This is a genomic window from Paraburkholderia sp. MM5477-R1 (assembly GCF_050436385.1).
Taxonomy (GTDB): Bacteria; Pseudomonadota; Gammaproteobacteria; order Burkholderiales; family Burkholderiaceae; genus Paraburkholderia; species Paraburkholderia tuberum.
Genome location: NZ_JBNDMC010000006.1, coordinates 1,496,707 through 1,554,055, shown reverse-complemented (window position 1 = coordinate 1,554,055; position 57,349 = coordinate 1,496,707). Strand labels below are relative to the sequence as shown.

General features: G+C 60.1%; 53 protein-coding genes and 6 pseudogenes (1 of these 59 cut by a window edge). 15 read left to right on the top strand and 44 right to left on the bottom strand.

Going from position 1 to position 57,349, the window contains the following annotated elements; translation table 11 throughout:
- The 9 genes from OKW35_RS25625 to OKW35_RS25585 form a co-directional block, all read right to left on the bottom strand.
- Positions 1–664, bottom strand: partial view of an SDR family oxidoreductase gene (locus OKW35_RS25625; RefSeq protein ID WP_429553498.1) — the 5' portion only. 89 nt of this gene lie to the left of the window's left edge; 664 of the gene's 753 nt are visible here — the first part of the coding sequence; its start codon is at positions 662–664; its stop codon lies beyond the left edge, outside the window.
- Positions 665–678: 14 nt separating this feature from the next.
- Positions 679–1,539 carry an aspartate dehydrogenase gene (locus OKW35_RS25620; RefSeq protein ID WP_429553497.1) on the bottom strand — a complete coding sequence of 287 codons (861 nt, stop codon included), beginning with the start codon at positions 1,537–1,539 and terminating at the stop codon, positions 679–681.
- On the bottom strand, positions 1,536–2,315 hold the full coding sequence (locus tag OKW35_RS25615; protein WP_429553496.1) for an alpha/beta fold hydrolase: 780 nt from the start codon (positions 2,313–2,315) through the stop codon (positions 1,536–1,538). The genes OKW35_RS25620 and OKW35_RS25615 overlap by 4 nt, the downstream gene beginning before the upstream one ends.
- Positions 2,315–2,869 carry a cupin domain-containing protein gene (locus OKW35_RS25610; protein ID WP_429553495.1) on the bottom strand — a complete coding sequence of 185 codons (555 nt, stop codon included), beginning with the start codon at positions 2,867–2,869 and terminating at the stop codon, positions 2,315–2,317. The genes OKW35_RS25615 and OKW35_RS25610 overlap by 1 nt, the downstream gene beginning before the upstream one ends.
- 175 nt (positions 2,870–3,044) lie before the next feature.
- Positions 3,045–4,079 (bottom strand): proline racemase family protein, encoded by a 1,035-nt coding sequence (locus OKW35_RS25605; RefSeq protein ID WP_429553494.1) that lies wholly within the window; start codon positions 4,077–4,079, stop codon positions 3,045–3,047.
- 78 nt (positions 4,080–4,157) lie between these two features.
- Positions 4,158–4,817 (bottom strand): amino acid ABC transporter permease, encoded by a 660-nt coding sequence (locus OKW35_RS25600; protein WP_429553493.1) that lies wholly within the window; start codon positions 4,815–4,817, stop codon positions 4,158–4,160.
- A gap of 6 nt (positions 4,818–4,823) precedes the next feature.
- Positions 4,824–5,495: an amino acid ABC transporter permease gene (locus OKW35_RS25595; protein ID WP_429553492.1), complete on the bottom strand. Its 672-nt coding sequence runs from the start codon at positions 5,493–5,495 to the stop codon at positions 4,824–4,826.
- Between the two features lie 9 nt (positions 5,496–5,504).
- On the bottom strand, positions 5,505–6,368 hold the full coding sequence (locus OKW35_RS25590; RefSeq protein WP_429553491.1) for an amino acid ABC transporter ATP-binding protein: 864 nt from the start codon (positions 6,366–6,368) through the stop codon (positions 5,505–5,507).
- Between the two features lie 33 nt (positions 6,369–6,401).
- On the bottom strand, positions 6,402–7,280 hold the full coding sequence (locus OKW35_RS25585; RefSeq protein WP_429553490.1) for a transporter substrate-binding domain-containing protein: 879 nt from the start codon (positions 7,278–7,280) through the stop codon (positions 6,402–6,404).
- Between the two features lie 342 nt (positions 7,281–7,622).
- On the opposite strand from OKW35_RS25585, the pseudogene OKW35_RS25580 reads away from it, so the two are divergent.
- Positions 7,623–7,808 (top strand): annotated as a pseudogene (locus OKW35_RS25580) (IS6 family transposase); the annotation flags it as partial.
- Positions 7,809–7,879: 71 nt separating this feature from the next.
- Here the strand turns inward: OKW35_RS25580 and OKW35_RS25575 are convergent.
- Both OKW35_RS25575 and OKW35_RS25570 read right to left on the bottom strand, forming a co-directional pair.
- Positions 7,880–8,902, bottom strand: a complete 1,023-nt coding sequence (locus OKW35_RS25575) for an NAD(P)-dependent oxidoreductase (RefSeq protein WP_429553489.1) — start codon at positions 8,900–8,902, stop codon at positions 7,880–7,882.
- Positions 8,903–9,020: 118 nt separating this feature from the next.
- Entirely contained in the window at positions 9,021–10,079 is a 1,059-nt protein-coding gene (locus tag OKW35_RS25570) for a LacI family DNA-binding transcriptional regulator (protein WP_429553488.1), read from the bottom strand.
- A gap of 907 nt (positions 10,080–10,986) precedes the next feature.
- On the opposite strand from OKW35_RS25570, the gene OKW35_RS25565 reads away from it, so the two are divergent.
- Positions 10,987–11,601, top strand: coding sequence for a tyrosine-type recombinase/integrase (locus tag OKW35_RS25565; RefSeq protein WP_429553487.1), 615 nt, complete (start codon positions 10,987–10,989; stop codon positions 11,599–11,601).
- A gap of 202 nt (positions 11,602–11,803) precedes the next feature.
- Here OKW35_RS25565 and OKW35_RS25560 read toward each other — a convergent pair.
- Positions 11,804–12,265: pseudogene (locus OKW35_RS25560) on the bottom strand (IS5 family transposase); the annotation flags it as partial.
- Between the two features lie 128 nt (positions 12,266–12,393).
- Between OKW35_RS25560 and OKW35_RS25555 the strand changes: the two are divergent.
- Positions 12,394–13,524, top strand: a complete 1,131-nt coding sequence (locus OKW35_RS25555) for an IS110 family transposase (protein WP_429553486.1) — start codon at positions 12,394–12,396, stop codon at positions 13,522–13,524.
- 248 nt (positions 13,525–13,772) lie between these two features.
- On the opposite strand, the pseudogene OKW35_RS25550 reads toward OKW35_RS25555, so the two are convergent.
- From OKW35_RS25550 to OKW35_RS25525, 6 genes and pseudogenes are all read right to left on the bottom strand, one after another.
- Positions 13,773–14,126: pseudogene (locus OKW35_RS25550) on the bottom strand (transposase); the annotation flags it as partial.
- A gap of 537 nt (positions 14,127–14,663) precedes the next feature.
- Positions 14,664–15,656, bottom strand: a pseudogene (locus tag OKW35_RS25545) (IS91 family transposase); the annotation flags it as partial.
- Between the two features lie 105 nt (positions 15,657–15,761).
- Positions 15,762–16,613, bottom strand: a complete 852-nt coding sequence (locus OKW35_RS25540) for a tyrosine-type recombinase/integrase (protein ID WP_429553485.1) — start codon at positions 16,611–16,613, stop codon at positions 15,762–15,764.
- 135 nt (positions 16,614–16,748) lie between these two features.
- Complete coding sequence (locus OKW35_RS25535) at positions 16,749–17,657, bottom strand: tyrosine-type recombinase/integrase (protein WP_429355210.1); 909 nt, start codon at positions 17,655–17,657, stop codon at positions 16,749–16,751.
- Complete coding sequence (locus OKW35_RS25530; protein ID WP_429553484.1) at positions 17,654–18,901, bottom strand: site-specific integrase; 1,248 nt, start codon at positions 18,899–18,901, stop codon at positions 17,654–17,656. Before OKW35_RS25530 ends, OKW35_RS25535 begins: the two co-directional genes overlap by 4 nt.
- Positions 18,902–19,070: 169 nt before the next feature.
- Positions 19,071–19,250: pseudogene (locus tag OKW35_RS25525) on the bottom strand (transposase zinc-binding domain-containing protein); the annotation flags it as partial.
- A 126-nt stretch (positions 19,251–19,376) separates the two neighbouring features.
- Here OKW35_RS25525 and OKW35_RS25520 point away from each other — a divergent pair.
- Positions 19,377–19,454 (top strand): annotated as a pseudogene (locus OKW35_RS25520) (integrase); the annotation flags it as partial.
- Positions 19,455–19,945: 491 nt separating this feature from the next.
- On the opposite strand, the gene OKW35_RS25515 reads toward OKW35_RS25520, so the two are convergent.
- Entirely contained in the window at positions 19,946–20,548 is a 603-nt protein-coding gene (locus tag OKW35_RS25515; protein ID WP_429553483.1) for a hypothetical protein, read from the bottom strand.
- Between the two features lie 182 nt (positions 20,549–20,730).
- Positions 20,731–21,159, bottom strand: coding sequence for a hypothetical protein (locus OKW35_RS25510; protein WP_429553482.1), 429 nt, complete (start codon positions 21,157–21,159; stop codon positions 20,731–20,733).
- Between the two features lie 320 nt (positions 21,160–21,479).
- Between OKW35_RS25510 and OKW35_RS25505 the strand changes: the two genes are divergently transcribed.
- The gene (locus tag OKW35_RS25505) at positions 21,480–22,076 is read left to right on the top strand and encodes a hypothetical protein (protein WP_429553481.1); all 597 of its coding nucleotides are present in this window, start codon (positions 21,480–21,482) and stop codon (positions 22,074–22,076) included.
- Positions 22,077–22,543: 467 nt separating this feature from the next.
- On the opposite strand, the gene OKW35_RS25500 is transcribed toward OKW35_RS25505, so the two are convergent.
- A complete protein-coding gene (locus tag OKW35_RS25500; protein WP_429553480.1) occupies positions 22,544–22,990 on the bottom strand; it encodes a hypothetical protein in 447 nt (148 codons plus the stop codon).
- Between the two features lie 807 nt (positions 22,991–23,797).
- Between OKW35_RS25500 and OKW35_RS25495 the strand changes: the two genes are divergently transcribed.
- Entirely contained in the window at positions 23,798–26,071 is a 2,274-nt protein-coding gene (locus OKW35_RS25495) for a hypothetical protein (RefSeq protein WP_429553479.1), read from the top strand.
- A gap of 85 nt (positions 26,072–26,156) precedes the next feature.
- Here the strand turns inward: OKW35_RS25495 and OKW35_RS25490 are convergent, their stop codons facing one another.
- Genes OKW35_RS25490 through istA form a run of 3 tightly spaced genes read right to left on the bottom strand, consistent with a single transcriptional unit; the run spans position 26,157 to position 28,628 of the window.
- Positions 26,157–26,375 carry a hypothetical protein gene (locus OKW35_RS25490; RefSeq protein ID WP_429553478.1) on the bottom strand — a complete coding sequence of 73 codons (219 nt, stop codon included), beginning with the start codon at positions 26,373–26,375 and terminating at the stop codon, positions 26,157–26,159.
- A complete protein-coding gene (gene istB / locus OKW35_RS25485; RefSeq protein WP_184066100.1) occupies positions 26,372–27,139 on the bottom strand; it encodes an IS21-like element helper ATPase IstB in 768 nt (255 codons plus the stop codon). Before istB ends, OKW35_RS25490 begins: the two co-directional genes overlap by 4 nt.
- Entirely contained in the window at positions 27,126–28,628 is a 1,503-nt protein-coding gene (gene istA / locus OKW35_RS25480; protein WP_184066102.1) for an IS21 family transposase, read from the bottom strand. The genes istB and istA overlap by 14 nt, the downstream gene beginning before the upstream one ends.
- A gap of 810 nt (positions 28,629–29,438) precedes the next feature.
- Here istA and OKW35_RS25475 point away from each other — a divergent pair.
- The 5 genes from OKW35_RS25475 to OKW35_RS25455 all read left to right on the top strand — a co-directional run bounded on the left by OKW35_RS25475 (position 29,439) and on the right by OKW35_RS25455 (position 35,085).
- Entirely contained in the window at positions 29,439–30,248 is an 810-nt protein-coding gene (locus tag OKW35_RS25475) for a CHAT domain-containing protein (RefSeq protein ID WP_429553477.1), read from the top strand.
- Between the two features lie 123 nt (positions 30,249–30,371).
- Entirely contained in the window at positions 30,372–30,917 is a 546-nt protein-coding gene (locus OKW35_RS25470) for a M23 family metallopeptidase (protein WP_429553476.1), read from the top strand.
- A gap of 608 nt (positions 30,918–31,525) precedes the next feature.
- Positions 31,526–32,710, top strand: coding sequence for a conjugal transfer protein TraB (locus tag OKW35_RS25465; RefSeq protein WP_429553475.1), 1,185 nt, complete (start codon positions 31,526–31,528; stop codon positions 32,708–32,710).
- A 272-nt stretch (positions 32,711–32,982) separates the two neighbouring features.
- Complete coding sequence (locus OKW35_RS25460) at positions 32,983–33,855, top strand: hypothetical protein (protein WP_429553474.1); 873 nt, start codon at positions 32,983–32,985, stop codon at positions 33,853–33,855.
- Entirely contained in the window at positions 33,856–35,085 is a 1,230-nt protein-coding gene (locus OKW35_RS25455; protein WP_429553473.1) for a hypothetical protein, read from the top strand. It begins immediately after the preceding gene.
- Between the two features lie 53 nt (positions 35,086–35,138).
- Here OKW35_RS25455 and OKW35_RS25450 read toward each other — a convergent pair whose 3' ends face one another.
- From OKW35_RS25450 to OKW35_RS25405, 10 genes are all read right to left on the bottom strand, one after another.
- Positions 35,139–35,423, bottom strand: a complete 285-nt coding sequence (locus OKW35_RS25450) for an HU family DNA-binding protein (protein ID WP_018423071.1) — start codon at positions 35,421–35,423, stop codon at positions 35,139–35,141.
- A 618-nt stretch (positions 35,424–36,041) separates the two neighbouring features.
- Positions 36,042–36,611: a single-stranded DNA-binding protein gene (locus tag OKW35_RS25445; RefSeq protein WP_429553472.1), complete on the bottom strand. Its 570-nt coding sequence runs from the start codon at positions 36,609–36,611 to the stop codon at positions 36,042–36,044.
- 132 nt (positions 36,612–36,743) lie between these two features.
- Positions 36,744–37,154 carry a hypothetical protein gene (locus OKW35_RS25440; protein WP_429553471.1) on the bottom strand — a complete coding sequence of 137 codons (411 nt, stop codon included), beginning with the start codon at positions 37,152–37,154 and terminating at the stop codon, positions 36,744–36,746.
- A 94-nt stretch (positions 37,155–37,248) separates the two neighbouring features.
- A complete protein-coding gene (locus OKW35_RS25435) occupies positions 37,249–38,322 on the bottom strand; it encodes a PFL_4669 family integrating conjugative element protein (protein ID WP_429553470.1) in 1,074 nt (357 codons plus the stop codon).
- 172 nt (positions 38,323–38,494) lie between these two features.
- Positions 38,495–40,102, bottom strand: coding sequence for a hypothetical protein (locus OKW35_RS25430; protein WP_429553469.1), 1,608 nt, complete (start codon positions 40,100–40,102; stop codon positions 38,495–38,497).
- Positions 40,099–40,590 (bottom strand): hypothetical protein, encoded by a 492-nt coding sequence (locus OKW35_RS25425; RefSeq protein WP_429553468.1) that lies wholly within the window; start codon positions 40,588–40,590, stop codon positions 40,099–40,101. The genes OKW35_RS25430 and OKW35_RS25425 overlap by 4 nt, the downstream gene beginning before the upstream one ends.
- Positions 40,583–41,077 (bottom strand): hypothetical protein, encoded by a 495-nt coding sequence (locus OKW35_RS25420; RefSeq protein WP_429553467.1) that lies wholly within the window; start codon positions 41,075–41,077, stop codon positions 40,583–40,585. The genes OKW35_RS25425 and OKW35_RS25420 overlap by 8 nt, the downstream gene beginning before the upstream one ends.
- A gap of 155 nt (positions 41,078–41,232) precedes the next feature.
- Positions 41,233–43,017, bottom strand: coding sequence for a ParB N-terminal domain-containing protein (locus OKW35_RS25415; protein ID WP_429553466.1), 1,785 nt, complete (start codon positions 43,015–43,017; stop codon positions 41,233–41,235).
- A complete protein-coding gene (locus OKW35_RS25410; RefSeq protein ID WP_018423080.1) occupies positions 43,014–43,889 on the bottom strand; it encodes a ParA family protein in 876 nt (291 codons plus the stop codon). Before OKW35_RS25410 ends, OKW35_RS25415 begins: the two co-directional genes overlap by 4 nt.
- A gap of 66 nt (positions 43,890–43,955) precedes the next feature.
- Positions 43,956–44,216: a helix-turn-helix domain-containing protein gene (locus OKW35_RS25405; protein WP_018423081.1), complete on the bottom strand. Its 261-nt coding sequence runs from the start codon at positions 44,214–44,216 to the stop codon at positions 43,956–43,958.
- A gap of 133 nt (positions 44,217–44,349) precedes the next feature.
- On the opposite strand from OKW35_RS25405, the gene OKW35_RS25400 reads away from it, so the two are divergent.
- The 4 genes from OKW35_RS25400 (at position 44,350) to OKW35_RS25385 (ending at position 47,949) form a co-directional block, all read left to right on the top strand.
- The gene (locus OKW35_RS25400) at positions 44,350–44,787 is read left to right on the top strand and encodes a helix-turn-helix domain-containing protein (protein WP_131244182.1); all 438 of its coding nucleotides are present in this window, start codon (positions 44,350–44,352) and stop codon (positions 44,785–44,787) included.
- A 137-nt stretch (positions 44,788–44,924) separates the two neighbouring features.
- Positions 44,925–45,134 carry a hypothetical protein gene (locus OKW35_RS25395; protein WP_429553465.1) on the top strand — a complete coding sequence of 70 codons (210 nt, stop codon included), beginning with the start codon at positions 44,925–44,927 and terminating at the stop codon, positions 45,132–45,134.
- Positions 45,135–45,770: 636 nt separating this feature from the next.
- Positions 45,771–46,724, top strand: a complete 954-nt coding sequence (locus tag OKW35_RS25390; RefSeq protein WP_429553464.1) for a fatty acid desaturase family protein — start codon at positions 45,771–45,773, stop codon at positions 46,722–46,724.
- The gene (locus tag OKW35_RS25385) at positions 46,711–47,949 is read left to right on the top strand and encodes a sodium:solute symporter (protein ID WP_429553463.1); all 1,239 of its coding nucleotides are present in this window, start codon (positions 46,711–46,713) and stop codon (positions 47,947–47,949) included. Before OKW35_RS25390 ends, OKW35_RS25385 begins: the two co-directional genes overlap by 14 nt.
- Before the next feature lie 286 nt (positions 47,950–48,235).
- Here the strand turns inward: OKW35_RS25385 and OKW35_RS25380 are convergent, their stop codons facing one another.
- From OKW35_RS25380 to OKW35_RS25335, 10 genes are all read right to left on the bottom strand, one after another.
- On the bottom strand, positions 48,236–49,153 hold the full coding sequence (locus tag OKW35_RS25380; RefSeq protein ID WP_429553855.1) for an HTH-type transcriptional regulator ArgP: 918 nt from the start codon (positions 49,151–49,153) through the stop codon (positions 48,236–48,238).
- Between the two features lie 309 nt (positions 49,154–49,462).
- Positions 49,463–49,672, bottom strand: a complete 210-nt coding sequence (locus OKW35_RS25375; protein ID WP_102630917.1) for a hypothetical protein — start codon at positions 49,670–49,672, stop codon at positions 49,463–49,465.
- 282 nt (positions 49,673–49,954) lie between these two features.
- Positions 49,955–50,200, bottom strand: a complete 246-nt coding sequence (locus tag OKW35_RS25370) for an EAL domain-containing protein (protein WP_429553854.1) — start codon at positions 50,198–50,200, stop codon at positions 49,955–49,957.
- 550 nt (positions 50,201–50,750) lie between these two features.
- Positions 50,751–52,160, bottom strand: a complete 1,410-nt coding sequence (locus tag OKW35_RS25365; protein WP_429553462.1) for an NAD(P)/FAD-dependent oxidoreductase — start codon at positions 52,158–52,160, stop codon at positions 50,751–50,753.
- A 122-nt stretch (positions 52,161–52,282) separates the two neighbouring features.
- On the bottom strand, positions 52,283–53,161 hold the full coding sequence (locus OKW35_RS25360) for a transporter substrate-binding domain-containing protein (protein ID WP_429553461.1): 879 nt from the start codon (positions 53,159–53,161) through the stop codon (positions 52,283–52,285).
- Complete coding sequence (gene tnpA, locus OKW35_RS25355; protein WP_429553853.1) at positions 53,118–53,453, bottom strand: IS66-like element accessory protein TnpA; 336 nt, start codon at positions 53,451–53,453, stop codon at positions 53,118–53,120. The genes OKW35_RS25360 and tnpA overlap by 44 nt, the downstream gene beginning before the upstream one ends.
- Before the next feature lie 126 nt (positions 53,454–53,579).
- Complete coding sequence (locus OKW35_RS25350) at positions 53,580–54,227, bottom strand: amino acid ABC transporter permease (RefSeq protein ID WP_429553460.1); 648 nt, start codon at positions 54,225–54,227, stop codon at positions 53,580–53,582.
- A 99-nt stretch (positions 54,228–54,326) separates the two neighbouring features.
- On the bottom strand, positions 54,327–55,046 hold the full coding sequence (locus OKW35_RS25345; protein ID WP_429553852.1) for an amino acid ABC transporter ATP-binding protein: 720 nt from the start codon (positions 55,044–55,046) through the stop codon (positions 54,327–54,329).
- A gap of 104 nt (positions 55,047–55,150) precedes the next feature.
- Positions 55,151–55,813: an amino acid ABC transporter permease gene (locus OKW35_RS25340; RefSeq protein ID WP_429553459.1), complete on the bottom strand. Its 663-nt coding sequence runs from the start codon at positions 55,811–55,813 to the stop codon at positions 55,151–55,153.
- A gap of 204 nt (positions 55,814–56,017) precedes the next feature.
- Entirely contained in the window at positions 56,018–57,172 is a 1,155-nt protein-coding gene (locus OKW35_RS25335) for a porin (protein ID WP_429553458.1), read from the bottom strand.
- Positions 57,173–57,349: the final 177 nt, after the last annotated feature.

The window sequence follows — 57,349 nt, the reverse complement described above, 5'->3', positions numbered from 1 at the left end:
CTATCTCGTGCGGTTGGCCCATCCGGTTGATCGGCGCCCGCGCCTTCAGTCCGTTGACAAAGCCCTCCGGATCGGGCACTTCCTTCAGCATCTTTTCGTAGTAGCTCGACCAGATCACGCCCGGTGCGATGCTGTTGATGCGAATGTTCTGATCTGCATGATCGAGCGCCATGGAGCGAGTGAGAGCGGCGACTCCACCCTTCGATGCGACGTAGGCGGCTCGGTCGGGAATTCCACACATCGCCGCCGTGGACGAGATGTTGACGATCGCCCCCTTGCCGCGCTTTGCGATCTCGGGGATCGCATACTTTGAACAGAGATAGACACTTTTCAGATTGACGTCGATGATCCGGTCCCAGTCCTCTTCCAGCGTACTCACCACGCTCCCCCGGATACCGAGTCCGGCGTTATTGACCAGAATATCGAGGCCACCGAATGCTTCAACGGTCGCGCCGACGGCATCGCTGATCTGCTGGGCGATAACAACATCGACACCCACGGCGAGGGCGCGGTCGCCCAGCGCTGAAGCGACGCGCCGTGCCTGCTCGATATTGCGGTCGGCAACGACCACCTTGGCCCCTTCCTTAACGAACAGTTCGGCGGTTGCCGCTCCGATTCCAGAGGCTGCGCCGGTTAAAAGTGCTACCTTTCCTTCAAGTCGCATTTCGTTTCTCATCACTAGATTGAATGTTCAAGGCGACGGAAAACCGCGTCTTCGATGCTCATTGCAGCGAGCCAGGAAGTCCGCGGATTGTCCGGTAATGGGTTGTTTTCGAGGCGGATTGTCAGATGTCCGAAGGCGCCGACTGCCTCGACTTCGTGTACGTTTCTGTCGACCCCAGGGTCGGCCATCATGGTGACGATCGTTCTTTCGAAACCGACACCAGCTAGCGCGACGGCTGCAGTGACATTGGCGTTCCTCGGATAGAGTCGGGCCGACTCGCTGGCGGTGCCGTCGAAGATGACAGTAGGTTTATCCATCGCAACCAGGTCAAATTGCGTCTCTGCGGGTGATCCGATCCAAGCTTTGGGCGGTTTGCGGCCCGTGTACCGTACGGAGTCGAGTCCACCCATCCTAGCTGCGTGCAGCGCATCGATGCCGCCGATCGCGCCGGAAACCAGCGTCAGATGTGAGCCCCCGACCTTCATAGCGTCATCGATCATTTCCCGGAGAAACGGCGAGGACAGGGCACCAACCGACACGACGATGGCATCAATCCCGTGCCCTAGAAGAGGAACTACCGTCTCCTCCACTGCCGCATGACCCGCGCACTCGACCGCTAGTGTCGGGTGCCACCCAACGAGAGCATCGACGTCGTGGAAGATCTCGATTCCGAAAGTTCGCTTCAGCTGATCGGTGTCGGGTGCATCGGCGCGAACAAGGCAGCAAAGTTCGAACGGTGTCGTGCCCAGCGCCTGCAGCGCCGTCGCGACGCGTCTTCCCATTGCGCCCATGCCAATAATTGCAATCCGTTCACGGCCCACTGCGGATTCCTTGGCCGTTCCACGCGGCAGCCGGCCATGCGCGGAGATAGTCATGTTGACCTCGCATCCAGAAAAGCGGCCACCTGGCTCGCAAACGCTTCCGGATTGACCTGAGGGAAAAAATGACCACCCTCAGCCTCGACGAGCATTGCGTTGCCGATGCGGCGCGCGAGATCTTCGGAATGGTAAAAAGGGACAATGAAGTCGTCCCGGGCGCCGAGGATGAGTGATTCGATCTCAAGGAAGGAGAGCTCGTCCGAGCGCTCATAACCGAGGAGCATATCGATGCGACGCAGAACCGTCTGCACGTCGAACTGATCTTCGCCCTCGAACTGCAAGGGACCCGCGGCCACATGCTGTTCGTACCATCGGGCGTCATAGCCGCTGAGCCGCGCGAACGCTGAATAGGCCCTCGTACCGAGTTTTTCGAGCATCAGGCTGCGCAGAACGAAGAGATCCCTGAAACGGCGGTCGGGTTTTGCCCAGCCTCCGCTGAGTACGATCTTCCTGCACCGCGCGCGGTGGTCAAGCGCCAGCGTCTGTGCGACAAGGCTGCCGGTCGAGTGGCCCACCGTATGCGCGTTACGCACGCCTTCTGCGTCAAGCACCTCGAGCGCCGCTTCCGCGATCAGGGGAATGCGCTGACTTTCGACCTTCGCACTGCTGCCGACGCCGGGATGATCGAACGAGATCACACGAAAGCGTGCCGATAGCAGTTCTGCGACTGGCCGCCAGAACGATGCGTGACCGCCAAGACCCGCGATGCACAGAACCGCATCGCCACTTCCGACGGTCTCGTAATAGACGCCCGACCCCGTGTGGCCTTCCATCAGTGATCCCTCTTGGCCGGAACGGTGAAGACTGTGCGGGCTTCGATTTCTGCTACGTTCGACGGCCGTGCAAAGGATTCAGGGACTGGCTCGCCAGGCGTGCGTTGCCGGCCGATCTCGCGAAAGAACGTTTCGAGCCCTGACGGCAGGAAGAACCACGCCCAATGCAGGTCGACGTCACCATCGTTAATGAAGGTGTGCGTACGCAGTTTGCCGAGGAAAAGCGTCATGCCAGGCTCGAGCCGATGCTCCTCGCCGTCTAGGATGGCTTTGCCGCGGCCGGCGATAAAGTGCAGCACCTCTTCATTGTCGGTATGCGAGTGCAGCCGGACGAACCCGCCGGGCGGCACGGTCTGGGTTCCGGTAGAAAAGGGGCGATCCATCGGAACGAGATGCGGCGCCACGTGTACGGACGCGTAGCCGTTGGCCGGTTGCGGTTGCCAGTAACTTTCTTCGTCGCGTGGATGCACGAGGAGGAATTTGCCGCCCGCCCGTGCTGCCTCTGTTTGTGCCGATGATTTCGACGACTCCTTTTCAGCGGGGTTATCGCTCATGCTGACTCTCCGTTCAAAATGACGTGTAATGAATTGTCGAGAAATCGATTACACCACAATGGCAGCGATTGATGCCTACGATTGCGGGCGCAAACTGATCACCATTTGCCGTTTCAGCATCGACCGAGTAATCGATTTCAAATTTATGCCGAATTCTGCTGCGCGTACGACTCGATCAGGCTCTCTGTTTCCAGAGATCGTTCAGCGTATAGCCGGTCGGCAAGGGATCCGAGTCATCGAGGACGTATTGATGAAACCCCGTGATCCACGCACCGCCTGTTATCGCCGGGCGAATGCCGGGTTTACCTCCGACCGTTAGCGTCTCAATGATCTCACCGGTGTACTCGGTTCCAATGATCGACTTATGAAGGAACTTTTCGCCGGGCGAGATCAGACCGCGCGCATGCAGCACCGCAAGCCGGGCACTCGTCCCTGTGCCGCAGGGCGAGCGATCGAGTCTGCCCGGCGATACGATTACGCCATTCCTGGAAGACAGGCCCGCAGGCGTGCGCCCGATCGGCCCGGCAAACATTGTCTGATTGATGGTGTGAATCTCAGGCATTTCGGGATGCACCGCCGGTATCTGCTCCGCCGCCGCAGCCTTGATCGTTTCGCCAATTTCCACCATGTCAGCGGCTTCATCGGGCGCAACTGAAAATCCGGCTGACGCCGCATTGACCAGCACGTAAATCATTCCGCCGTACGCGACGTCCACCGTAAGCGTGCCCAAGCCCGGAACCTCGAGGGGAAGATCCAGCCCGAATACGAAACAGGGCACATTGGCAAAGCGCACGTTCAGGCATTTTCCGTCGCGACACTCTGCTTGCACTTTGACAAGTCCGCCCGGCGCTTCGAGAACGAGATTCGTGTAGGGTTCCTGCATTGGTAACATGCCGGTCTCCAGCAACGCCGTCACAGTGCAGATGGTGTTGCTGCCGGACATCGGTACGTAGTACTCCGATTCCATGATGACGAATCCTGCATCGGCCTGGGGATCGCAGGGCGGCAGCACGAGATTGACGGACTGGGTCACGCTGCCTCGCGGTTCCTGCAGCAGGAACTTGCGCACGTCGTCCGCTTCGGTCTCGAGATAACGCATCTTCTCGAACATCGTTTTTCCAGGCACGTCGAGTACACCACCAGTTATTACATCGTTCCGCTCTCCGGCCGTGTGAACGCCGACAACCGTGATCATCCGCTTCATTTTCATAAGCTTCTTTCCATATCTGATGCGGCGTAACCGCAAATTGCTGCCGGTCGACCGCGGACCAGCAGCGTTCTCTTTCGACTAGAAGCGCTGCAGCACTTTTCGTTCGATTCCGCTGACGCATCGCGTAAGCGGAAACGCGACGGCGAAGTAGATGAGCGCTGTGCTGGTGAGTACTTCAACCGGCCTTGCACTAGTATTCGCGATGTTCTGGCTGACAAACATCAGGTCTGCCATGCCGAGCGCGGAGACCAGCGCACTTTCCTTGAACAGGCTAACGACATTCGACAGCAGAGTCGGCATCGCGCGGATAAAGGTCAGCGGCAGGACAATGTGTGTAATCCGCGTCATCCTGCCGAGACCGAGCGCAACGCAGGCGTCCAGTTCTTCCTTCCTGATCGACGCGAGCGATCCACGGAATGTTTCGCATGTGATTGCGCCCATGTACAAAGACAGCGTCGTAATCGATGCGGCGCGCACGCCGATGTCAACATGAAGAAGGAGCGGTAGACAGAAGAAAAACCAGAACAGCTGCACGAGCAGTGGCGTGCCACGAAATACTTCAACGTATCCAGTGACCACAGCACGCACAGGAATGGTCCCGTAGGTGCGCAACAGGCTCGCGATGAAACCGAGGACGATCCCGGCGACCGACGACGCTACGGTAAGCTCGACCGTTAGGGCCAGCCCAGCAAGCACGGGCTGAATGTACTCCATCAGGAATAGGAAATTGAACTTCATCGTCTGTCACACCGAATAGTGAAGAGCGCGCCAACGCTCGACGCCGCGCAGGATCTGCGCGACAGCCAGCGATACGGCCAAGTACAGCAGCCCAACGGTCGTAAAAACCTCGAGTGGCCGATAGATCTCGGACGCAAGCTCCTTGCCGTGATACATCAGTTCCTGGATCGCTACGACGGAGAGAAGGGATGTCTGCTGCATTGCTAGAATGCCGTTTGTGGCAAGCACTGGAAACGCGAGGCGAAAAGCGTGCGGCAGAACGATGTAGATCGCGCGTTGAAGCGGTGAGAAACCGAGCGCGACACCGGCATCGTGCTGCTCCGTCGGCACTGACTGGATACCCGCGCGGTAAGCTTCGGCGTTGAATGCGGTCAGGTTCAGCGAGATGACCAGGATGCCCATCGTCAGCGGAGTCAGAAAGACGTTGAAGATGATCGGCACACAATAGAAGAACCAGACCACCTGCACGAGCGCCGGCGTGCATCGGAAAAATTCGATGAACGCGGAAACCGGGGCGCGAACCAGCCGTGAGTTAGCCTGCGACAGCATCGCAACGACGAAGCCGGTGACGACGCCGATCGCGTTAGCGCAAAGCGCGATCACCAATGTGATCGCGAGGCCGTGCCACAGAGCGTCCAGCCCGGATGAGATCGAAGAAAAGTCGAAGGAGTAAGTCACAGTGCACCCCTAATCGACGTGCAGGACATTGTTGAGAAACTCTCTGGTCCGGGCATGCTGTGGGTTCCTGAACAGTTGCTCGGGCGTGCCGGACTCGATCACGACGCCGTCCGCACAGAAAAGTACGCGGGACGCGACCTTTTTCGCGAACCACATGTCATGCGTGACCATGATCATCGGCATGCCTTGTACGGCGAGCTCCTGAATCACGAGTTCCACTTCCGCGACCAGCTCGGGGTCCAGCGCGGACGTGACCTCGTCAAACAGCATCAGCTTCGGGTCGAGCATAAGGGCGCGTGCAATCGCAACGCGCTGTTTCTGCCCGCCCGAAAGCTGCGCCGGATAGGCGCGAGCCTTTGTTTCGAGCCCCAGGCGCTCCAGCAGCTGGAGCGCCCGCTTTTCGGCCACGTCTCGTGCTTCGCCTTTTGTCTTGCAGGGGGCGAGGGTGAGATTGCGCAGGACATCCAGATGCGGGAAAAGCGTGTAGTGCTGGAACACCATGCCAATCCGCTTACGGATCGCCAGATTCATGCGGGTCTGCCCGGACTTCGGGCCGACAGACAAATAGGGCTGACCATCGAACTCGACGCTGCCGCCATCGATCTTCTCGAGGCCCATCAGGACTCGCAGCAAGGTGCTTTTGCCGCCGCCGCTCGGCCCGATCACGACAAGGCGGTCGTCGGGCTGCATGTCGAAATTGAGCCCCTTCAGGACTTTCAGGGTCGGGCTGTACTGCTTGCAAAGGTCCCTCATCCGGAGGAGCGGATGTGCTCCGGCATGAGGGCGCGTTTGTGCCATTTCCCGCTCTTCCTGGAAGGGTGCTGCGCTGCTGTCGTCCATCGTCTGCCGGCCAACTTTCATCACTTGTTCCATTTCCTTCCTCGCCAACGGGTGCAGCCAGAATGGTTACTGCCTGACCGATTGCGCCGCCTGCTTCACCGCAGCGTCCACGCGCGTTTGCACGAAGCCCGATTTCGTCTGCTGCTCGATAAACTGATTGAGCAGGTTCAGGTCAGCCGGCGTGTAGCTCTTGTTCAGGCCGAAGGCAACATCCTGCAGGTTGAAGGGCGGGTCAGGCCGGAAGATTGCTGCCCAGTCTGGATGCGCGGCCTGAAAGATCAGGTTCGGTTCGGACTGGTCGGCAAGCAGATCGGCCCGATGGGAAATCACGGCCAGGCGGGTGCTGTCAGCGTCAGGCAGGCGAAGAATCTGTGCCTGCCTGATCGCCGGTGTGATGGCCCTGTCATCGGTGGTGCCCTGGACCACCGCGATGACGACGCCAGGCTTGTCGATGTCAGCCACCGATCTGATCTGTGCGGGCAGCTTCGGGTCGGAGCGGCTGTAGACGAAATCCGTATCGTTGCGCAGTACTGCGGTCGAGAAATTGATGACCTGTTCCCGCGCCGGCGTCCGGTTGATCGACATGGCCAGATCCCATTTGTCGGTCTGGAGTCCGGCCACCATGTCGTCCCATGTCGTGTCAACGAACCTGACCTTCACCTTCAGAACGTCCTCGCCGAACTTCCGGCAGAGGTCGCTGAACGCCCCGCTGTAAGCGCCGGTCTTGGGATCACGCACTACAAAGGGAGGCGCAAGCGCTGCGCCGCAGCGTAGCTCGCCGGCCTTGCGGATCGACGCGAAGGCGGGCTCCTGGGCACTGGCAGGCGAGATGGCGCTGTTGATGCCGGTGGCGACGCAGGCGCCCAGCAGGATCAACTTCAGCATCGTGCGCAGCGCTTTGCTGACGGGGATCTGCCGAGCCCCGGTGGTGCGGATGGTGTTCATGATAGTCACAGGTTCCAAGGTATGTGGACAGACAGACATTGGTTTGGCGGCGCTGCATCCGGAAAGGATAGAAGCCTCGCGGGCGCGACATCCATGAGCCTCCACTCATTCGCCCAGCTTGGTAATCGATTACAAATCATATCCAAAAAAGCGGCCAAAAAGACCGCCTGAATGCGCTGTGTATTGGGGTTATGACCTTTGAATACGGGTGTGTGGGAACATGCTAGATGAAAAAAAACAGATCGTAAAGGATTACATATTCAGACCGGTATTGTCCCAAGGTCGTGCAAGGGAGCGATGTTCGGAAGATGAATCAGCTGCAGAAACACCGCCGAACATGCGGTGCTCGACGTGCTGGCGCAAACTCGGCGTGACCCGCACGCGGCCAGGCGTCTGGTGCACAAGATGCTCAGGAAGCACGGCCACGCACTGCGTTGGTTGATCACCGACAAGCTCAAAAGGTATGCGCCGGAGAACAGGGTTCTCGGACCGAAGGGTAAACAACGCCGGCACACGGGGCTGAATAACCGGGCGGAACAAGGGACGGAAACGATATGCGCGTGCGCTGGCTTAAAGCTCAAACCCATAAAGCCCGCCATTCATGAATGCGCTCCGTCGAGCAGGCCCCGAAAACCTGGCAACCGGCCAATCCTTACAGCGTGTTCGGCATTTACTGCGCCATCCGGCACGGTACCGGCGAGCAGAGATCTGATCTGCCTCACCGTGTCGAATGCCTGATGTTCGATGGCCTGTGGCGTGAGGCCGCCTACGTGGGGCGTGGCGACTACTTTCGGATGGCAAGCCAGTGCCGGGCTCGGCATCTGGTCCGGAGCGCACCCGACGTCTAGAGCCGCACCCGCGATTACGCCGGAATTGAGTGCGTGAATCAGCGCCTCCTCATCTACGAGTTCGCCGCGCGACGCATTGACGAAATAGGCATCTGGCCGCATGCGCGCAAACGCAGCCGTATCAAACAGATCGGCCGTCTCCGGGGTCGCCGGTGCAAGACACACGACAAAATTCGCGCGCGCCATTACCTCATCAAACGAAGCGTGTTCGACACCCGACTCGATCGCCGGCGCAAACGGATCACACACCATGACTGACATGCCCAGTGCCAGACCCAGCGCACCAAGCCGCCGCCCGATGAAGCCATATCCGACCACACCAAGCGTCGCGCCACGTAACTCGATCCCCATCTGGATCGCGGGCACGCAGCCCTCTCGATATGCAGACACGGCCGCGCTAATCCCGCGGCTCAGATCGATCATCACACCGACGATCCACTCCGCCACCGATGCATCGAAACCAGGCGTCGCGCGCGTGACAAGCACGCCGTGATGGCTGGCGGCAGTGACATCGATATTGCGGATATCCACGGCAACCCGGCAAAACGCGAGCAGTTCAGGCAGGTGTTCGAAGAGGCTGGCGGGCGCGGCGACATCGCGGCTCGACACCACGATGTCGTGACGGGCCGCGGCGCGTACCAGCTCCTCAGGCGCGAGCGGTCGAGCTTGTGAATTCAGGGTCACCTCGCCTAAGGTCCTCAGTTGCGCGAGCGCCCGTTCGCCGTAGTAGTTCTTCAACGCGTTAGGGCTGTGCGTCAGAAAAATTCTGGTCATATCAATGTCCTTGACTTCCTCGCACAGGTAGGCGCGGCAGCCGACTGCCGCTCACCCCAGATACAGCGCCCTCAACACTGGCAAAACCCCGCAACCAGTAGTTGCACGGTAGTCACCATCAAGCGATAGCTCTGGAAGGCGTTTTTGCGGCGATGATGCGGGGAACGCTCGTTGATTCCCTCACAATCAACTGTGTGTCTAGCCGCGCCGGCATGATCTTTTTCCCCATCGTCAGGGCGCCGATGAGGGACCGCGCGGCGTGACGGCCCATTTCCGCTGCCGGGACTGCGATAGTCGTCAGGGCCGGAGAAAAAATGGTCGCGTAATCGTCATCGTCGAAGCCGACGACCGAAATGTCTTCCGGCACGCGCAGACCCAAACGCCGACATTCCGCGATCGCGCTTAATGCGAAAACGTCCGCATTGCAGACCACTGCGGTCACTTCGGGAAATTCATGATGGATCTGCCGCATTGCGTCGGCGCCTTGCATCATGGCCGCGCCGTAGCTCTTTTCAACGATATGGATTCCGTCATTCAGGCCGTGCGCCCGCATGGTTTCTTCGAACCCGCTGACGCGGGCCTGTTGGCGATCGTTCCCAAGGAGCGGACCAGCGACCATGGCCATCTGCCGGTGACCTAGTCGAATCAGAAACTCCACTGCCTGCTTCGTCGCCGTGAAATTATCGAAACCGATCGCCGGCACGATCTCATCGTCGTTGTATGAATAGGTCGTCACGCAGGGAATCTGCTTCTCTTCGAGATAGCTTCTGAGCCGTGGATCCTCCATCTTGCCGACCAGCAAGAGCGCCTCAGCGCCGCGCTCAACAATACTTTTGACAGTGTCGAGCATGTTCCGGTTGTCGAATCCGGTCGTCACGACGAACACGCTGTATCCAGCCGCCGTCAGCTGCTCCTCGAAGGCGTGCGTCAAGCGCGCAAACATTGAATAGTCGAGCGATGGGATCACTGCGCCGATGATAAAAGACTTCTGCAGGCGTAGCGCCTTCGCAGCTGGGTTCGGGCTGTAGCCCAGTTGCCTTGCCGCGTTGTGGACCTTTTCCCGGGCCGCCGTGCCTACCCGGTCCGGGACGTTGAATACACGTGAGACGGTCGCGACCGAGACACCCGCCGCCTTTGCAACGTCGAAGACGTTCGATTTCGCTTTCTGTCTGTTCATGGCTTAGCAGGATGAAATCGGGGATGATTCCCTTCTTCCTATTTTTACAAACAAGTCTATCACGCAGCGACAATTTGGAAAACGATTACACGCATGCACGAAAGGCCCTGGAGGGGGGCGTCGCGATTGGGTGGACCCGGGACCGACCGCCGCGAAGGAAATCACAAAGCGGCGGGGGATTGACGTTGGAGGCGGTCTATGAGCGGCGCTACCGGTGGCTGGCGAAGAGCGTGGCGGGTCTCTCGGGTGCGCCGTAGCGGTGCACCGTCGAAGCGGGTTTTCCGCCCGGTGTTGTTCAGCCCCTTGTGCTGGCGATGCTAGAGGTTGAGCGGTAGATACCGGTTCGACGCGTGTAGCCGATCACATCGGGCGGAAACCGGCAACAGGGGTAGGAAATGGTGACGGTGGCTGGCGCACGCTGCGGCAACCTGGCAATACCAGTGGGCGGAGTACCTTCCGGTGACAATCAGTTCGAGTACCCACACGCTGCTAGTGTATTTTGCCTTCGATCGCTAACGTGAACTTATGACCAGGGTATTGCAAGGGTACCGCGTCGCGCTTGTAGTAAAGCGTCAGAAGTCTGCAACGGAACGGGCTACCAACCCATTCTAACCAAGTTACTGTTCAGAGTCGACGGACACATCCGCTGAGATTCGACCGGACGTTCGCGGCTGTTACGTGGCGAACGCCCAGTCAGCGGCAGATAGCGGACGCGTTAGCTCCGATGCGCGGTCGGCGGCTGCGGCCGAAACGCCTCTGCCACTCATTTGGTCAAATTTCGATGTGAACCAGCCGTTGAGTCACGATGGTTGGGAATGCGCTGGCGGCAACAATCGGCACGATTGTGAACAGGGGCGAGAGCGTAGTTTCACAATGGAACTCCCATCGTTCCCTGTGGGAGTCTGCCATGAAGACCGAACAATCCCGTGAAGCGTGGAATAAAGGCAAGCTGGTCGGCCAGAAGCCATCGCTCAGACCCAAAGACGTCTGGGCCATCCGGATCCACCTTCAGAACGCTCATGCTGTCCGCGATCTTGCCTTGTTCAACCTCGCAATCGACAGTAAACTGCGTGGCTGCGATCTTGTCAGTCTGCGAGTTCGCGATGTCACTCACGTCAACCAGGTCTTGCCGCGGGCGCAAGTCGTTCAGCGAAAGACCCAGCGTCCCGTCCAATTTGAGCTGAGTGAGCCGACCCGGTCGGCAGTCCGCGCGTGGCTTGACAAGGCCGCCCTGCGATCGGAGCAGTACCTCTTCCCGAGTCGACTGTCGGCGTCCCCGCATCTTTCCACCCGGCAGTATGCCCGGATGATAAGTCGATGGGTGAGCGCAGCTGGACTTGATCCGACAGTCTACGGCACCCATTCGATGTGCCGTACGAAGGCGACCTTGATTTACAAACGGACCAAGAATCTCAGAGCCGTCCAGTTGTTGCTCGGCCATAGCAAGATTGAAAGCACAATCAGGTATCTTGGCATTGAAGTCGATGACGCGCTGGAGATTTCCGAACAAACTGAACTCTAGTGCAGTCAGCGCTGGTCGCACGACGTGATGTTGCACGCGCATTCGTGCGGCCACTTTCTGTCGCGCCTCTTTCCGGCGAAGCGGGCAAGTTGTCGCCGCTCACCCATCCTGCGAAACCGTCACCAGAATGAATGGCGTGCATTGGAGATCCGCCCGAGGACCGTCGAGTACAGTTCGGCCGATGCCGACCTTAGAGACGGTTTCATAAAGACTGCTGAACGCGCTGAAGCGTGTTCCAGCAGATCAAGCAACAGCCGAGTTTGAGGAACGCTTCGTGAATGTCAGCGCGACGTTCGAAGCGAATACGTAGACGTCGGAAATGATGCAGCCAGGCATGTGTACGTTCGACAACCCAACGGACTTTCCCAAGGCCACTGCCGTGCGGGTGGCCACGCCGCGCGATGCTGGTGGGAATACTGCGCTCGTGAAGAGCGCGTCGGTATTTGTCGTGGTCGTAACCTCGGTCGGCGTAGACGCGGCCAGGACGGCTCAATGGCCGCCCGCGCCTGCCACCGATCGGCACGATGGCCTCAATCAGCGGAATGAGTTGGGTGACGTCGTTCCGATTGGCGCCAGTCAGGATTGCCGCGATGGGCGTTCCGTTGGCGTCGGTGGCGAGGTGGTGCTTGGATCCGGGTCGCGCTCGATCGGTGGGGTTCGGACCAGGCAGTATGACTTTCCGTGAGGTACAGGCTGGCCTGACGTGAAGAGTCAAACGCGGGTTAGCATTGCTGCCAGAGCCGCACGGTGTGGACTGAGCCACACCCGGCGACTTCCACCACGGAGGCCAGCATGGAACACGATAGCACGGTATACGTTGGGTTGGATGTCCACAAAGAGTCGATCACTGTCGCCTACGCGGTCGGGATGGGCGATGTGGAACTGCTGGGCAGGATCGGCACTACCAAGGGCGATATCGATCGTCTGTGTAAGCGTCTGCGTTCCAAGGGACGATGTGTGCGTGTCGTCTACGAGGCAGGACCGTGCGGTTATGGACTCTACCGTCAGCTGGTCGCGGAAGGATTCGAATGTATGGTGTGTGCGCCGTCGCTGATCGCAAAGAAACCTGGTGAGCGCGTGAAAACGGACCGACGTGACTCGATCAAGCTGGTGCGTGCACTGCATGCTGGTGATTTGTCGGCCGTGTATGTCCCGGGGATTGAAGACGAGGCTTTTCGGGACCTGGCCCGCGCGTGGGTAAGCGCCAAGGATGATATGAAGCAGGCACGGCAACGACTGAAGTCGTTTCTCTTCTCGCACGGGGTTCGATATCCAGGCAAGGCTGACTGGGGACCTTCATATCGACGCTGGGTAAGCCAACATTCCTTCAGCAACGAGTGGCAACAACTGGCATTCGAAGAACATCGCCGTACTCTTGGGGACCGGATAGCGCAATGCGATCGTCTTGAAGCGGCTTTGCGCGACGCGGTGGTCAACTGGCGGTTCCATCCTGCCGTCCTGGGATTGCAGGCAATGCGTGGTGTCCAGTTCACCACGGCTGTTGGGATGCTCGCCGAAGTGGGCGACCTCTCCCGCTTCGAGCATCCGCGACAACTGATGGCTTGGCTTGGTGTGACGCCATCGGAGCACTCCTCGGGCGATAAGCGGCGGCAAGGCAGCATAACCAAGACCGGCAACAGCTATGCCAGAAAGTTGTTGATCGAGGCAGCCTGGAGCTACCGACATCAGGCTCGCGTGAGCGAGAACATTGGACGTCGGCACGCCGGTCTCCCCAAGCGCATCATTGATCGCGCCTGGGACGCACAGGTTCGACTCTGTCGGCGTTATCGCAAGTTAGCTGCACGCGGGAAGAATGCCAATACCGCGGTCGTGGCGGTTGCTCGGGAACTCGCCGGATTCATTTGGGACATTACACGACTGTCGATGTCGCTCGCCATCCCGCGTATTGAACTGACTGCATGAACTTGACGATCATTTGTAAGAGTTTCCTGAAGGCGGCGTAGCCCGGTACTCGAGCAACCCGCGCAAAAACATCGCAACGGGCATCGCCCGATTTGCGTGCCTAGGAAGCGGCAGGCTCTTGAGACGGACCTCTGTAATGCGGTAACCAACCCGCGGATATCAGTGTGCTGCTACGCCGCCCTCAGGGAATTCAAATGTCCAATGCAAAACCGAAAACCGATCCAGATTGACATGGAAAGTCATATCAGTTTTTTGCCCGCCCCAACCGCGCGAAACGAGGACGAATCCACGACCACGCGAGAAAAGTCGATGTTGTCCACTGCTCGCAGCCTCGCCAGAAGCACTGCGTGCAATCGATCCCATACGCCGGCTTGTTGCCAATCGCGCAGCCTTCGCCAGCAACTGACGCCGGAGCCGCATCCCATCTCGGCTGGCAAATCTCGCTACCGGATACCGGTCTTTAGCACGAACAGGATGCCGGTCAACGCAGCCCGATCCGGAACCGGCTTGCGGCCCGGATACTTGAAGCGCCGTGGCTTCGCTGCTGGTAGCAGTGGCTCGATCAGTGTCCACAGTTCGTCGTCGATGATTGGTTTGCCCATCTCCTCGATCCTGTTGTCACGACGATCGAGGTTAACAGGTTGTGTTCCGGGTTAACAGCCCCTACGAAGCCTTTTTGAAACCGTTTCTTAGGGCGGGCTGGATTCTACGTCGGCAATGTGATGGATTGCCGACGGTAGCGGCGTCGAGCAGCCGGGCGACAGCTTCCGGCATCGCGAGCTCACACTTCCGTTTAGGTTTATTCGATGCCTGCCCTCGAGCACGGGCTCATGAGCGAACGACAACGCGTACGGGCAGGCGTTGAATAAACCTCGAGGAAGGAAACCGCGGAGTGGTCCGAGGCGGCCAGGGTCTTCGCTATGGCGATTGATCAATCTGGCCGGTCCGTGTTGCAAGTCGACGGCGGGCGATGCAAGCGCCCAGGGCGGGCTGAATGCGGCAATGGAGACGATCCCACGTGCGATTTTGAGTTCGGAATACGGCCGTGGGACCGTGTACGACACCGAGGGCACAACCGTCCGCTCGTCGGTCGCGCTGACGCAAAGCCGACGGTTGAAACGCAGATCGAAGCGAGCCGCTCATCGCTGGGCTGCATTTGGTGGTGCGCGAATCGGTACGGTGCGCGTCAGAATATCGATGACGAGCATAGGCGCGCCGCAATGGCGACAGATGAAGGTCGGTCGATCGGTGGCGATCGCATCGTACGGTGATGGACAGAGCTTGGGGGCAACGCCGAGCAACGTACGAATCTTCGTCAGGTTTGCGCGGCGCACCGGGTTAGCGAGCAACCCGTAATGGCGGATTCGATGGAAGCCGGCGGGCAACACATGGAGCAGGAACCGGCGCATGAACTCGCTGGATTCGAGCGTCATGGCTTTATAGCGAGTACGCCCCTTCTCCCGGTAGTCTTTCCAGCGGAAGCTCACGCACCGTCCATCGAAGGCGAGCAGGCGCTGGTTGGAGATCGCGACGCGATGTGTATAGCGTGAGAGGTAGGCGAGTACCGCTTCAGGGCCCGCGAACGGACGCTTGGCATACACGAACCATTCGGAGGCGCGCAGCGGCGCGAGCCACTGTGCGAAGACCGCTCGGTCAGCGAGCTGCGCGTACTCGCCGAAGAACTGAAGCCGTCCGCGCCGATGAGCGTCAGCGAGCGCTTCGAGAAAGCGCCTGCGAAACAGACGCGAGAGCACGCGCACCGGCAGGAAGAAGCCGGGCCGACAGGCGATCCAGCGTTCGCCATTGGCTGACAGGCCACCGCCAGGGACAATGCCGTGCACATGCGGATGGTGCGTGAGCGCTGAGCCCCAGGTGTGCAGCACGAGCGTGGCGCCAATGTCGGCGCCCAGGTGCTTAGGATCCGCGGCGATGGTGCGCAGCGTCTCGGCCGCGATGTCGAACAGCAGCCCGTAGATGACGCGCTTGTTATACCAGGCGATCGCACTGATCGGTGCGGGAAGCGTGAAGACGACGTGGTAGTACCCGATGGGCAGCAGGTCAGCCTCGCGCGCTTCGAGCCAGCGACGCGCGGCACTTGCCTGACACTTCGGGCAATGGCGATTCCGGCAGGTAACGGAGTGCACTCCGTTACCTGCGTTATGGGAAGTTCTGTCTAACGGGGAGAGGATGGCCCGGAGCTAGCGCGAAGCGGACTCACCACCCCCATTGACTCTCCATTAAAGCTTGGCCCTGAGCATCGCGATTACCTTATCGGATGGCCGAAACGAACCCCTGCGCAGATGCGGTGGGACGATCGCGTTGAGGGCTTCGAGCTTCTCAGTTGGATCAGCGCGAGTGTAGATTTCAGTGGTCGCCAGATCGCTATGCCCGAGCCATAAGGACACTTTCCGAATATCCTGAGTGCTTCGTAGTACTATCATTGCGCAGGTGTGCCTCAACACGTGTGGTGATACCTGCTTCTTCGATAGCGAGGGACACGTATGACGAGCTGTCTCAGCGTGGTATCTAAGGATATACGCGAAACCCCAGCGACTCATTGCTTCACCGCGAGCATTGACGAACAATTCCGGTACTGCAGCAGTTCCCCGTACCGCCATCCAGGCACGCAACGCGTTAGTGGTCGTTTTCCACAGGGGCAACGCGCGCTCCCGCCGACCCTTGCCGTGAACACGAATGCTCATCGACGGGAACACAACATCGGCGACTTGCAAACCCGTCAGTTCCGATACACGCAGTCCGGCGCAGATGGCCAGATGCAGCATCGCCCGGTCCCGGATCCCCTCGCGCGTTGATGGATCGGGCGCATCGAGCAGGGCCTGAACCTCTTCCTCGACCAGATAAGGCACTAACCGGGAATCAGTTTTCTTGTAGGGAATGCCCAGGATTCGTCGCGCCTGCTCGAGTATCGCGGGCTCGCGATACTCAAGGAAGTGGAAGAATGACCTGATTGCAGCCAGCCGGACATTGCGAGTCCCAGGCGAGTTCTGGCGCGTATCTTCCAGATATTCCAGGAAGTCGCTGATCAGTCTCGCATCGAGCTGCTCCAGCGCTAGCGACGACGGCGTCATCCTTGAGTCGCCCGGCGGCGAACTCGAACAGGAGCTGAAAGGTGCAAGCATAGGAGTCGCAGGTGTGTTGGCTGGCGCCTCTCTCATGAGCAAGGTTTTGACGAAGAAATGCCACAATGTGCGGTGCGATCGGGATCATTTCTGTTCTCCAGTGAGAAACCCCTCTGCGGCGACAGCAATGTCATGCAGAAGCTCGGGAGTGGCCTCCAGATACCAATAGGTGGCGTTGATGTTGACGTGACCCATGTAGGTCGCAAGGGCCAACATGTGCCGCCCAACGCGGTCCCGGCCTTCCGGGCTCACCTCCAGTGCCCTGACGGCGAACGTGTGCCTGAGCTCATGCAGGCGGGGACGGTGGCCGTTGTGGGTGGTGCCGATGCCGGCAATCTTCAACAGCTTCTGGAACGTCCAGTAAGCGACCGTATATCTGAGTGGTCGACCATCGTCATCAACGAACACATGGTCGTCACCCGGACGGGCCTGCAGCCGCAGGGTCAAGTACCCCTGCAAACCCTCCGCCGCCGTCTCGTGAAGTGGAACCAGACGGGTCTTCTGGAATTTGCTCTTTCGAATGAGTAATCCTTCGGGTGTAATGTCGGCACGCCGCAGGTTCAGGGCCTCAGAGATCCGCATGCCCGTGACTGACAGCAGGGCGATTAATGTCGCATACGTTTGTGGTTGCAACATATCGCGAGGACCCGATTGCAAGGCTGCGTTGACCAGGCGCTTGATGTCGGCGCGCGAGTAGATGAACGGGACGCGGCGTGTCTTTCGGTAGCCAAAGTACCGGGCGGGCGGCAGCTCATGGCTTTGATCTTCGGTACGCAGATACCGGGCGAACCGACACACGGTCTTTAGCCTCGCGTCACGCTGGGCCACCGACGCAGCCTCAGCGGCCCAGTTGATTGCGGTTTGCGCGCGAACGTGCGTTTCACCGCGCTTGACGGCAAAGCACGCGAAGCTGTGCAACAGATAGTCTGCGTTCAGTAGTTTGAAGCCGGCCGCACGCCGCGCGGCAAGATAGGACTCCACGGCCGGCATCATTTCGTCACCTCCGGCCATGGCTGCGCGACTTGCCTGAGCAGCGCGACGTCGACCTTGGCGTAATAGGCCGTGGTGTCGATGCCGCGATGCCTCAGGACCTGGCCAATCTGGTCGAGGGGAAGCCCATGACGTAACATCTCGGTCGCCGCTGTGTGGCGCAGCAGATGGGCGCCTTTGGCGGGCGAACTCACCCCGGCACGTTTTAGTGCGCGCTTCACTACCGACGATATGCAATCGCCTGAGATAAACGGCTTGAAAGGGGCGATGTTTCGAACAAAGACGTGGTCGCTGCAGGCAACTCGAGGTCGCGACTCGATGTACCGCAGAAGTGCCTCACCGGCATCCTGCGGCAGCGGCAGACGAACTTCATAGCGCCCCTTTCCCGAGACGCGCAGTGTCCCGGTTTCCCACTCGATATCGCTCATGCGAAGGTTCGCCAGGTCACCAGCGCGAACCCCGAGTCGCACCAGCAACAGGACAATCGCGCGATCGCGAAGGCGCCCGTGTAAATTGACATCGCATGCGGCAATCAGACGGTCAACTTCGTCAGCGCTCAGACACCGTGGCAGTGTCGCCAGGCGCCAGTGCGCCAACGCCGGAACCGCTTGATCGAGTCCGGCGCGACATAAACCCTCAACACCGAGATAACGCAGGAAGGCCCGCGCGCTGGTGACCAGCTTTTCTGCGGTACCGATGCCACAGTTGCAGGCACTGTTCAACAGGAACGTGCGCATGTGCTTTGCGTCCCACTGGGTCGCGTCGCTACCAAGCACCTCCACCATCACTGCGGCATCGCGACAGTAGAGCCGAATGGTCGACGCTTTCGCGCCTCGGTGCGTGTGCAACCATCGCCGGAAACCGCTCACGATTGCCGGCTCTCGAATCTCGGCAATCGAGGGCTTGTTGTCCTGGCAGACGCCGATCTCAATCAGGTATTCGCGAAAGCGCTTGGCACCGAAATACAGATGGTGGTTGGCTTTACCTCCTTTTGCTTCCGGACAGGTGCAGGTAGGCAGATGACGATAGAAGATTTCTGGAGTCTGTGGATCCGCATCGGCCAGGGTGCCGCCGTGCGCCAGCATGAAGCGGCCCAGATGGTCGGCGGCTCGCAGATAACGTACGGCGCTGGCCGCGGAGTATCCGTCCCGTTCGAGCGCATCAGCAAAGTCATCAATGAAGGCTCCGCTGGGCCCCGAGCGCAGGCGTTTCAGGGTTTTGGGTGCTACCAGGTAGGTGTCTAGCATCACGTCCTCCTATGAGGGTTGCCGGGGAAGGCCAGACGACCATAGCAAAGGAGAACCGAGATTTTATGGGGAGTTGACCGGCGACCAACCAGACACCAAACCGACGCGGCCAGCCGCATTCGTGTCGAATCTGATCTGCAACTCCCCGTTAGACAGAACTTCCCATAAGACATGAGTTATACGCGATCTCGGTTCGCGAGCAGCCTGAACAGCGCAGCACATGCCCGCCCAGCGCCGCGCTGCGGCACTGTTCGATGGCCGACATCACCTTCAGCTGCCCGAGGCTCAGCGCTACCGTGCCTCGCCACCTGGGCCCGCAGGCGCGGAAGATGTCCGCGACCTCCAGCATTGGATCCGACCGCGCGTCCGTTATTCGAGGCGCAGGCGCTCCAGCGGACTAACGACTTCATGCAGCAAGTCGGTGGCGACCTGGGCGTAAAGCGCTGTAGTTTCGAGCCTATTGACTGCAGTCAATAGGCTTGAAAGCACGATCCGCTATCTGGGCATCGAAGTCGACGACGCGCTTGAGATTTCGGAGCAGACTGAGATCTAGCGCAGCTGGTGCCGGCCGCGCGAATCGATCTACATCGAAATTCGTGCGGCCGCGTCCAGCGCGGCTCTCCACAAACCGGCGGACCTGTGCCCGTCGCTGATGCAGGACAACCATCCTCGAGACCGGTTCGGCCTGGAACGCTGCCGGACAGCCTAGGCGTTCGATTCGGCCGTAGCTGACCTTAAGGTCGGCTCGGTAGTGCGTCAGCAATATAGTAGGTTGCGGACGGCGTCGGCATTGATCGGAGGTACGGCAGATTCCTGCATCAGCAAACTCACAATCTCGACTCGGTGCGGCCCTTCATAGTGCTGTAATGCGGATCGTCGTGATCGAAGTTGACTTGATTCACCGTCAAATTATCTGCAACGGTCCCGTGCTGCGTTCATCGTACCGGCGCTAAAATCCGCGAGTATTGGCTCGACGTAGCGGAAACGCCGGGTTCGGCATTTACAGCACGCAGCCGCATCCTCAACATGAGCGACCAGCCTGGCTTAGGCTGAGCCGTTAGCCTTTCTAGAGCCAGATGGCGGGGTATATTCGTCGTCCTCCGCATTGTGGACATACCAGTCGGCCTCCGGTTGCTGCTCAACTTCAGGCTCGGCGTCAACGCGGACGAATACACGGCGGCTACCGGGTATGTGGAATTTGAAGCCGAGAAACTTGCGCTTAACCTTGAACGCCTTGACACGCCAGAGCCCCGCCCAGAGTCCGAGAACCTTCAGATTCCAATACAAAGTTGAGGTGACCACTGCGCCTGTGATCACAACCCACGGAGCGATTGGTAATACGGACAGTCCGATACCCGCAACGACAGGGACGGTGCACGATATCGCGAACCAAGGGCTGACCCCGATCGACGTGTATAGCTTAAATTCATTAAGTTGTAGCCCGCGGTTGTTCAAATCAGCGACGATCATCGGCAAAAGCTCCCAACCGCAGCGTGGCGAGTTTAGGTGGCAGAGAAACGCCACGCCTTTCGCAGCGTTAATTCCGGCAAATCCAATGCAGGTTTGAATATTCTTCGTCTGCAGCTTAGCATTCGGTTCGTCCCGCAGGCCGATTCCGTACTGTGCTTCTCTTACTTTGACGGTCACTTCAACTCTTTCCGGGTTCAAGTTGCGCGGATAAGGATCGCGCCAAGTATCTCGATGCTTTGGGCATCAAGCCGCGCGCGCTGATTGCCAACGATCTCTAGATCCCTGTCGATTGTCCAGAAGTGGGATCCGACGAAGGCACGAAACACACTCGTCTTACCGCTTCTTCTCGTTCAGCTTTTCTAGCGATTTACTACGTAGACCGGTTTTGCTGTCATGAGAGCCAGGAATTGGCAGATGACGCCAAAAATAAGGAGAGGCAGGGCTATCCAGGCAAGAACGAAGAAAAGCCCTAGCTGCACCACGGAACCGCCAAGTCCGTACTGCATGTTTGTTCGACGGATATTCGCAACAACCATAAAGCAGGCTATCGCCACGCCGACGACGATTATTACTATACCGTTCAGCGCGTCCCCGTGGCTTTCCAGCGCTGAGTGACGCCACATGTTGCCGGCTATGATGAGCGCCAGCGCCGCGAGAGTGGCAATAAAAGCACTTTTGGTGAAAAACGCATGGCCGAACTTGGCGTTGCAGTGCTGATTGAACTTAGTTGCGCCCATGTATAGCGCGAAAATGATAGCGACGCCGATAAGGATCTTGATGACCAGCATGAATACTCCTCGATAGAAGGTTCTTGTTTTTTCGCCAGCGACCAGCATTGCAATGCGCTTTATCGCGACAGAGTGCGCGGTCGCGACGGACCGAATTCACTTTGTCTGGTTATCGGCAGCTCACACTGATTCTTGAGTTCCGATACCTCCGGGAATGGCTGTGGAGACGTTCGACGGCAGGCAGTCGTCGGCCATAAGTGGACGGTCGACGGACCACGCAGAATCGTAGACCATTTGGTCGCCGTCACACGCGAGACACATACGGACGCGTAAATGCGATACGATCATGCCTCTTCGGGGTATTTCTCTTAGTATAAAACATGCCAGTTACTTGGATCGACATAGCTGACTCCGCAGTCAAAATCGGGTTAGGCGGGATTATTGGCGGCATCGCGACTGTTCTCGTCGGGCATCAAAAAAACAAGCACGAAGTTTCGCTCGGCCATCGCTCGGCCGAGCGAGAGAAACAAAAGGAACTACGCGCAAATCGGCGGCGCCTCGTTGAGGCTGCAGCTACGTCCATCGACAGCTTCTTCCGCTTACACGAGCGGTTAGCAATGCAGGCTGGTGGTTCAGCCGCAACTGTCCAAAAGTTTAAATCCGAAAATAACGAATTGTCGCCAGAGAAAGTCAAAGAGTTGCGCCAAAGATTTATAACTCTTTGCGGGGACGATTATTTTGACGGGTACCATTCAGCACGCACGCAAATTGCGATGCTTAAGTTGGCATCCGCAACAGAAGCTGCGGATGCGCTTACCGTAGCATGTCGTACGGCGGTTAATTATCGTGATCTGCTGACTTCGAATGGTGCTAATTTTATCCCGACAGTGGATCAGGCGAAACAGTCTCGTAGAGAGTTTCGCCAAAAACGCGAGGTATTCGAAGACACTCTCAGTAATTACTATGCTCAGCTTTGAGCGGCCGGTATTGCAATGCCATCGGGTTTCCACACATCCTGGGTCGACAGCACGCGTTCGCGGATGTGAGAGTCGCCGCTCCGGATCCGGTTCCGGCGAACGGCCGGTTAGCAGCGTGCAGCCGCCCGATGAGGGTCGGTAGCTGAGCGTCGGCAATGGCCGAAATTTACCTGTAGGTCATCGGGCAACATTCAGTTGCGGACCAGTCGCCGGGGTGAAGGCTTCGTAAGATCCGTGAGAGGCAATATTTGGCCGGGCCCGGTATGAACCCCGGGGCAAATCCGACCAGAGCGAGCGTCGACGTCGGATACCACAATCGAACTCCCATCATCCCTGTGGGAGACTGAGATGAGAACCGAACAATCCCGTGAGGCATGGAACAAGGGCAAGCTGGTCGGGCAGAAACCGCCGCTGAGACCGAAAGACGTCTGGGCTGGACAAGAATTGCACCCCATCAAGCCTTCAAGTCAGAACGGAGGCTCTATGGCTCCCCCGACCCGCCCGACCATTGCCCGACACGTCGCGCAAATATACGATCGAGACCCTCGCTTCGTATCATAGGAGGCTCCGACCACAGCGTAGCTCCATCTTAGTCCTCTGCCGCCGTGCTCATGAATGTAAGCGGCCATGTTTTCTTCTGCATGAGGAGCGCCGCCCTCTTTAAGACTCATATCTCTCAGGTGGGTAGGAACTTCCACAATGCCCAATCGCTTTAGTTCGATACGTTGCTCCTCGTTGAACCCAGCGGACGAGTTGATGCCGGCGATGAAGAGCCTAGCTTCGCCAATTTGGATGTGGGCTATTTGGACCGTCGAACCGCTCAGTCTGTTACCGAGCGCCTTGATCCGATTCGCAACGAGGGTCAGCGCGTGTGCGCCTTTTCGTTGCAGTTCTGCCTCCATGATTGTCGACACGGTGCGCCTCCTGATCGTATTCACACGATCGGTTCGCGTCGTTCAATGCAACGGTTACAGCTGGTACGACGACAGCCGATCGCCGATTGACGAGACGTCAATGTATTCCTGTGGGCTCAGGAAGTCGACGTGTGGATATTGCTAGGATAGTTGGATAGATCAAATAATTCAGGCTTGAGTTGCATTTGGCGAAGCATCTTGGGAGCCATTGTCGAAGTCCAGCGGGATCTTGTCGTTGCCGCTGCCTTTGGCCGTGCGGTCGCGCAGAGTCGCACTGTTGGCCGGGTCCTGAGGAGTCCGCCACAAAGCGTCCTTCGCGACTACTGCTGGACCATATTCAGACACGTCCGGCGCTGTAAACGGTCATTTGTCGTCGAGACTTGGACGCCGCTATCCCCCTCCGTCATGTGCTTCCTCACACTTTTCGTCCCAACGGACACCGGGAAGATCATGTGGCGTCGGTGCGCATTTCGAAGGCGGACTTCGGTAAGCACATTAATAGTCCGGCCAAAACAATTGAAAAAACTGTATATCAAGGCGCAAATCGCCGAGGTATCGGCATATATCCACGACGTCAGCGGCTATTCTCCAGACGCAGGCTCATTTTGTTCATTCCCGTTGGCAAGCGCGGCAGCGGTGTCTTGCGGACCGATAGGAATGTCAACTGCGCCAAGACTACTCGGTCCATGAGGGTGACCGCCCTGCCGACGTCGCCGGTGCATCAAATCCGGCGGGCTCAGAATCGGTACGGGCTCTCAGCCCGATCCAATGCAGTTCCCGATGACTAAATGTGGCGAGGAGGAGCAAGTGAAAACGACGCACATGCGCCTTGCGTGGTGGTTTTTCACATTGCTGCTTGCTGGTTGCTCGTCAGGCACACTAACTACACGTGATGAAGCGGCGCGCCAACCGCTCTCGGCGTCCACTCAGCCGATCCTGCAGCCGCCGCGAAATGCGAATGACATTCTTGCAGAAATCCGCACCGTAAAGGGCAATGAGGAGACCTTGCAGCGGTTGACGGCGGTTGCCGATGCAACATCTCCGCAGGAGAGTCAAAGCCCGATGACGTTCTATTGGAAACGTGCGGGGGCGGCCGCACAGGTCGGTCGTCCCGAACAGGCGCTCACAGATCTGCGTACTGCTTACGAACTGACAGAGCACACCCGCGCCACGGGAGCACGACGCGACGTCGTACGGGAACTCGCCAATGCGGAGTTAGAAGCCGGCAACTTCCAAACGGCCATCGAACTCATGCAACATGCCTTACGCGAGGTACCCAAGTCAATCGGCAACTATGAAACGCTGAGTGCCATCTATGCATCGATTGGCGATACCAACAACTCTCGCAGTGCCGGGCGACAGGCGCAACAGCTAATGAACCACATCAGCAAGTCCGATCCGCCGCAGGAGTGGCGTGCCCCGACCGTCGAATATCTCATCCTCGAGTCGGACGGGCAGTGGCGACAGGCCGAGCCCTATATACGCGACTCAATTGCCGCCTACGAAAGCAGCGCTCGTAAAGATCGGACGCCCAACTGGATTGAGAAGCGCCTGCTGCATCTTTCCGCAAATCTGGTCATGCAGGGTCGGTATGACGAGGCAGAAGCAATAGATCGGCAGGTGATTCGCACGCTGCTTCATCGCGTCGGGCGAACCAACCTCGATACCGTCGATGGCGTCTTGGCGCTGGGCGAAGCGGTCTATGCGCGAAATCACATCGCTGATGCGCTTCGCCTCTGCGACGAAGCTCTCGCGATCCTTGACGAAATGAAGGTGCCTCCGAATGTTCGTCAACGCCGCCAGATCGATCACTTTAAGGGCCGCATCTATCTTGCCGAAGGCGAACTGACCAAGAGTCTTACATCGTTTGAACAGGCAAAAGCGGGCTTGCCCGACGACGACTTCTTCGCGAGATCCCTATTTCATCAGTCGCCTGACGCAATTCTGTCTTTGGCCGCAAATGGGCAAATCGCGCGGGCCGTCCAGCTCGCGGATAGCTTGGTGGAACTACGGCGGAGCACGTATGGGGAAGGCACTCGAGAATGGGCCGAGGCAATCGGCATTCATGCGTTCACGCTTGCTCATGCCGGGCAGAGCGCCGACGCGATCGCAGAGTTTGACGTATTTGCTCAATACGCTACGATCGGCGGGGGTAGCAATGTATTTGATCATGTGCGTTACCGCCTGCTGACGGAATGCTACGTTGGAGTCATGTTCGGAGCCTCGCAGCACGCGAGCGATCCCAACGTGAGGCGGCAGATGGCCGAGAAGGCCTTTGTTCTCGCAGATTCGGCGCGCGAAGCTGAGGTGCGACGAGCAATTCAAGCTTCGTCCGCGCGAGCTGCAGCAAGGTCGTCGCAAACAGCTGACGTCGTTCGTCAGGAGCAGGACCTTGCTTTGCGCGCGAGTGCATTGCGCGTTCATCTCGCGAGGCTGTCGGCCACCCGGCCCAGCCCGCAGATACGGCAGATCACGGCAAACCTTGTCGAGGAGCTGAAACTGACTCAACAGGAGCAGGAGGCGGCGCACAAGGATCTCGTCATGCATCTGAGCGAGCGCGGTAACGCACTTGAGTCACCTAGCGTGGGAGCAAGCGCCGTCGCGAAGGCGCTGCGTCCCGACGAGGTGATGGTCGCGACCTTTGTGACCAGCGATCGCACATTTGTCTGGAGTATCGATCCGTCCGGCTCGATTTTGTTTCGTGCGTCCAGCGGCGGACGCGGGCAAATTAACCGTCTGGTAGCGTTGGTCCGTGCCTCAACCGAAATACACGGAGATACCTTTTCAAGCATCAAGTCGTTCGATCTCGCCGCTGCCTACGCCATCTACGAACAGGCACTCTTGCCTGTACAGCCAGGATGGGATCGCGCGCATTCGCTCGTCATTGTCCCCGATGAAGCGCTTGGCTTTGTGCCGTTCGGGTTGCTCCCTGTAGAACGGCCTGAGCACGTGACTGATGCTCACGCGATATTCGACGGTTACCGGCAGGTAGCATGGTTGGTTCGCTCGCACGCCACTTCGAGCGTGCCGTCAGCCGCGGCGTTCGTTAGTCTGCGGCAAGTATTGTTGACGGCGGTGTGAAAGCGCCACCAGATGGCGGCGCAAGGTTGAGTAAAAGCGTCAACAACAGGGGCGGTTACGTCCCGCCGTTGTTGGGTGATGGTCATCAGAATGGATCATCGATGTCGCGAGGGTGAGGATTGTCGGGAGGCGTACGCTGTTCGTACAGCAGGCCATTTAACGGAATCTGATAGTGCGCGGCGATACGCTCGCGTAGATCGTCGATGAGTTCCACGACGGCGAGCGCCTGATCGGCGGACCAGTTGTCCGGAATCAGGAAGTCCAGCCCGTGAGTGATGCCCGAAGGCAGGTGGAGTCGCTTCATGATTTCTTCTTCTCCATGCGTGCCGCGCTGCGTTTCTTTGCGCGCTGCTCGGCCCGTTCACGTGCCTCCTTCACCCGGTAGGACTCGCCTTCGATTGCGACGACTTCAGCACGATGCACCAGCCGGTCAACCAGCGAGACGACGCAGGCGGCGTTCGGAAACACCTCCGACCATTCTGCGAACGGCCGGTTTGTCGTGACCACGGTGCTCGCTGCGCCATACCGGCGGCTGATCAGTTCGAACAGCAGGTCGGCGTGGCGGTTCGAGTAGGACAGGTATCCGACCTCGTCAATTACAAGCACGTCCGGCGTGGCGTACCGGTGCAGCCGCCGGCGTAACGCCGAGTCACTGTCAAGCGCGGCGAGCTCACCGAGCATCTGGCCAGCAGTTGTGAACAGCGCCGTGTGCCCGTTGACGAGCGCCTGGTAGGCGAGGTTCAGCGCCAGGGTCGACTTGCCCACGCCGTTCGGGCCGATCAGTACGACGTTGGCGGTGTCCCTGACGAACTCGAGCGACATCAGTTCTTCGACGGCGGCCCGGTCGCAGCGCGTGGGCCAGGCCCAGTCAAAGTCGCACATCGGTTTGAAGCTGCCCAGATGGGCGTCCCGGATGCGTCGCTCGAGCGAACGGCGGGCACGCTCGTCTTCTTCCCACTGCAGCAGCGGCGCAACCCAGCCGGCGTCGGTGAGATCCGGCCAATGCGCCAGCAGCCCGTACAGGCGCAGGGCGTTCGCGCGCTCCTGCAGGTTCTCAGGCGAGCTCATCAGTACCTCCCGTTATCTGGTCGTAGATGTCGAGCCGGTGAGGGGTCACCAGCGTGTCCTTGCTACGCACGTGCTCGGGCAGGTTCACCGTTACTGGCGGCGGTACCTGGCGCGATTCGCGCCGACGCTCCAGCGCCAGACGCACCGGATTCTGGTGAGGCGCGGCATCGCTGGCGAGCGTTTCCTCGATCGCTGCCTGCAGTTCGGCTGCACCATAACGGTCGAGCAGCCGCAGCAGGTGGGCGGTGATATTGCCCAGATTGGCGCCGCGTTCAGCCGCGCGCAGCATGAGTGTGTGACTGGCCGGCGCTGCGCGGGCGAGATGGTCGAGGCCGCGATGGTGACGGGCTTCGCGTTTGCGTGCAACGAGGTCGTCGATGTGCGCGGCAATCTCGATCTGCGCGCCGCGATCGTAACTGCGCACATGGGTTGCAAGCAGATCGGCGCCGTCGAGAATGCGTACCTGCCGGGGATCGGCCCGGACCGTGAGCACGCGCCGCACGTGGGTATGCGGGATCGTGTAGTCGTTCAGATCGAAGCGCACATACGGCTGCTTGCCGACCTTCACGGCCAGTTGCAGTTCGCAGGGATACGGGTTCTCCGGCAAGGTAAGCAGGCTTGGCTGCTCGCGGGCGAAGGCTTCACGCACCGTGATCGTGGGCTCTTCCCGGCAGGGACGATCCGCCGCGATGCCCGCGCACCATTGCGCGGCCTGGATGTTCAGATCGTCGAGATCGGCGAACTTGCGCGCGGCAAAGAAATTCTCACGTACATACCTGATAGCTCTTTCGACGCGTCCCTTCTCGTTTCCTCTGGCCACTGCCACGGGCCGGGGCTCGAAGCGATGATGAGCGGCGAACGCGAGCAACGTCGGGTTGAAGCGGATCGCATCACCCTGACGCTCGAGCACAGCGCTCCTGAGATTGTCGTAGAGGAGGATCCGTGGCAATCCGGACCACGCCGCGAACGCGCCGGCGTGGCCCGCCAGGAAGCTGTCCATGCGGGCATCGAGGAAGAAGCGCAGATAGATCTGCCGAGACCACGACAGCACCATGACGAAGGCCATGAGCGGCCGGCGCGCGCGCCCGATCTGCAGGTGATCGAAATGGGCCCAGTCAACCTGGCCCTGCTCTCCAGGCAAGGTGCGCAGCCGCAGATAAGCCTCTGGTGTAGGACGCGGACGGTGTACCGCGATCAGGTGCCGGAAATGATGAGGGTTGCCACGGTAGCCGCGCTCGGTGACCATCGCATACAGCCGGCTGGCCGTGAGCGACGGAAATCTCTTGAGCGTGTCATGGATAAACGGCAGGTAGGCATCGATCTGCGAAGGTCTGAGCATCCCGCCGACGCGGGGCAGACCGGCCTGCGCCAGCACGCGCTGGACCGTGCCACGGTGCACGTGCAACTGCCGTGCGATGGTGCCGCAGCGCCACTTCTCGACGTGGTAGTAGCGCAGGATCTGCGCCTCCAGTTCAACTCCAATGGTCATGGGTCAATTCCTGTGTAGTAGGTAGTAGTACGAACATCACGGAAGACCCGACGGCGTAGTGGCCCGAGGCGCACGAAGTCCAGACAGACGCAGTGGCAGAAATGGCAACGCTCAGGCACAGCTGGGGCGGTGGCGGACACCGCTGCTGTTGCCGCCGACGTCGTCGAAGTCGGTGCCAGTAGAGCATCGGCGGCAGGTACAGCGGAACCCTGATGCGTCACTTTATTCTGGCGACTGCGGTAGCGGCGCATCCGTTCGGCATGCGCGAAGCGGCCGTGACGACTGCGCTGATAGCGCTGGCCGGCCACGCGCATGCTGGCCTGGCGTGCGACCTCAGAACAGTCACCGTCGCAGTAGATCTGGCCGCGGTCGCAACGGCGGCAAACGACGACCTGCGCCCGGCAGCGGGCGCACACAAACAGGCGGCCGGCGGCCGGCATCGGCAATCCCCGTCAATGCCGAAACGCTATCGACGGGACCGGTGGGTCGTGCCATACTGGCCCGGCACCCGTGCCCCATGCGCGTGTGGGGCTCGACATCGGAGTGAACTTGGCGGTTTGAGCCGGTGTCGGGCCTGTTTCTTCGGCGGTAAGCCTTTCTACCGCATCCAGACTTCGGCGTCACCTCCTCCTGAAACGAGCTGTGCCGGGTGCGTCTGCACTCGCCCTACGGGCTCCTTCCGACGCAGCCGGCGCCGCCTCCGCTCTTCGCGCAAACCATTTCCAAACCGCTCAACAGAGGAGGATCATTCCGTATCTCTGATGACGCCGCCGTTTAGCGTCGGTTTCTCACACCCGTTCACAAGTATCGATGGCGACCGGTTTTCGCAAGAATTTCATCGGCTTCGGCGCCCCTCTTTTTAGCGCCGCTCGGTCGGCCACGACGCCTCAGTTCAGCCAACGAGGTGCGAGCGCCATCCATGCTTTGGATACACGTATCACCGGCCGTGGCGCACTGGATAGTCAAGCACTTGCCTCGGCACATCTGGACGATCTCATGCCCCTTCCCGAAACGGCCGACGAAGTACGCGCGATAGCCCGTGCGCTCGGTGCGGATGAGAACTCGGACGTTTTACTCGGTACCGCAGCGACGGTATCGGCCGCAAAGAGCGGGCTCCTCGCCAATCGCCGTGTCGTCATGTTTGCCACACACGGACTCGTGCCTGGCGACCTTGACGGACTGCAGCAACCTGCTCTGGCCTTGTCAAACCCCAAAGTCGTGGGTGGAATCGGCGATGGACTGCTTAAGATGGATGATGTGCTAACGCTCAAACTGAACGCCGACTGGGTGGTGCTGTCCGCCTGCAACACTGCTGCGGCCGATGGCGCTGGTTCAGAGGCGGTATCAGGTCTGGGACGGGCTTTTTTCTATGCAGGCACGCGCGCTCTGCTTGCCACGCATTGGGCTGTCGAAACAGAATCGGCCCAGGAACTGACGACCCAGCTGTTTTCTCTTCAACAAGCAGAGCCAACGCTGGGGCGTGCTGAAGCGTTGCGGCAAACAATGGTTGCAATCATTGACAAATCCGGACGATTCAAAGACGGCAAGATGATCGCGTCATATGCACATCCGTTTTTCTGGGCGCCGTTTGCGCTTTTTGGCGACGGAGGTGCGAACTGAACGTTTGCGGGATCAGCGCGGCAATTGACTGCCGTGGCTCCGAGGACGTGCCTTATTGGACTGCGCTTACCTTCGCGTTTCGCGAGATAAACCCTGACCAAACATCACCAAAGGAGTGGCGACATGACACTGCCTCTTGTAGTGAACAAGATTCGCTCAGACGGGCCGCACGAGGCTCTGGGCAACTCTTTCGGAAAGGTTAGGAATACTGGGACGAGATGGCACAAAGGCTGGGACCTCTCCGCCGAATCCAATTCTCCAGTGTTCGCCGTAGCGGACGGATCTGTTGTCCAGATTCACACAAACGTGTCAGGCTTTGGCCGCTGCATCTTGCTCGAATTTCACAATCCGAAGTACAAGCCTGGATTAATCGCTTCGGTTGGAATCGAAAACTATGAAAAGCTGTACGCGCTATACGCACACCTGAGTCATTTTGAAGTTAGCAAAGGCGACTCTGTAAGAGACGGTGAGCAGATCGGGAAAACGGGTACATCGGGTAATGCGGGCGGGGAGCCCGCCCATCTGCATTTTGAGTTATTGCTTGAGAATAGCCTTGCTAAGAGCGCGCGGCGCATCGATCCGGGTGAGTTACTGGGATACGAGTTGTATACGTGCGGTAACAAAGGCTTGGTTAACCAGGAAGTGTTCGGCTCACATAAGGCTAATTAGCCGGGAGTCCGACGATGGGCCCATCTCAACTGCTCGACAAGCAATCAGCACTGCGCTCAAACGAATGACGGTTGAGCATTCGATAACAGTAAATCCCCTGTCAACCACCTGATCGACGGCAATGGCTTTGGAAGACTCATTCAACATCGGTGCGAGCACCATTCGCCGGTGCCGGTTTGCGAACGTCTGCAAAGGACTGTGCAGCGGCCCCACAGCCGCGGCCCCCCGACTGTCGGCAATGGCCGATGACACGACGCCGGCATCCGGCGATCGAATGACCGCTCGTACGGTGGAGCTGCCGTCTGAATGTTCTCGCGACGCGTCGGGCGAAGGTCGCCTTCCGGCCGACAGTTCTCTCTGCGTTCCTCGCTATTCCGCGAAGAGCTTTTTGTGTTGGTGTCTTTTCTCTCGACGCTGATCTTTCGACGTAGCGCGAACGAAAAAGCTGTCCTATGCTCGACAATGCAGCGCGCGCATCACTGGGAAAGCCCGGCCGGCATCGACCGTGCCGCTAACTTCTGCCTCCCTCTGGACCCATGTTTGCGCTGCCTCCACTTCTTCCATCGACGCGGGCTCCTGTCCAGTCTCTCCCACGCAGCCTCGCATGCGTGGCGTTGATCGCCACCGGCGCGCTGGTGGCGCTGTCCACATGGTACCCAGGGCAATGGCAGGTGCTCCTGCTGCTCCTGCCCGCCATATGGTCGCGCGTGCCGGGACGTACCTCGGCGATCGCGATCTGGATCGGCTATTACCTTGCTGGCGCACGGGATATTCCCGTCGTGAGCATGCGTTTCTTTTCCGGCTATGGAGATCTGACGCGACCCGAAGCGCTGATGCTCGGCTTCTCATTCTGGATTGCGCAGGCGTGCGTGCTGGCGACACCGTGGGCCGTGCTCAAACCTGAGTCGGACGCGAGCGCCGCACGCCACGCCTTGTGCGCCGCCGTCGCGACGGTGCTCGTGACCGTACCACCACTTGGGATCATTGGGTGGTTATCGCCGGCATATGTCGCCAGCACCCTGTTTCCCGGTTGGAAGGCGCCAGGCTTGGTGCTCGGCATAGCCGCCACCACATGCGCGGCCTCCGTCTCACGCGGTCGCTTCGCCAGACAGGTTGCAACGCTGCTGGCGATCCTATCCCTTCTCGCGCGCAGTGTAGCGAGCGCGCCTCTTGTACCGTCCCGGTGGACAGCACTCGACACACGCCTCGGCCGGTTCGATCAGTCCAGCTATGCGTCGCTCTATGCCCGGACGCGACAGGTCCAAACCATCGCACAGCGTGCGTTCAGCGAAGGCGCCACCGTTGTTGTCCTTCCGGAGGAAATCGTGGGGCTGTGGCGCCCGGCGATGGGCTACTGGTGGCGTGACGATATCCAGGCATTCGCAGCGGCAAAGCGAACATTGATCGTCGGCATGGACCTGACCGCGTCCGGCACGCCGTTCCGGTACACCGACAGCGCGGTCATCGTCGGCGCGGACCACGGCCGCCTGGATAGTCGCCAGCCGGTGCCGGCGGCGCTGTGGCGCCCCGGTGCGGCCGTTAGCGCGATCCGCGGGAGTCTCAGCCAGCCATACGTCATGGTCGCAGGCAAGAGCGTGGCCTTCTCGATCTGTTATGAAGACCTATTGTGGTGGCCGCACTGGCGCATCCTGTTGCATTCGCCCGATGTGCTCGTCAGCCTGTCCAACAGCTGGTTCGATTCGGACCTCGCGCTCGCACAGATCCAGCGCCAGGGCGTCGCCGCAATCGCCCGACTGTCCGGTGTGCCATTGCTGCGTGCCGTGAACAGGTAGCCGCCGGAGGCGCGGGCAGGCGTGGGATAATCCGCCACGTTCCCGCTCCCGCTGTCCTGATGCCGAAAGCCGACCGAAGACGAAAGCGCCTCGTTTGCCCGCCGATCGGTGCGCTGATGCGCTACCGGGACAGGATGGTGCGCGTGGTTGCCGAGGCGAGCGGCCAGCGCGCCGTTATCGAGTCCATCCTTGAAGACGGACGCCCGTTGAGGAGCGTAGTGAAGTCGCATAACCTTGTGAGTCCTGGCGACCAGCTCTTCTGAGTCCGACCCATGCAACTCGATATTTTTGACGACAGCCGTGATGTGATGCTGCGCAACGATGTCCTGTCGGCATTGCAACACCACGATGCCTCCTCCGCCCGCCGTGCGCTGCAGATCCTCGGGCATGAATATCCGGACGATGCGGCACTCGTGGCGCTTGACACGCTCGTGACCGCCCTCGAAGCACGTTGCAGCCTACCCTTCGCGAACCATGACGCCGCGCTTGGCGCGTGGGAGACGCTACTGACCCGCGTCCGCCCCTCGGCGAACCAGTTGATGGGCGAACGGGCCGCCATCGCCTGGCTTGCGCCGTTCTGGAAGGAACTCGCGCAACGCGCCGCGGATCTGGCGTTCCGTGCGGCCCAGCCCGATGCACACGGCGCCGCGCTCTACCTGCATGCGGGCGACTGGAAAGCCGCTGAAGCTGCCGTCACGCGCATCGAATCCTGGCGACGCATTCCTGCACCGCTGATGTGGATGGCCGAATGCCGATACCGGCTCGATGGTCTCGAGGCCGCCTGGCCGCTTCTGGCCGAACTCGCATGGCTTGCTCCCACCCGTTTCGATGGCCTGCTCCAGCATCTCGAGGACAGTTTGCTGGATACGCTGCGCAGGGCATTCGAAGCGTCCTTTGAAGGAACCGGCGATGTCGCCGACCTCGCGTGGTTTCCCGCCTGGGTACTGATCCAGAAAACCGGACTCGCACCGCTGCTGAAGCAGGCACAACCCTGCCGTGACACCGAGCCCGAACGGGCAGCAAGACTCGTGCTTCGGCTGCTCGCGCTCGAGCGCGAAGGCCGTCACCACGAATTGATGGAGAGCCGTCGCGATCTGCGTGATCTCCACGATCCCCTCTACCGGCACTACATGAAAACGCGCTGAATGCTGAAAACCGGGATGTCACACACGAGCTCACATCGATGGACCTTCGGCGCCCGTTTCCGGCGTAACGCCTTCGGCTGGAAATCAGCGCTGCCGATCCAGCGGCTGAAGGAAGCGGTCGTCGAGATCCGGCAGGTGGCGCGCTCCGATGCCGTCCTTGCTGCCGAAGGCGCAGTCCTCCTGCTCGAAAAACTGTCTCCGGCGCTGGAACAGGTCGACAGTTCGTCCGGCGCGATGGGCACCGCAGTCAATCGGGCCATCGATGCACTGGCTCCGCTGATTGCCGCAGCCAAAGTTGATTCCACAATCAGACAGGCGTGGCTGGAACGTCTCTTTGCGGCGTTGCAGGAAGACCAGATGCCGTATATCGAACGCCTCGCCGATGTGTGGGGAGATCTTGCTGTAACACCGGATATGGCATCCGCATGGGCGGACAGGCTGCTGCCCATCACGGCCCATGTGATCGGCCCCGACGGCCAGGGTGGATTTTTTGTCGGGACTACCGCGTGCATGAGTGCGCTTTACGTCGCGCACCGATTCGACGAACTGCTCGCACTGGTCGACTCGGCGCGCATGACATGGTGGGGGTACCGGCAATGGGGTGTAAAGGCGCTCGTGGCACTCGGCCGGCCCGAAGAGGCGCTGCGTTACGCCGAGCAGTCTCGTGACGCCCATGCGCCGGAAAGTGCGATCGCCCTCGCCTGCGAGACGATCCTGCTCGCCTGCGGCATGCCGGATGAGGCCTACCGGCGGTATGCGATCGCGGCTAACCGCTCAGGGACGTACCTCGCGACCTTCCGTGCGATCGCGAGGAAGTATCCCGGGAGATCGCAGGCAGCAATCCTGCAGGACCTGATCGAAAACGAGCCCGGCTCGGAAGGCAAATGGTTTGCGTCCGCGAAGGACGCGGGACTCTTCGATCTCGCGACGTCGCTCATCCGGACCAGCCCGACAGACCCGCGTACCCTGATTCGGGCAGCACGGGAGTTCGTGCAGCGGCAGCCGGCGTTCGCGATAACCTGCGGCATGGCCGCACTGCGCTGGATCGACGCCGGCGCCGGGTACGAGATCACGGGGGCAGATGTGCTCGATGCCTATACGGCGCTCACCGACGCAGCCTGCGCGAGCGGCGCTTCCCGCGATGCTCTCAACGCGCGACTTCGGGAACAGTTCGGGCCGACTGCAGCCTCCGCATTCGTCGGCAAGGTGCTCGCGCCGCATATCCGGTAGCAGCACCCGGCGAAGCAACCGCCGTCCAGGTAGCCCGTGACGGGATAACTCTCCTACCGCTCGCCGCCGTTGACCGAGTCCTTGAATCCCTTGCCTGCAGTGAACTTCACCGTTTTCGCGGCAGCGATGCTGATCTCCTCGCCAGTCGCCGGATTGCGGCCCGTGCGCGCCGCACGCTTGCCCTGACTGAACGAGCCAAATCCGATTAGTTGCACGGTATCACCCTTGACCACCGCCTCCGTAATCGCGCCGATAAAAGCATCGATGGACTCGCCCGCGATGGCCTTGCTCGAGCCCGTTGCTGACGCGACGGCATCAATCAGTTCTTGCTTGTTCATGAATTCTCCTTCTGTCAATACAAAAAATAAGACGGCACGATATTGCGTGGTCAGCTACGCGGATGGCCGCTACAGCAAACGAATCCGCGTACCGTACCGCGAAGACAGCCGACCGCATAAGCTCACTCTCGCCCTCTCTCGCCAATTTGACGGACTCGATATGGTAAGCCAATAGCCACAGCATCGCATATGGACGGTCACGGCCGTCTGCCTCAACGCGGCAATCTCCAGAGCGAGAGACATCGATCCAGCAATGACGCAAGCACCCTCATGGTCCTGTCTCGCGGTCGGCGCGGTCGTCAACTACCAGGCAGGTCCGCTCGAGTAATTCGCCATGGGGGTGGCGGATCTCGACCGTAACCGGCGCAAGGCAACCCGCGCTGCAACGGCCCTCGCGCGAGACCTGGACGATCCATCTGTGAAACCGCGCAACGTACGGCCCGTGGGGCGCTAGCGCTACGCCCTCATACACCAGCGCCCGCAACATCCGCAGTTCCTCAACGTCCGGCATGGCCGGCGAGCTGACGTCCATCATTTCCGTGTCCTCCGCGATACTCCAGCGTAGAAGTCATGCACAGCGAACGATGTGCGCGCGCATGACATCCACGGAGGTGCAAGCTATTCGGGCGTGGCTCGCGCCGCCCGACGCGAACGCCGGCCCGCAGGCTGGACGGAGGTCGCCGCATCGGAGTCCGCGTGATCCGGCGGCATTCCTGGTTCCTCGCCCGACGTGGACTCCTCCGCTTCGCCATCGGCCGGACCGGCTGGCTCACTGGCGCCTTCGTCCTGTGCTGGAACATCGGACTCGCGCGTCTGACGCGGGCGGTACACCACCTGGTCGATGCGCACGAGGTTCAGGGCAATGGATTCGGCGTCAATATGGGGGCCCGCGTCGGCCTCGTTCTCGCGGTCGATCCATGGACTCACGTAGAAGTCGCCGCGCACGACGACGCTCGCGCCCGTGCGGATATGCTGCATCACGCGCTCGGTCAGGCGCTCGTTCCACACCGTCACGTCGACAGGAAAGGTCCGACCTTCGCGCTGCTCCAGTGTCCCGTCGTCAAGACGCCGGTAGCTGGCAGACATGACGCGCAGTTCGACGATGCGCCGCGTGCCGCTGGCGGTGTTGACCTGCTTCATCGTCGGCGACGCCAGCACGTTGCCGACCAGTTCTGCGTAGATGCCCATTGCGGACTCCGTTCATCAAGGATTGCCCCCTGTGATACGAACGCGCTGTCCATTGCCTGCTTTTTTGGATGGCTGCTCTGCGTTAGCCTGATGCCCCCGCCGGTCGCAACGCGACGGGACCACGCACCTGTCTCAGGTGCCGTCGATCCTTCGAACCTTGACTGTGCCGTGTTCCAGATACATCGTGAGCTGGCTCGCCGCATACCGGAAAACCGACTCCAGTGCGTTGAGCTCCTTCGCGCGCGCGTCGCACTGTTGCAGGTACGCGCGCAGCGGCGCCGGAATGCGATTGAAACATTGCTTCGCGCGCGCCCAGGCGATAGCATGCGGCTCACCGCGGACGAACCAGTCGAGACGATGGCGCGTCGCGCCGCTCGCCAGTGCAATGCGTACGCAGCGCAGCGACACATCGAGCCCGGTGGTCGCGCTCTCCGGCGCCAGCGTCTGCATTTCGGTCACAGTGTCCTTGAGCCAGTGCTCGTACGAACGCAGCAGCACGCGTATCCCGGCGTCGCCTGCGATCCGTGATACAGGTACCGCCATCGCTGGCTCCGGGCTGCCGGCTCCCTTACCCTTAAAGGCCTTTGAACGTCGATCCAGATCCGAAGGTCGGTCAGTCATTGCCGCAGTCCTCGAATCATTGCACCAAGGCGTCTGCTGCAGCTCGCGCGACCGCGTCGTCCCCGGACAGCGGCACACTGTCGAGCAGACGCAGTTCCGCATCCGACAGGCGGCTCACGCGCCGCCGGCTGTGACGTGGCTCACGCGCGCTCGTAAAGACGTCCCGCGGCAATACGCCAAGCAGCGCGCGCGCCGCTTCAACACGTTCGCGTGCGGCAGCATCCGCATTCGGCAGGAAGTCGATGCGCGAAAGCGGCAGCAATTCGGCGCGCGCGAGCACGCGCTGACAGTGCACCGCGAAATGGAACACGGACAGGCACCGGTGCTTGGCCGAGCCGATGCGCCGGAAGCCTTCTATCGACGACATCAGGTCACGCAACACCGCGGAACGCACGAGGCGCACAAGATAGTCGAGCTCGACAAGCAGCATGACGATCATGTAACCGTACGGCGAGCCAAACTCGAGCGATACGTGCGCAGGTTCGCGCGATTGCAGCACCGAATATTCGAGGCCTTTTTCGCGCGCGGCGTCTAGCAACTGGCGGGCATGCTGCTGCTCGAGCTCGTTCGCGCGCCGGATGCCGGAGATGCGATCCGCGATCTCGATGAGCTTCCAGTCCGCATAGGGGTTGTCGTTGCCCGAGAGCGACCACAACGCGCGCAGCGACGCAGCCACGCGGCGGCCGCCCGCCATCGCATGTCCCGACTCGCCTGGAGGTACGGCCCGGCCAAGAAACAGCCGCATCGCGTCGCGCGTGTGCAGCCGCATGCGGTCCGCACCGTCGCTACCGAGCTGACCCATGCGGCTGATCTCCTGAGCCTCGTGCGGGCGCACCAGTGGATCGCTGCCCTGTCGCAGCGTGTGAGTTTCGCGCATGCGATTCAGCGCTTCCTCGCGTTCGAGAAGCAACTGGTAGCGGCCGAACAGTGGATCGGCAGGGTCGGGATCACCGTCGACAATCAGGTGTGCAAGGACGGCGCGTTCAGTATCAACGTCATAACCGTCGGCAAACGGGGACGACGTGGAGCGCTCGAAGGCGTCGACAGACGGATCAATGGTGTGAGACGAAGCGGCGGACGGTGTATCCATAACAGACTCCCTGAAACAGGTGTTCGTTGGACAGTGAGGGAAACGCCAGCGCTGTTACCCCGGGTAACAGCAGGCAGCCCCGCACAGTCGCGTGTTATCCGGGGTGACAGCGCGCGCGGTGGGAAAACATGGGCTGGTACGCGCATGTGCTCCGCAAACGCGATGGATCCGGTCACGCATGGGCGCCCGCCTGACTGGCCGCCCCGCAGGGCGAATGACGCGCAGGCCGATGTGCGATCCGTTCGCGCAGTGCATCGCGAATGGCTGCGAGATTCCGGCGGGCCGTCTCAGGCGTCGACGCGCCCGGCTCCATCGCATCACCTGGAAGCACTGACCCAGCGTTCGTGCCCTCCCCCCCGGTCGCCCGCCTGCGTGCCGCGCGCTCGAGGTGCGCCCTGGTGGGGATGAACTCGCCGCCGATATAGCGTCGCACGAGCCCTGCGATGTACGCGACGGGCAACTGCACCGGCTGGCGCCGGTGGCCTGCCGCCATCTCGTCGAGCAACATCTGGCGGTCGGTCGCAGGAACCCGTGCGAGGTGCGAGGCGATGAGTGCGCGATCGTTGACCGGCAGCATGGTGGGCCAAACGAGCACGCTGGGGTCGTCTGCCGCAGGCAATGGCAAGATCGGCGAACCAGAATCGGCGCCAAGGTCGATTCCCACCACAACCGCGTTTGATCTCTTGCCGGTCGAGATCGCTGGGCCGGCGGTCGTTGTAGTCTTGTATGTAATCCTTCCGTATACGCGCGCGTCTGGAACGCCCGTTTCCCGCCATCGGTAATGGATCAAACCCGCCAACTGCAGTGGCACCGCAGGCGGATCCACATACAGCCGGAGACTTCCGGTTGGCGACTTCGGGCGCTCCGCCGCCAAGGCACGCACGTGTGGCGCATGAACTTCAATGGCGGACGGCCGGGTGTTACCCGGGGTAACAGCCGGTAGCGTCGCTGCGGCTGCACGCGCGTCTCCTTCGCGCAGACTCTGCGCGAGCAGGCGCTTGCGCGTCGCGAGCCGCTCGCGCACATCGCCGCGCGACACCAGGCGTTCGAGCTGGCGCTTCAGTTCGCCCGCATTGACCTGGGTGAAAACACGCCGGCCGGTGCACTGGCGCATGAACTCGCGAATCAACCCCTGGTGCACAAGCCGCGCTCTCGCGTTGTCGAGCTGACGCCGGTTAAGTCCCAGCGTGCGTTGCCACTCTCCGGCCGTGTGCGTGAACCAGGTACATTGCCGGTCGGCCTCGCGGCGCTGCAACTGCACCATGCGCGAGAGCAGCAGCGCGGCATTCACGTTGCCGACGAGATCAACAAAAACGCGTCGGTACGCGACAGTCGGCCCCAGCAACGCGTCACCCGCGAACGGATCCGCCCGCATCGCTTCGATCGATGCTGGGAGCTGCACGGCCATTGGACAGGTCGCGCGAACGGCGGCCGATATGGCTTCCACCTCCAGCCGGTAATGCATGCGCGCAGGCTGACCACCACGCCATTCGGCCAGCAGGTTCAGGTCCCGCATGCGCCGCCGCGCATTTTCCTGCTCTTCACGCGACAGGCCTGTCTCGATCAGCCAGTGTTCGCGGGTCTTGTGGATCCAGCCGCCATTGACCTCCACATCGCGTCCGCGTCGCGTCCAGTACACCAACTGCGAGAGCAGCAGCGCCTGCTTCGGATGTCCGGTGATGCGGGCCATGCGCGTCCCGAAAGCGATGGGACGATACGGCCTAAGGAGGGCCCACATCGTTTCGAACTCGGTGATATAGGGATGGCAACCGGGCATCATGACTGGACCTCCTGCAGCTGATTCAGCTGTTGCGGCTGATCGGGACGTACGGGGGGCCAGACAATATGCGCGGTGCGCTCCTCCGCTTTGCGCTGAAGCAGCGCGAGCACAGCCGGCCAGAGGATACGGAACTCATCCGCCAGCAGCGTCTTGCGCCGACGATGCGCGATCAGGCCTTTCGACCGGAGCAATCGCCGCGCGGCGCGCTGCTGCGACTCGGAGAGCGCCACTCTGCGCGCGAACTCGTCGGGCGCAACCTGAAGCCAGTCGTGGTGACGTCCCGTCTCGCTCTCAACCGTCGACAGTTCCGTGAGCATGGCGGCCGCGGCGAGGTCGCCACAGACCTCGACGAAACAGCGGTCTATCGCGATCGGCACGTCGAGCATCGAGAGCACCATTTCGGCTTCGGCAGGCGGCAGTCCGGGTGAATCGTCCCAGGTCTTGCCGGGCAGCAGGTTGCCCTGCGGATCAAGTCGCATGTCATACATGGTCAGACTCCTGGTGGGAAGAAGGTGGGGCAACGTCTCCGGTGTCCGCGTCGAGCGCCGCGAAAAGCGTCGCGAGCGACCATTGCCCGCCACATCGCTCATGCAGCGCCAGATAGCGTTCGCGCAGGTCGCCGATGTCCTTCAGACTGGCCCACGCATCGAAAAGCAGATCCATTCCGTAGCGCGACAGCGCACGCGGTTTCGTCGGCGCGGCGACATTGAGTTCGGCGCGCAGCCGTGCAATCGTTGCGCGCGTGGTGGTGCGGAAAAACGTTCGGATCATCGGAATGCTCGCCTGCCGCTCCACAAAGGCGCGCAACAGGTCCTGATCGCGCCACTGACGCTCAAGCAGCTCGCAGCGACGCTGCAACGCGCCGGCATCCACAAAGACACGCAATGCACCCGCGGTCAGCAGATCGCGCACGAGCGCCGGCGAACGGGCATCACTGAGCACACGCCTGATTGCGCCCGGTAGCCGATCTGTCAACGATTTCCGATGCGGCGACGCTGTTCCACATGAAACTTCGTTATCCTCATGTCCTGCGATGACGTACCGATCTGTCATGCAAGCACATGCAATCAGCTCGAGTAGCACGAAATGCTCGAGCGCTTCGCTCTTCAGCCGCAGGAAAGCGTTGTCCATCACGCCCCACCCCGCTGAAGCCGCTCGTCCGCACCGGGTTCGGGCCAGCGCGCCGGTGCAAAGCGCTCGGGGTACGCCGCCCGGAATGCGCGCGCCGCGCGAATGACCTCGTCCCACCATTGACCGATCGGGTGATCCGGATTGAGCATCACGTCGAACATCACGTCCATGCGGTCGGCGAGCAACGGCTCGCCGACGCTCGCGTCACAGGTGCGGTTCCACGTCTCGTCATCGCGGGCCATCTGTGCGAAGAGACTCCCGGAGGGAACGCGTGCGATGCCCGTTGCGGTGTTTTGCCGTGACAGGCTCACGAGCCACCACCAGCCGAGATACCGGTTGAGCATCTCTTCGTCACGCTGCGCGCCGACGCCGGGCGACAACCCGGGCGCGACACCGGGCGAGAAACGCGGTCTGTCCGGCGGCGGTGGCTCGACCATGAACCCGTAGGGCAACGCGGGCGCATCGCGTACGCATCCATCGAGACCGCAGGTTCGTGCGAAAGTCAGCACCGTTTCCCGTAAAAGTTCACCCTGGTTTGAAGAAGACGCAGCGTGCAGCGTGCTGTCCCGGTGAACGTCGTCGGCCACCACTGTGGATGGGTCATCCGGTGCGCGTTGCGGACCATCCGTCGACACGACTGACTCGCCACGCCGTTGCCCGACACCGGTCGGGCGCGGCACGGTTCCATCCGCAGCCGGCGTGGCGCGAGGCTGTTCGTCGAACCGGGTCAACCTCACGGGTCCCGACGAGGCCGAAGGATCCGGTGTGGCCGCCGCACGGTTCGCGTCGACATCGGATGCGATCGATGAAGGTTCACGTCGCTCACCCGGCATGCCACCGACTTCACGTAAGTCATCACCGGCAGCGTTCGGTGTGCGCTCCAGCAGATGACACATCCGGTCCATGGCGTCGCGCGGCACGCCGAGCTCGCCTGCCAGCCGTTGTATCAATCCGTCGACCAACTGCGCAGCATCAAATGGCGCAGACTGCGCCAGCGTGCCGCCCGCATCCGGGTTGTCCGGATTGCAGCGGGCGGCGACGCCGGTCAGTTGCGGATCGATCACCCGCGCCTGCAACCACTGATCGTCGAAGCCGAGGCGCCTCGTGAGGCGCAGCAGCATGCCGATGCCTGGCTGGATCACATCGACAAGCGCGCGCCGGCTCAGATACGCCGTGGCGGGTCCGAGGGCGGAGAGACGGTCGACCGCGAACTGGAAGAGCGAGAGCAGCACATGGCTCACCGGTGCCCCTTCCTGTTCAAGCAGCCGGGAGAATTCACGTAACGACAGCGTCTCGCTACGTTCGGCTTCGAGATCGGTCTTGAGCGCTAGATAGCCATTCGCCTTGTCCCAGAAGCAGAGGTCGGCGCGCTGGTCATTCTCGCGCAGGTGCGCCGCCAGCAGCTTCGCCTCACCGGGATACGGCACGTAGATAAAGTCGTAGTAAAGGAAGCGTTCGTCGCGGGTTTCGTCGTGAAGGGCCGTCGCTGCTGTCACGCGCGAATTGCCGCCCTTCGCCACCACGTAACGCGTCTCGTCTGGACGGCGGGTCACCGTCACGATCTGCTCGATGCCGTTCGCCCGGATCGACTCCTTGAGTTCGACGATACGCTCGTGCGACGCGCGACGCGGATTGCGCTCATAGACCATCACGTCGGTGATCTTCAGCCGGATCACCGACGTGAGCTGCGGTTCGGGCGTCTGAGCGCCCGGCGGGGGCACGTCCAGGCGCTGGGCAGCGAGCGTTTCGCGCGCCTCACTGAGCGGCTTGTCCGACACGTTCACGCGACCGCCCCCTGCCGGACACCCGTCCGGGTGTCGCCCGTCCAACCCTGCGAAGCACCGGCATAGACGTTCGCCAGCGACGGAAACAGTTCCCATGCGAGACGGTGCATAACGTTCCATGCCGAATTCCCGAACCGCTGGCGACGATCAAAGTCATGCACGGGAACGCGTGCCGTTGCCGCCGCCGCGTACGCCGCGGCTGACGGGATCACGGTGTCGAGCACATGGACTTTCGAATGTTCAGAGAAGCGCTGACGCAGCACGGCTGCAAGTGCCCGCGCGTTGGTGGTGCGCTCATGCGCATTGATCAGCGCGAGCAGGTCGCCCGAACGGAAGGATTCGCCGAAGTCGGCCAGCCGGTTCAGCTCGTCGAGCATCGCGATCGTGCCCGTGGCGAACTCGCCGGCGCTCAGCGCATCCGGCTTGACGGGCGACACCATCACGTCTGCCGCCATCGCCGCTGACTTCTGCAGTTCGCCGACCGCGCCTTGCGTGTCGATCAGCACGACGTCATAAGGGTCGACAAGCGGACTGCGCATCGCCCGGCGCAGGATCATCAGGCGATCCTCACGGCGATTGAGCCACGCCTGCAGCGCTGCATCCGGCGTATCGGAATAGACCAGATCGAGATTGGAGAAAATCGTGCGACTGATGCAGTCGGCCGACGGATTGCCGCCCGAAGTCACGACTGCAGTCAGACCTTGCGATGAACGGTAATTGACGGGAAAGAACTTACTTAGACTCGGCTGGACATCTGCATCGATCGCAAGAACCTTCAAGCCGAAGGCTGCGAGCAGGCCGCCAAGATTGGCGGCGACGGTCGTCTTACCGACGCCGCCTTTGGTGGAGACGAAGGAGATAACTACCGGCACGGTGGGAGATCCAGTACAGCGTCATCGCTTGAGTGGAAATTCAGTTAATGAAAAAGAATATGGTCACTAAGTCGGATCGTGAGGCGGCCCGTATGAATCGCGACTGGCGTCCTCGGTGGCGTCTCCGGCGGCCTCGTTTCCACCGGAGTGCGTAAGTTGCGAGGCGATCCACTTTTCATATTGGTCGACCGGAAAAAGACGCCGGCGCCCCACGCGAATTGACGGCGGCATCGGCAGCCCGAGCGTCAGGCGGTTGCGTGCTGTCGCCGGCGCGATATGCAGCTCTCGCGCGATCTCTTCCAGCGTGTAGAAGCGCCTGCTCGTCACTCTCCCTCCACGGCACCTCGACGCACCACCCGTCCAGCGAGAGCTCATTTCGTTCGGGTACGTCCAGGATTGTCTATTACTCGAATGTACCTATAATCAAGGCACAGGATCACTCTAGGAATGTGAGACAGACATGTCAAGCACCACTGATCACGAAGACTCTCATCAGCGGGTTGCGCAGGTGCGCGAGCATCTCGGCCTGTCCCAAGACAAGATGGCCCGGCAGCTCGGGCTGTCTCTGCGCGCATATGCCAATTACGAGCGCGGGGAGCGTGCGATCCCGATCGAACTGCTGCGCGGGCTATACGAGCGGTTTTCAGTCGATCCCGTCTGGCTGATGTCAGGCGACGGCAACATGATTCTCGACCGGGATGTGCGGTACCGGCTCGACCAGAAGACGCTCGACGGCGTGCTGGTCTCCGTCGAACGGATCGAACAGCGTCTTGAGGCGCCACTCGATGCGAAGAAAAAGGCGAGACTCATTGGTCTGCTCTACGAGCAATGCCAGTTGCTGGGCGAGAGCGCCGAGCAGATCCTGAAGGATTCACGCATCGGTCGCCTGACGCGATGATTGCGCCCAGGTCAGCAGCGGGAACAATTCTGCAATGGCGCCCGCCAACCATCGGGCGAACATTAATCTTCCGAAGTAGCGCCTTTTGACGCATGTGTGAAAACGCCTGCGATATCGCCATCGGTCGGGAGAATGGAATGGGACGCCGGGAAGAAATCAGCAAGGAACTCGATCAACTGGCAAGCGAGATCGAGAAGGATGCCCTGCTTGCGCATGGCGAGCATGCCGCAAAAATCCCGTCGGCACCCGACATACATATCCGTCTTGAACTCGTCATTGCACAGCAAGTGCCCATCGGGTTTCAGATCCGCCTCTCGACGGAACCGGTCGACGGCGAACCATCATAGCGGCGTACGTTCCGTTCCTGGCCCCGGCCAGCACGCTGATTCGTGAAAATCCTGCCGCCCCTTGATCAATTCTCCGCGCGGGATATGGGCATCGCCCCGTGATGGTGCCTTGATTCGCGAAGTCAAAGACGGAATCCGGTTGACACCATTACAGCGGTTGCCAGTAACACTGCCTACGACCATCGTCACCGGGAAGCACCGCGTCACCGCGGAATCCATACGGGGCACATGACGACACAGCACGCAAATTGACGCTACATCGCCACTCGACCGCGTGTCTGTTCAGTGCTTCTTCAAATCTCACTGCGTCATATCGCGTGACGTTACCAAGTTCTACAAGGCATTAACCCACGCGCCAAATATTGCGCAGGCGTAACGAACACGTGTCTGCCCGTTCACACCCGCGCCGTTCATTCCCTTGCCGCTGGAAACAGCCGGCAAGGAAGGAGACCCATCGCGCATGGCGCTGCCGAAAATGCAACTGCATGAATATTTGCGCAACGCGTGATCGACCGCCTGCTCCTTTCGTAAGATCAAAACTCAGTTGCGTCATCGCCCGTCCGTCTGCCGCGCAATTCGCATCCGCTGCGGGCGACGTGATTGTCTTCCTTGCGAACTGACCCATGCGAGGTATCCATGAATAGTCGCGCCGTGATCCACGACCAGGATCTGATCCGCTCTGCGTTTCCGGAATGGGACACGATTCACCGTGCCATGACCTCGCCCGACGTAATCCATGTCGTCGTCGATATCGTATTCGATTGGATGAACATCACCGCCGCCATGCTGATCCTGCATCGCCTTGGATGGTGGTCGGCGCCCGCGATCGTTGCTTGGGTCGGTAACCGGCAGCGTGCGCTCGGCAACCTGCTGCACGACGCCGCGCACCGCAATCTTGCCCGCTCATGTCGCCTCAATGATGCCCTGGCGCGCCTCTTTATCGAACCGGCGCTCTTCAACAACCTTGCGCTCTATCGTGAGCTCCATGCCCGCCATCATGCGTGGCTGGGCGACCCGGTGCGCGATCCTGACTACATCGCCGTTCGTCCGAATCCCGGCGACCGCTGGTGGCAGCCGTTTTTCAAGGTTCTGCTCGCGCCAGCGGCCTGGTTGAGCTCGACGTTCGGACACCTGCCTCTGTCGAGGCTCAGCTGGATGCAGCGCTTCGGCATGGCCGGATGGTGGGCCGCCGTACTGGGTGCCACGACGCTTGTATGGGGCGTTCACGCGGCAGCGCTTTTCTTCGGCATATGGATGCTGGCGAGAGCCACCGTCTTTCACGCGATCACGACGTTTCGTGAGCTGTGCGACCACTTTTGTCTGGAGCGAGGCGGGATCTTCAGTTACACGCGCGACGTTTCTTCCCGCAGCCTATGGCGGCGGATCATTCATCCGCACAACAACGGCTACCACCTCACGCATCACCTGATGCCGTCGATTCCCTATCACCGCCTCGCACACGCGCAGCGCGAGCTGCTAGCATTGCCTGCCTTCGCCGGCGCGGCCAGAGTCTGCCACGCGTATTTTCGCGGCCCTGATGCAGTCGTGCGTGAATGGGAAGTCCATGGAGGCGAAAATGTTGCAGCGTAATCTCGGGGCGGTACACGTGGCTGCGCTGCTTGTCTCGGCAAGCTACGGTGTGGCATTCCTGCTCGGTTCCGGCGAAATGGCACTCCATGCCGGTATGGCGGGCAGCCTCTATGCGATCGTCACCGCGCTGGGCATGCTCGCGCTCGCGCTGGCCGCACCAACGCTCTGGCGGGGACGCGAACTCATCTGGGACGTGTTGGGCGAGCGTTACGGTCCAGCGGTGCGCAAGCTCGTCGCGCTCCTCTCGCTCGTCTGGATGTCCGGCGTGCTGGCGGCCCAGATCCATGGCGGTATCGCCGTGCTTGTCGCGACGGGACTGCCGGCAACCCATGCACTGGCGGTGATCGCCGCGGCGCTGCTGGTCATGTCCTCCATCGAACTCGGCATGGCCGCAACGCTCTTCGCGTGCTGCCTGCTGGCCATGAACGTTGCGCTTCTGCACGCGCTTGTCGCATCGCACGGCCTGACCGTGTACCTCCATGCGTGGCCGTCCTTCATCCAGGAGACACGCGCCGCGCCGCGCGCTGAAACACTGGTGACCATCGCAGCAGTCGGATTTCTCGTGATCACGGGATCGGACTATCAACAGTTTGTCGTCGCTGCGCGCCGACCACGAGATGCGTGGCTCGGCTGCGTACTTGCGAGCCTCTTCCTCATGGTGACCGGGTTTCTCCCGGCCGCAACAGTCGTCGCAGCGCTTCATGCCGGCAAGCTGTCCGGCCTGACGGACACCGCGAGCGCGATCCCGTGGATCATGCTGCAAACCGGCGGGTCCAAGGGCCTCGTTTACATCGGCATTATCCTGCTTTCTGCCCTCGGATCAGGGACCGCGATCACACGTGCGATGTCATCGGCACTTGAGGGCCTTCATGCCGGCGACGGTCGCTACGGCTACGCATCGCGCCTGCTGATCATCGCCATTGGCTGCGCAATCGCGACGGATGGTCAGGCGATTGTGTCGACCATCGTGTCGCTGAACATCATCTACGTTGCGGCCGTCGGGTTGCTGTTCGTCTTGCACGAGCGTGGTCGGCAGGTTGCACCGCGCTGTGCATCAGCGATGTTGCTGTCTGGCGCCATCGTTTCCCTGCTCGTTTCGGCAATGAACTGGACCGGTATTGGCAATCTGCCCGGTTGGCTCCCGCTTCCGGCGGGGCTGCTCGCCTCCGCCTGCGCGCCGGTCGCATGGCAGTTCGCGCCGTTTCTCGGGCGCGTGCGGTTATAGAATCGCCTGGCCACCCGAACTCGCCCCGATCGTGCTCCTGCGTGTTAGCCATGTAGCGACCAACCGGCACCATCAAACGGTCGACAAGCCTGCCACGCCTCGGCCCACAACGTCGCCGGTGATCGCAATTTTCACAGTGACGCGATCACTGCCTGGATCAGGCGACCGCAGGCGGCGCCGCGACCATCATGTTCTCGTGTACTGCCTCCGTGAAAAAATGCCGGCGACGACGAGCGGCATGATAACGGCGACCGGAAGAGTCGACGCAAAGCATCGCGTCGGCGAATCAAAACGCTCCGTCAACTGACGCGCTCTCCCCCGGGACCGGCTGGACCAGGCTCCGCCGCGCCGCTGCCATGACCAGTTCACTGATCGTCGCGAGCGGCTCGGGCTCCTGCTCCCAGTGATGCCAGTAAAGATCGATCATCAGGTCGTGCCCGGGGGCGAGCGCCACCAGTCTGCCGCCACTGATCAGCGGCCCGGCCTGCATGGCGGGGACCAGCCCGTAACCGAGCTCGTCCAGGATCGCATTGAGCAAGGCCGCCGGCGAAGGAAAATAGTGTCTGGGGTACCTGCTGACCGTCACCCCGAAATGCGACCCGAAAAACACATCGTGCAGGGTGTCCTTCCGGTCAAACAGGATGGCTGTGGCCTCGAGCACGCCCGGCAAGGTCAGGCCACCGGCGAAATGTTCGCGGGCGAACCCGGGTGTGGCGACGCACTGGTAGCGCATCTGTCCGACCGGCTCCGCCACGAAACGATCGACAACCGGTTCCGGCTGGGTGGACAGGAAGCCTTTGACGTCGCCGCGCGCCAGTGCCTCGAGCGTATGGTCCTGATCGTCCACAACGATCTCAAGCGCCACATGGTGTTGCGCCAGCTCACGCGTGACCGGCTCAAACCAGGTGGCAAGCGAATCGGCGTTGACGGCAAGGGCAAGCGCTGTTGTCGACCTCCTCCCCGGAGTGACACGCCGCAGCAGCTCATCTTCCTGCAGCCGCACTGTCATGAAATGACGAAACACGTCTTCGCCCGCTTTCGTTAGCATCACGGTGGGTTCGCGGATCAGGAGCAGCGCCCCGATCGACTGTTCGAGCCGCTTGACGCGGCGCGTCGCTGCAGCAGAGGAGATGTTCAGCGCGACCGCCGCCTGCGTGAAACTGCGATATTCGACCACTGCGGCAAACGTCTCCAGTTCGATCATGTTCAACGTCGCGCCCTCCTCCCGAACCACGCATAGGTATCAACAAAAAAACGTTCTGTCTGGAATGCGGCGGCGCCGTCGCCCCACAGCCGCCCGAGGGCTTCGCGTCGATGGTTTCCTTCGTTCAGGTGCCAAAGCGCCGCCTTCGGTACACCAACAGACGCGCACCTTCGCTGAAAGTTGTTGCCCGATTCCAGTGGTTAACACACGCGCGTAACGGGCTGGGCATTCATTGCCTCCGCGGATCGGATCGTTGTCTGCCTTCCGCAGGACCATCCTTGCCCAGCGGGGACGCGATGAGGACACCGTTCAGTGATTCCTTCCGAAGCATGCCACTGCGGCTTCAGCCGGCGCCAGGCCGGCGTGGAAGTAGCCCTGGAGACGTTTGATGATCGTCGCGTCAGGGTGATACGGCGGGCGCACGAAATTCGCTGCAACGGCTTCGTCGTACCAGGCGCACGTCCATACTTCCAGCTCGCGGGCGTACTCGGGCGTTAGCGGCTTCGATTTCTCAAACATTTCTGTACTCCACTCAATCCCGGACTTGCCCGGCTTTGATGGCCGGGTCGATCCTCTATCGCGCTGCACTTGCGGGAAACACTCCATCACGGACGTTCGGACTCAGGCGGGAAGACGCATCAAGCACGGTCCTTGTCGCGGAAGAAGAAAATTGCAGGCGGGCCTGCAGGTCCGCGTGCCAGGGATGGGCTGTGTGACGACCGGCACGCCACTTCCAGGTTTGTACTGATAGATGTCGCTCATGACTTCTCCTTTCTCCCGCAGGACCTTCCATCTCGCGCATCAGTCCCGTTCGGGCTCAGACGCGGATTGTGTCAAACCGGCGGCGAAGATGGGCTCGAAGAGATATCCCTGAACCCAATGCGCGCCACAGGCCTGGGAGACGTACAGGTCTTCCTCGTCCTCGACACGTTCGACCACCACATGCGAAGCGCATGTTCGCGCCAGACGGATCAGCGCACCCAAATGTACTCGTGCGCACCCGTTCGAGCGGGCCTGATGCAGATATCCACCATCGACTTTTGCAATGTCAGAGGCATAGTCCAGGTAACAGCTCCGTCGGTCTATTGATTTACGCTTTCGTGTTCAACACAATTCCCCGCAACCCGCATGGCGGGTCTTTCTGGCTGTGGCGGGAAGATGCACCATGACCCGTCACGGTGGCGAAAAAAGAACATTGCCCTTGAGCCCGCCTCATTGTCTGCGACGACACAAACGTAGCGCCCGTGTCCGGATCGTCCGACGTGACTGACTCTAAACCCTCGTTTGGGATCGGGTGCCAGCCAGTCCTGAACCATATTTCTCAACGACCTTCCTACGCTTGCCATGACTTTCTCCATCCTGTTTCAACCTCAGTGCGGCGATCGTACGGATCTCGCAGATGTGACGCTCTCTTTCCAGCTGTGCCTTGCCAGCTGTCAATCATGGATTCCGGCGCTCCCGCATACGGCATGTTGAATCCCGCCGGCGCCCCGCCAATCGATTCGACGCTTTGATGCGATCACCGCGTATCCGCTGCGCGAGTTCCGCCGTTTCGTCACTCGCCGTGACATCGTCGGCAAACATGCTCTTCTGACGTTTATGCCGCTCGCAAAACTGCCTCGCTGTTAGTACTTCTGCTGAACCTTTGGGAGCTGAGTTCGCTTTCATAGCTTGATGAGCCATTCGTCACCAGATCCGCAAGGATGCCCGCCGAGACGGCAGCCAGCGTGAGGCCCAGATGCCCGTGCCCGGTGGACACAAAGATGGAGCGATGGCCTGGAACGCGCTCGATGACCGGTAAGGAGTCCTGTGTACTGGGGCGCTCACCGCTGCGTACCTCGAATCCTGGTCGAGCTCTGAGACCCGGCAGGGTTTTGCGCACGCGATCCAGCGCAGATAACAGCAGGTCGGGCCGCGCTCGGAAACATGGCAGTCCGAAGTGACTGAAACCGGAAATCCTGGCTCCGCGTTCACTCGGCGTCAGAACCACGCCAAGGCCTGATAGCGAAACAGGCCTACTGATAAATCCGGGCTCGACGTCCAACTCGATGTGGTACCCGATTTCGGCAACCAGCGGAATGCGATGATCGCAATCTGCCAGAAGCCGGTTCGAGTGTGCGCCGGTCGCGAGAACAACGGTTCCGGGTGAGTAGTCTCCCCGGGCACACTTCACGGCGACCTTTCCGCATCTTGCGCTATTAAGGCCCTGTACCCTGTCGAAGCACAGGAGCCCGCCGCGTTGGACAAATACGTCCGCAAGACTGGCCACAAACGCAGCGGTATCAGTCACGTGAGCCGCCCCTGCCAGGAAGGTAGCTCCGGCCGCACTTGGCCCAAGCGCGAGACGGCAAATCGCAGGCTCTAACGCGGCCAGTTCTCCGCCAGACACTATCCTGACAGCCTCGCCGAGCGACGTGCGAATCGAGTTCAGACATGTTGCCCGATCGACTTCGCAAGAGGAGAGATGAACCGCCAGGTGACCGCATCTGCTGAGGGGCGGCAGGTCCGAGCCAAGCAGCAGTTCGAGAGAACGAAGTGAGTCTCGACAGAGTTCATGAAGTAGGTCCCTGCCATGCCAGACGATGTCCGACCGCGTTGCTCTCGCGTATTGAACACACCACGAAAGCAGGCCTGGAGCTGATCGCCAATCGAGGGCGGAAGACGAACTAGCCTTGAAGAAAGCGGCAGGAAGCTCGGGAATGCGATAGTACGTGCTGGACCGGAATGCGCCTGGGTAGATCACGCCCGCACTGACAAAGCTGCAGCCCTGCGCGAGAGACTGCTGGTCCAGCAGCATGACCTTCAACCCACGCTGTTGAAGTTCCAATGCCGCGGTGATCCCTGTGACTCCCGCTCCAACGACGATCGCATCCAACTTGAGACTCCATGCCGTCACAAAGGACCGCGGTAACGAAATGTCCGGCTTCCTCGAGACAATTCCGCTTAGCCGATGTCGAAGGCCGGTGATGGTTAGTTGAGTAAGCTCGTTGCGTATTTCCGGATTCATACACTGCGGAGCCAGCTAAAAAAACGACATTTTTCGAACTCGTCCTGCGAATGACTAATGCGTCGTCGCAATGCAAGCAGTCGCGCATGACTGCGCCTCGACGGCTGGATCAGATCGAGACGTCAATCCACGGGCGTTCCACATACCTTCTTCGCCGTCAGTCCGTGTGGTACCGCTTCTTCAGCGGTAAAGCCATATCGCTCCATGATCTTCTGTACTCCGCCGTTAGCCTGGAGTTGCTTCAAGCCCGTGTTGTAGAGGTCTCTCAGTGGCGTATCGTCCGGACGAAAAGCAACGGCGGCGTAGTTTGCCACCACCTCGCCGTTTTTGACCAGACCCTTGAAAGGACTTGCCCGTTCGACCGCGCGGAGGTTCCGATCTTTGGACACTGCAATCGCTGAGGCAGACGAGAGCGTAAAGGCATCGATTCGATTTGCTAGGAGTGCGGCAATCCCAGTTTCCACGCCCTCGAACTGCTGAATCCGCGAACTCGCGATACCCGCTTCAAGGGCATGCTCAGTGTTAGTGCTCGCGCGCCCCCCGCCCATGCGTATGTTCTGATTTCGGACCACATCTGCAAAACTGTGAATAGCGAAAGGGTTACCCTGTCTAACTATCAACTCATCTCCGATCGCCAAATCAGGATCGCTGAAAGTTACCTGACCACACCGCACAGGTGTAATAGCAAGTCCGGCAGCCGCGGCATCTATCCGCTTTGCGAGTAAGCTTGGAATCAAAGCACCAAAGTCCACTACCACAAAGTCGAGCTTGCTAATTCCCGCCGACCTGAAAATGGTTCTAACGATGTCAGGATAAAACCCTGCAGCGTCACCGTCTTTTGTCACGTAGCCCCAGGGGGCTTGATTCGCAATTCCGATAATCAAGTGACGTTCCTGCAGGGCGGGAGAAGCGGTCGGCTGCGCCACGGCACCGTACGGTGCAGTAAGCATTACTGTGCTAAACAACAGGCCAATATTGAGTTTCCCGAACACTTTTAACATCGAAAATTACCCCTCTAAAAAACGAGCTGTCAATGCCCCGCTGACTGCCGCTTTCCAGTGCAACTGGCACAAATGCTGGCGCGGCTGCGGGTTGCAAATCTGCCGGATGGCCCGGCAGCCCCTTGGGCAGCCGGCCTTCTGTCTGATTGATCCAACGTCGCAGCAGGTTAGCGTTGAGCCTGTGCTCCAGCGCGACCGCTGCAACCGATATTCCAGTTCTGCGGCAGGGAGCTACGACCCTGGCCTTGAACTCCTCGCTGTAACGTCGCCGGCGGTGGCGTTCGGAAGGCACTCCGCCTTCGACGATAGTGTTCACATGTCCGCTTGAACACGATTACTCACAAGAGCTTTACCGGACCTCAAGATGGGATGTCCGGCCGCTTACCATTGACTTTGCTTTTTTAAAGCATTTCGTTCACTAGCGTAACTTGGTCCTTCCATGCGCTCTTTCGAGATAACGCCCGAAAACCGTCACTGGATAGCAAATGATCAGATAGGCTAGCAGAAGACCGGTGTAAATTCCGACCGGATCATAACTCAGCTCGGATATTTGCTTTGCGCGAAAGGTCATGTCCGTTAGCGTGATTAAGGAAACCAGAGATGTGCCTTTTATCAGTTGAATCGCTTCGTTCACGAACGTTGGAATCATGACCGAAATCGCCTGTGGCAACTCAATCGTCCTGAGCACGTCAAAGCGATTCATCCCTAAGGCCAAGCCTGCTTCGCTTTGGCCGCGACTGAGTGCCTGCAGCGCGGCTCGCACTGACTGGCTACCGTATCCACCAGCGTTCATTCCCAGTACTAGTGCACCTACGGCAATAGCCGACAAACTTATGCCGAACGCCGGTAGCGAGTAGTAGAAGGCGTAGAGAAGGACGATAGCTGAAGAGCTGCGCCAGAACTCAATTACAGCGGTCACAAACCAACGGACTACACCGGTCGAGAAATGCTGCAAGACGCCGCCAACTACAGCGAACGGAATTGCATAGAGCAGACCTAAAAGGGTAACGATGGCTGTGATGCCAAACCCCTTATAGATCGCCAGCAAGATTTCAAAGAAGCCCACAGTACTTTCCTCGACAACACGTCATTCTCAGTCGACGCTGGTCGCATGATTGCGATAATGTACCAGCATCACCATTTTCCATGAGAGGCATAACGCTACTCATTTATGCAAGATCTGACCGAGAAATTTTTTAGCCCGCTCATGTCGCGGGTTGTCAAAAAATTCGGCTGGAGGAGCCTGCTCGATGATTTGGCCACCGTCCATGAACACCATCCGGTCCGCAACGTTACGGGCAAAGCCCATCTCGTGGGTGACACAGATCATCGTCATGCCGTCGGTGGCCAAACCGGTCATTACGTCGAGCACTTCCTTGACCATCTCCGGATCGAGTGCAGAAGTCGGCTCGTCGAAGAGCATGATCTTCGGTTTCATACAAAGCGCTCGAGCAATGGCCACTCGCTGCTGCTGCCCTCCGGAAAGTTGCCCTGGATACTTTTTTGCCTGCTCTGCAATGCGAACCCGTTGCAGATTTTCCATCGCGAGTGCTGCAGCATCGGACTTCTGCATTTTGCGCGCTCGGACAAGCGCCAGCATGCAGTTATCCAATACTGTCATATGTGGAAACAGATTGAAGTGCTGGAATACCATCCCTACGTCCCTGCGGATGAGAGGAAGCCCCTTCATGCCGGCGCGGACTTCAGTGCCATTCACGATTATTCGACCCTTCTCGTGTTTCTCTAGCTGGTTAATGCAGCGAATCAATGTCGATTTGCCAGATCCCGAGGGACCGCAAACCACCACACGTTCACCAACATAAATATCAAGACCCACATCTCGCAGCACCTGGAATGTGCCATACCACTTCGACACATTCTCCATGTGCACCGCTATCGGTACATTAACTTTTTGGCAGAAGTCAATCGCCCTTCCAGAAACCACCGTTTCGAACACCATATATTCTCCAATACCACCTTTGATTTACTTTACCTTGCGCGATTTCCGAAACCGAGACGCCGCTCAACGCGCCCGATGACAGCAACGGCAATTACCGACAAAATTAAGAACAGGACACCAACGTCGAACATTGGTTCGGCATAGCGGTAAGTGGCGGATGCAACGTCAAACGCGCTCCCCAAAAGCTCAGGAACGGCGATCACTGCCAACAGAGGCGTGGTTTTGGTAATCGCAATAACATAAGCACCCAATGGAGCAGCGACGTTGCGCAACATTTGAGGGGCGACAACAAATCTCGCAGTATCGATCCAACTAAGACCAAGCCCCTGAGAAGCCTCAGTTTGCCCCTTCGGAATCGCGTCGATACCGGCCTTGAAAACCTCAGATAGATATCCGGAAAAATATAAACTTAAGCCAAAAACACCGACAAACATAGCCGGCAACACAACCCCGTAGTACGGTAATACGAAGAATAAAAAATAAATCTGCACCAACACCGGAGTTGATCGAATCGCGTCAACGAGGAACTGAACGAATGGGCGCACATACGGGTGTGATCGCCTCAGAATTTCCCAGACGAAACCAAGCACCGATGCACCAATGAAGCTTAAAAGTGCGATCACAATAGTATTACCGATCCCCTCTGCGACGATGGGAATTATTCGAACTGCAAAGGCGAAATCAAAATTCATTTTGCTTAGTAACCCTCTGTTGCGCTTACATCCATTGAGCGGGTACCCACCAACCTAGTATATTCGGCATACTAGGCATGTCAATATAATGAAAACCCGAGGTGCAACCGGCGCATGATTGGGTGGGCCTGTCATGCGCCTCGCCGGTGTGGCTCCGCAGCTAGCTCTGCTCCTTACGAGCTAATCCTCGGGTGGGTTTGAGGTTCAAAAGCGGTGGCGCAGCCCAACGACCGCCAGAACTTGGTTGGATGTCGAGGATGCGGACACGCTAGTAAGATTGGCTACGGCAGGGTGCCCGGTCGAATCCGTGCCTGAAGCGTGCTGGTAGCCGACGTCGGCGAAGACATCGGTTCGTTTAGACAACAGATACACGGCACCTATCGCGCCCTGCTGGTAATGCGCCTCGTTGATCCCATATCCCTTCAGGTAGTCGTACGAAGCGCCGAGAAGCAAGGCCGGCGTTAGTTGGTATGTAACGCTGGCTTCTGCGTTGTGAAACTTTGCGCTGCCGCCCGCCCCGACCGAGGGAAGATTCGCGAGAGATCCAACATCCTTGAACTGTGTATTGCTGTACATGCCTGCCAGCGTCGCCTTCCCCAGTTTGTAGGAAACCCCTGCCGTAACGATCTGCATTGTCTTTGCAGATGCATAGCCCGAATACACCGTGCTTGCAGTCATATTCGACGCGGTGGTACTCGAGTTCGGATTGTTGCCAAAGTAGGAAAAGTTAGGGTCGCGGGCATTAACGTAGGCGGCGCCCACAGCCAATGGCCCCCGCTGGTAGTTGGCGCCGACGGACCAGACCTGGTTCCGGCTGAATTCCCCCGCTACACCACCAAAACTGTATAACCCACCGAATGTGAAACCTCCGTACGACTTACTCGCGTACTTGACAGCGTTGTTGACTCGATTGCCGCCGGCGCCGTTGTCGAGGTCGCCCGGATGCGCGAAGTAATACGGGGCCCAGATGTCCGCGGCCTCGAACATATAGGTGTAGTCGGTCACTGAATCGTATTGACGCCCCATGGTCACCGTTCCAAGCTTAGACGTTGATAGGCCAACATACGCTTGTCGCCCGAACTCCGCACCACCCTGCCCCAATCTACCTGTCATGGCGCTAAAGCCGTTCTCAAGCCTGAAGAGAGCCTGGACTCCACCACCGAGGTCTTCGCTTCCCTTGAGTCCCCATCGGCTTCCATTGATGTTCCCGCTCGTGGCCATGAACTGACTGTGCCCTGCCGCATTGTTTGTATAGACGAGGCCGACGTCGAACAGCCCATAAAGCGTTACCGAGCTTTGCGCGTGGGCGAGTGTGGAAAACATCAGCGGTACCGCCGCAGCAACTAGAGTTTTTTTCATGTCGGGCTTCTTTACTGTAGCAAGAGGAAGGGACCGCTGCTCCGTTGAGCGGCCGGTCCGTGATTCGTTGACGGAATGTTGGCTCCGAAGCGAGCCACTACGCGAGATCACGTCGTAGCGACACTCGCGTTTCCGGGGTCAACGATGTAAACAATACCTGGCATACATGGCATGTCA

Excerpts from the sequence above, each read along its gene's own strand:
- OKW35_RS25620 (WP_429553497.1), bottom strand. The coding sequence starts at position 1,539 with ATGACTATCTCCGCGCATGGCCGGCTGCCGCGTGGAACGGCCAAGGAA.
- OKW35_RS25615 (WP_429553496.1), bottom strand. The coding sequence starts at position 2,315 with ATGGAAGGCCACACGGGGTCGGGCGTCTATTACGAGACCGTCGGAAGT.
- OKW35_RS25610 (WP_429553495.1), bottom strand. The coding sequence starts at position 2,869 with ATGAGCGATAACCCCGCTGAAAAGGAGTCGTCGAAATCATCGGCACAA.
- OKW35_RS25605 (WP_429553494.1), bottom strand. The coding sequence starts at position 4,079 with ATGAAAATGAAGCGGATGATCACGGTTGTCGGCGTTCACACGGCCGGA.
- OKW35_RS25600 (WP_429553493.1), bottom strand. The coding sequence starts at position 4,817 with ATGAAGTTCAATTTCCTATTCCTGATGGAGTACATTCAGCCCGTGCTT.
- OKW35_RS25590 (WP_429553491.1), bottom strand. The coding sequence starts at position 6,368 with ATGGAACAAGTGATGAAAGTTGGCCGGCAGACGATGGACGACAGCAGC.
- OKW35_RS25585 (WP_429553490.1), bottom strand. The coding sequence starts at position 7,280 with ATGAACACCATCCGCACCACCGGGGCTCGGCAGATCCCCGTCAGCAAA.
- OKW35_RS25575 (WP_429553489.1), bottom strand. The coding sequence starts at position 8,902 with ATGACCAGAATTTTTCTGACGCACAGCCCTAACGCGTTGAAGAACTAC.
- OKW35_RS25570 (WP_429553488.1), bottom strand. The coding sequence starts at position 10,079 with ATGAACAGACAGAAAGCGAAATCGAACGTCTTCGACGTTGCAAAGGCG.
- OKW35_RS25565 (WP_429553487.1), top strand. The coding sequence starts at position 10,987 with ATGAAGACCGAACAATCCCGTGAAGCGTGGAATAAAGGCAAGCTGGTC.
- OKW35_RS25555 (WP_429553486.1), top strand. The coding sequence starts at position 12,394 with ATGGAACACGATAGCACGGTATACGTTGGGTTGGATGTCCACAAAGAG.
- OKW35_RS25540 (WP_429553485.1), bottom strand. The coding sequence starts at position 16,613 with ATGACGCCGTCGTCGCTAGCGCTGGAGCAGCTCGATGCGAGACTGATC.
- OKW35_RS25535 (WP_429355210.1), bottom strand. The coding sequence starts at position 17,657 with ATGATGCCGGCCGTGGAGTCCTATCTTGCCGCGCGGCGTGCGGCCGGC.
- OKW35_RS25530 (WP_429553484.1), bottom strand. The coding sequence starts at position 18,901 with ATGCTAGACACCTACCTGGTAGCACCCAAAACCCTGAAACGCCTGCGC.
- OKW35_RS25510 (WP_429553482.1), bottom strand. The coding sequence starts at position 21,159 with ATGCTGGTCATCAAGATCCTTATCGGCGTCGCTATCATTTTCGCGCTA.
- OKW35_RS25505 (WP_429553481.1), top strand. The coding sequence starts at position 21,480 with ATGCCAGTTACTTGGATCGACATAGCTGACTCCGCAGTCAAAATCGGG.
- OKW35_RS25490 (WP_429553478.1), bottom strand. The coding sequence starts at position 26,375 with ATGAAGCGACTCCACCTGCCTTCGGGCATCACTCACGGGCTGGACTTC.
- istB (WP_184066100.1), bottom strand. The coding sequence starts at position 27,139 with ATGAGCTCGCCTGAGAACCTGCAGGAGCGCGCGAACGCCCTGCGCCTG.
- istA (WP_184066102.1), bottom strand. The coding sequence starts at position 28,628 with ATGACCATTGGAGTTGAACTGGAGGCGCAGATCCTGCGCTACTACCAC.
- OKW35_RS25475 (WP_429553477.1), top strand. The coding sequence starts at position 29,439 with ATGGCGACCGGTTTTCGCAAGAATTTCATCGGCTTCGGCGCCCCTCTT.
- OKW35_RS25470 (WP_429553476.1), top strand. The coding sequence starts at position 30,372 with ATGACACTGCCTCTTGTAGTGAACAAGATTCGCTCAGACGGGCCGCAC.
- OKW35_RS25460 (WP_429553474.1), top strand. The coding sequence starts at position 32,983 with ATGCAACTCGATATTTTTGACGACAGCCGTGATGTGATGCTGCGCAAC.
- OKW35_RS25455 (WP_429553473.1), top strand. The coding sequence starts at position 33,856 with ATGCTGAAAACCGGGATGTCACACACGAGCTCACATCGATGGACCTTC.
- OKW35_RS25450 (WP_018423071.1), bottom strand. The coding sequence starts at position 35,423 with ATGAACAAGCAAGAACTGATTGATGCCGTCGCGTCAGCAACGGGCTCG.
- OKW35_RS25445 (WP_429553472.1), bottom strand. The coding sequence starts at position 36,611 with ATGGGCATCTACGCAGAACTGGTCGGCAACGTGCTGGCGTCGCCGACG.
- OKW35_RS25440 (WP_429553471.1), bottom strand. The coding sequence starts at position 37,154 with ATGGCGGTACCTGTATCACGGATCGCAGGCGACGCCGGGATACGCGTG.
- OKW35_RS25435 (WP_429553470.1), bottom strand. The coding sequence starts at position 38,322 with ATGGATACACCGTCCGCCGCTTCGTCTCACACCATTGATCCGTCTGTC.
- OKW35_RS25430 (WP_429553469.1), bottom strand. The coding sequence starts at position 40,102 with ATGATGCCCGGTTGCCATCCCTATATCACCGAGTTCGAAACGATGTGG.
- OKW35_RS25425 (WP_429553468.1), bottom strand. The coding sequence starts at position 40,590 with ATGTATGACATGCGACTTGATCCGCAGGGCAACCTGCTGCCCGGCAAG.
- OKW35_RS25400 (WP_131244182.1), top strand. The coding sequence starts at position 44,350 with ATGTCAAGCACCACTGATCACGAAGACTCTCATCAGCGGGTTGCGCAG.
- OKW35_RS25395 (WP_429553465.1), top strand. The coding sequence starts at position 44,925 with ATGGGACGCCGGGAAGAAATCAGCAAGGAACTCGATCAACTGGCAAGC.
- OKW35_RS25390 (WP_429553464.1), top strand. The coding sequence starts at position 45,771 with ATGAATAGTCGCGCCGTGATCCACGACCAGGATCTGATCCGCTCTGCG.
- OKW35_RS25385 (WP_429553463.1), top strand. The coding sequence starts at position 46,711 with ATGTTGCAGCGTAATCTCGGGGCGGTACACGTGGCTGCGCTGCTTGTC.
- OKW35_RS25380 (WP_429553855.1), bottom strand. The coding sequence starts at position 49,153 with ATGATCGAACTGGAGACGTTTGCCGCAGTGGTCGAATATCGCAGTTTC.
- OKW35_RS25375 (WP_102630917.1), bottom strand. The coding sequence starts at position 49,672 with ATGTTTGAGAAATCGAAGCCGCTAACGCCCGAGTACGCCCGCGAGCTG.
- OKW35_RS25365 (WP_429553462.1), bottom strand. The coding sequence starts at position 52,160 with ATGAATCCGGAAATACGCAACGAGCTTACTCAACTAACCATCACCGGC.
- OKW35_RS25360 (WP_429553461.1), bottom strand. The coding sequence starts at position 53,161 with ATGTTAAAAGTGTTCGGGAAACTCAATATTGGCCTGTTGTTTAGCACA.
- OKW35_RS25345 (WP_429553852.1), bottom strand. The coding sequence starts at position 55,046 with ATGGAGAATGTGTCGAAGTGGTATGGCACATTCCAGGTGCTGCGAGAT.
- OKW35_RS25340 (WP_429553459.1), bottom strand. The coding sequence starts at position 55,813 with ATGAATTTTGATTTCGCCTTTGCAGTTCGAATAATTCCCATCGTCGCA.
- OKW35_RS25335 (WP_429553458.1), bottom strand. The coding sequence starts at position 57,172 with ATGAAAAAAACTCTAGTTGCTGCGGCGGTACCGCTGATGTTTTCCACA.